Origin of the sequence: Deinococcus aerophilus, assembly GCF_014647075.1 — a bacterium.
In the GTDB taxonomy this organism is placed as follows: Bacteria; Deinococcota; Deinococci; order Deinococcales; family Deinococcaceae; genus Deinococcus; species Deinococcus aerophilus.
In genome coordinates this window covers 1-56,646 of sequence record NZ_BMOM01000011.1, presented here as the reverse complement: position 1 = coordinate 56,646, position 56,646 = coordinate 1, and the positions used below count along the sequence as shown (strand labels likewise).

General features: G+C 68.3%; 51 protein-coding genes and 1 pseudogene (1 of these 52 only partly in view). 15 read left to right on the top strand and 37 right to left on the bottom strand.

All coding sequences use genetic code 11. The annotated features are described in order from the left end of the window. A protein-coding gene (locus tag IEY21_RS08585; RefSeq protein WP_188903386.1) for a phosphoenolpyruvate carboxylase crosses the window boundary here: on the top strand, positions 1-312 show its 3' portion. Its footprint begins 2,163 nt before the window's first position; the window shows 312 of its 2,475 coding nt (coding positions 2,164-2,475); its start codon lies off the left edge, out of view; the stop codon is at positions 310-312. A 37-nt stretch (positions 313-349) separates the two neighbouring features. Continuing rightward, complete coding sequence (locus IEY21_RS08580) at positions 350-1,795, top strand: alpha-amylase family glycosyl hydrolase (RefSeq protein ID WP_188903384.1); 1,446 nt, start codon at positions 350-352, stop codon at positions 1,793-1,795. Between the two features lie 25 nt (positions 1,796-1,820). Here IEY21_RS08580 and IEY21_RS08575 read toward each other — a convergent pair whose 3' ends face one another. The 3 genes from IEY21_RS08575 to IEY21_RS08565 form a co-directional block, all read right to left on the bottom strand. After that, positions 1,821-2,777, bottom strand: a complete 957-nt coding sequence (locus IEY21_RS08575) for an alpha/beta hydrolase (protein WP_188903381.1) — start codon at positions 2,775-2,777, stop codon at positions 1,821-1,823. A 101-nt stretch (positions 2,778-2,878) separates the two neighbouring features. After that, the gene (locus IEY21_RS08570; protein ID WP_188903379.1) at positions 2,879-4,060 is read right to left on the bottom strand and encodes an acetyl-CoA C-acyltransferase; all 1,182 of its coding nucleotides are present in this window, start codon (positions 4,058-4,060) and stop codon (positions 2,879-2,881) included. A 148-nt stretch (positions 4,061-4,208) separates the two neighbouring features. Continuing rightward, positions 4,209-6,293, bottom strand: a complete 2,085-nt coding sequence (locus IEY21_RS08565; protein WP_229752984.1) for a 3-hydroxyacyl-CoA dehydrogenase NAD-binding domain-containing protein — start codon at positions 6,291-6,293, stop codon at positions 4,209-4,211. A gap of 135 nt (positions 6,294-6,428) precedes the next feature. Between IEY21_RS08565 and IEY21_RS08560 the strand changes: the two genes are divergently transcribed. Both IEY21_RS08560 and IEY21_RS08555 read left to right on the top strand, forming a co-directional pair. Further along, positions 6,429-7,424 (top strand): NADPH:quinone oxidoreductase family protein, encoded by a 996-nt coding sequence (locus IEY21_RS08560; RefSeq protein WP_188903377.1) that lies wholly within the window; start codon positions 6,429-6,431, stop codon positions 7,422-7,424. 105 nt (positions 7,425-7,529) lie between these two features. Further along, on the top strand, positions 7,530-8,642 hold the full coding sequence (locus tag IEY21_RS08555) for a semialdehyde dehydrogenase (RefSeq protein WP_188903375.1): 1,113 nt from the start codon (positions 7,530-7,532) through the stop codon (positions 8,640-8,642). A gap of 18 nt (positions 8,643-8,660) precedes the next feature. Here the strand turns inward: IEY21_RS08555 and IEY21_RS08550 are convergent, their stop codons facing one another. From IEY21_RS08550 to IEY21_RS08520, 7 genes are all read right to left on the bottom strand, one after another. Next, positions 8,661-9,104, bottom strand: coding sequence for a hypothetical protein (locus IEY21_RS08550; RefSeq protein WP_188903373.1), 444 nt, complete (start codon positions 9,102-9,104; stop codon positions 8,661-8,663). A gap of 77 nt (positions 9,105-9,181) precedes the next feature. After that, the gene (gene purU, locus IEY21_RS08545) at positions 9,182-10,069 is read right to left on the bottom strand and encodes a formyltetrahydrofolate deformylase (protein WP_188903371.1); all 888 of its coding nucleotides are present in this window, start codon (positions 10,067-10,069) and stop codon (positions 9,182-9,184) included. Between the two features lie 45 nt (positions 10,070-10,114). Further along, positions 10,115-10,549 carry a hypothetical protein gene (locus tag IEY21_RS08540; protein ID WP_188903369.1) on the bottom strand — a complete coding sequence of 145 codons (435 nt, stop codon included), beginning with the start codon at positions 10,547-10,549 and terminating at the stop codon, positions 10,115-10,117. Positions 10,550-10,808: 259 nt separating this feature from the next. Further along, positions 10,809-11,459: a DUF1648 domain-containing protein gene (locus IEY21_RS08535; RefSeq protein WP_188903367.1), complete on the bottom strand. Its 651-nt coding sequence runs from the start codon at positions 11,457-11,459 to the stop codon at positions 10,809-10,811. Beyond that, positions 11,456-11,779 carry an autorepressor SdpR family transcription factor gene (locus IEY21_RS08530; RefSeq protein WP_188903365.1) on the bottom strand — a complete coding sequence of 108 codons (324 nt, stop codon included), beginning with the start codon at positions 11,777-11,779 and terminating at the stop codon, positions 11,456-11,458. Before IEY21_RS08530 ends, IEY21_RS08535 begins: the two co-directional genes overlap by 4 nt. Before the next feature lie 13 nt (positions 11,780-11,792). Next, positions 11,793-12,767, bottom strand: coding sequence for an alpha/beta hydrolase family protein (locus IEY21_RS08525; RefSeq protein WP_188903363.1), 975 nt, complete (start codon positions 12,765-12,767; stop codon positions 11,793-11,795). Positions 12,768-12,867: 100 nt separating this feature from the next. Then, the gene (locus IEY21_RS08520) at positions 12,868-14,280 is read right to left on the bottom strand and encodes an MDR family MFS transporter (RefSeq protein ID WP_373290498.1); all 1,413 of its coding nucleotides are present in this window, start codon (positions 14,278-14,280) and stop codon (positions 12,868-12,870) included. A 139-nt stretch (positions 14,281-14,419) separates the two neighbouring features. On the opposite strand from IEY21_RS08520, the gene IEY21_RS08515 reads away from it, so the two are divergent. Continuing rightward, positions 14,420-15,394 carry an aldo/keto reductase gene (locus tag IEY21_RS08515; RefSeq protein ID WP_188903475.1) on the top strand — a complete coding sequence of 325 codons (975 nt, stop codon included), beginning with the start codon at positions 14,420-14,422 and terminating at the stop codon, positions 15,392-15,394. 82 nt (positions 15,395-15,476) lie between these two features. Here the strand turns inward: IEY21_RS08515 and IEY21_RS08510 are convergent, their stop codons facing one another. Continuing rightward, positions 15,477-15,971, bottom strand: coding sequence for a MaoC family dehydratase (locus tag IEY21_RS08510; protein ID WP_188903361.1), 495 nt, complete (start codon positions 15,969-15,971; stop codon positions 15,477-15,479). Further along, positions 15,964-16,836 carry an HpcH/HpaI aldolase/citrate lyase family protein gene (locus IEY21_RS08505; protein ID WP_229752983.1) on the bottom strand — a complete coding sequence of 291 codons (873 nt, stop codon included), beginning with the start codon at positions 16,834-16,836 and terminating at the stop codon, positions 15,964-15,966. Before IEY21_RS08505 ends, IEY21_RS08510 begins: the two co-directional genes overlap by 8 nt. A 273-nt stretch (positions 16,837-17,109) precedes the next feature. On the opposite strand from IEY21_RS08505, the gene aspS reads away from it, so the two are divergent. Continuing rightward, positions 17,110-18,456: an aspartate--tRNA(Asn) ligase gene (aspS, locus tag IEY21_RS08500; protein ID WP_188903359.1), complete on the top strand. Its 1,347-nt coding sequence runs from the start codon at positions 17,110-17,112 to the stop codon at positions 18,454-18,456. A gap of 95 nt (positions 18,457-18,551) precedes the next feature. Here aspS and IEY21_RS08495 read toward each other — a convergent pair whose 3' ends face one another. Both IEY21_RS08495 and IEY21_RS17110 read right to left on the bottom strand, forming a co-directional pair. Further along, complete coding sequence (locus IEY21_RS08495) at positions 18,552-19,034, bottom strand: FKBP-type peptidyl-prolyl cis-trans isomerase (protein WP_188903471.1); 483 nt, start codon at positions 19,032-19,034, stop codon at positions 18,552-18,554. A gap of 324 nt (positions 19,035-19,358) precedes the next feature. Further along, positions 19,359-19,556 (bottom strand): annotated as a pseudogene (locus tag IEY21_RS17110) (FKBP-type peptidyl-prolyl cis-trans isomerase); the annotation flags it as partial. A gap of 120 nt (positions 19,557-19,676) precedes the next feature. On the opposite strand from IEY21_RS17110, the gene IEY21_RS08485 reads away from it, so the two are divergent. Then, a complete protein-coding gene (locus IEY21_RS08485; protein WP_188903357.1) occupies positions 19,677-20,873 on the top strand; it encodes a molybdopterin molybdotransferase MoeA in 1,197 nt (398 codons plus the stop codon). 44 nt (positions 20,874-20,917) lie between these two features. Here the strand turns inward: IEY21_RS08485 and IEY21_RS08480 are convergent, their stop codons facing one another. From IEY21_RS08480 to IEY21_RS08470, 3 genes are read right to left on the bottom strand one after another with little or no spacing between them, the layout of a single operon-like run. After that, complete coding sequence (locus tag IEY21_RS08480) at positions 20,918-21,820, bottom strand: adenylyltransferase/cytidyltransferase family protein (RefSeq protein ID WP_188903355.1); 903 nt, start codon at positions 21,818-21,820, stop codon at positions 20,918-20,920. Continuing rightward, positions 21,817-23,268, bottom strand: a complete 1,452-nt coding sequence (locus tag IEY21_RS08475) for a nicotinate phosphoribosyltransferase (protein ID WP_188903353.1) — start codon at positions 23,266-23,268, stop codon at positions 21,817-21,819. The genes IEY21_RS08480 and IEY21_RS08475 overlap by 4 nt, the downstream gene beginning before the upstream one ends. Further along, complete coding sequence (locus IEY21_RS08470; RefSeq protein WP_229752982.1) at positions 23,265-24,617, bottom strand: MFS transporter; 1,353 nt, start codon at positions 24,615-24,617, stop codon at positions 23,265-23,267. Before IEY21_RS08470 ends, IEY21_RS08475 begins: the two co-directional genes overlap by 4 nt. 159 nt (positions 24,618-24,776) lie before the next feature. Between IEY21_RS08470 and nadE the strand changes: the two genes are divergently transcribed. Together nadE and IEY21_RS08460 are read left to right on the top strand one after the other, a co-directional pair. Continuing rightward, a complete protein-coding gene (nadE, locus tag IEY21_RS08465) occupies positions 24,777-25,637 on the top strand; it encodes an NAD(+) synthase (protein ID WP_188903351.1) in 861 nt (286 codons plus the stop codon). A 66-nt stretch (positions 25,638-25,703) separates the two neighbouring features. Then, on the top strand, positions 25,704-26,360 hold the full coding sequence (locus tag IEY21_RS08460) for a hypothetical protein (RefSeq protein WP_188903349.1): 657 nt from the start codon (positions 25,704-25,706) through the stop codon (positions 26,358-26,360). 66 nt (positions 26,361-26,426) lie between these two features. On the opposite strand, the gene IEY21_RS08455 is transcribed toward IEY21_RS08460, so the two are convergent. The 14 genes from IEY21_RS08455 to prxQ form a co-directional block, all read right to left on the bottom strand. After that, entirely contained in the window at positions 26,427-26,567 is a 141-nt protein-coding gene (locus IEY21_RS08455) for a hypothetical protein (RefSeq protein ID WP_188903347.1), read from the bottom strand. A gap of 244 nt (positions 26,568-26,811) precedes the next feature. Then, positions 26,812-28,014 carry a thiolase family protein gene (locus tag IEY21_RS08450; RefSeq protein WP_188903345.1) on the bottom strand — a complete coding sequence of 401 codons (1,203 nt, stop codon included), beginning with the start codon at positions 28,012-28,014 and terminating at the stop codon, positions 26,812-26,814. Continuing rightward, a complete protein-coding gene (locus tag IEY21_RS08445; protein ID WP_229752981.1) occupies positions 28,007-29,221 on the bottom strand; it encodes an alpha/beta hydrolase family protein in 1,215 nt (404 codons plus the stop codon). Before IEY21_RS08445 ends, IEY21_RS08450 begins: the two co-directional genes overlap by 8 nt. A gap of 75 nt (positions 29,222-29,296) precedes the next feature. Continuing rightward, positions 29,297-31,642, bottom strand: a complete 2,346-nt coding sequence (locus IEY21_RS08440; RefSeq protein WP_188903344.1) for a 3-hydroxyacyl-CoA dehydrogenase/enoyl-CoA hydratase family protein — start codon at positions 31,640-31,642, stop codon at positions 29,297-29,299. A gap of 503 nt (positions 31,643-32,145) precedes the next feature. Continuing rightward, positions 32,146-32,409, bottom strand: a complete 264-nt coding sequence (locus tag IEY21_RS08435; RefSeq protein WP_188903342.1) for a hypothetical protein — start codon at positions 32,407-32,409, stop codon at positions 32,146-32,148. Next, positions 32,406-33,173 carry a sulfite exporter TauE/SafE family protein gene (locus tag IEY21_RS08430; protein ID WP_188903340.1) on the bottom strand — a complete coding sequence of 256 codons (768 nt, stop codon included), beginning with the start codon at positions 33,171-33,173 and terminating at the stop codon, positions 32,406-32,408. Before IEY21_RS08430 ends, IEY21_RS08435 begins: the two co-directional genes overlap by 4 nt. A gap of 72 nt (positions 33,174-33,245) precedes the next feature. After that, complete coding sequence (locus IEY21_RS08425) at positions 33,246-34,802, bottom strand: FAD-dependent oxidoreductase (RefSeq protein WP_188903338.1); 1,557 nt, start codon at positions 34,800-34,802, stop codon at positions 33,246-33,248. Between the two features lie 36 nt (positions 34,803-34,838). Beyond that, positions 34,839-35,537, bottom strand: coding sequence for an alpha/beta fold hydrolase (locus tag IEY21_RS08420; protein ID WP_188903336.1), 699 nt, complete (start codon positions 35,535-35,537; stop codon positions 34,839-34,841). Between the two features lies 1 nt (position 35,538). After that, the gene (locus IEY21_RS08415) at positions 35,539-36,669 is read right to left on the bottom strand and encodes a Gfo/Idh/MocA family protein (RefSeq protein ID WP_188903334.1); all 1,131 of its coding nucleotides are present in this window, start codon (positions 36,667-36,669) and stop codon (positions 35,539-35,541) included. Between the two features lie 58 nt (positions 36,670-36,727). Then, positions 36,728-38,272: a GMC family oxidoreductase gene (locus IEY21_RS08410; RefSeq protein WP_188903332.1), complete on the bottom strand. Its 1,545-nt coding sequence runs from the start codon at positions 38,270-38,272 to the stop codon at positions 36,728-36,730. Continuing rightward, on the bottom strand, positions 38,259-38,789 hold the full coding sequence (locus tag IEY21_RS08405; RefSeq protein ID WP_188903329.1) for a gluconate 2-dehydrogenase subunit 3 family protein: 531 nt from the start codon (positions 38,787-38,789) through the stop codon (positions 38,259-38,261). The genes IEY21_RS08410 and IEY21_RS08405 overlap by 14 nt, the downstream gene beginning before the upstream one ends. A gap of 161 nt (positions 38,790-38,950) precedes the next feature. Further along, positions 38,951-39,967, bottom strand: a complete 1,017-nt coding sequence (locus IEY21_RS08400; RefSeq protein WP_308424832.1) for a PIG-L deacetylase family protein — start codon at positions 39,965-39,967, stop codon at positions 38,951-38,953. A 9-nt stretch (positions 39,968-39,976) separates the two neighbouring features. Continuing rightward, positions 39,977-40,660 carry a ribose 5-phosphate isomerase A gene (rpiA, locus tag IEY21_RS08395; protein WP_229752980.1) on the bottom strand — a complete coding sequence of 228 codons (684 nt, stop codon included), beginning with the start codon at positions 40,658-40,660 and terminating at the stop codon, positions 39,977-39,979. Then, the gene (gene prxQ, locus IEY21_RS08390) at positions 40,653-41,207 is read right to left on the bottom strand and encodes a thioredoxin-dependent peroxiredoxin PrxQ (RefSeq protein ID WP_188903327.1); all 555 of its coding nucleotides are present in this window, start codon (positions 41,205-41,207) and stop codon (positions 40,653-40,655) included. Before prxQ ends, rpiA begins: the two co-directional genes overlap by 8 nt. A 94-nt stretch (positions 41,208-41,301) precedes the next feature. Between prxQ and deoC the strand changes: the two genes are divergently transcribed. From deoC to IEY21_RS08365, 5 genes are read left to right on the top strand one after another with little or no spacing between them, the layout of a single operon-like run. After that, positions 41,302-41,964: a deoxyribose-phosphate aldolase gene (deoC, locus tag IEY21_RS08385; protein WP_188903325.1), complete on the top strand. Its 663-nt coding sequence runs from the start codon at positions 41,302-41,304 to the stop codon at positions 41,962-41,964. After that, positions 41,964-42,596: a Maf family nucleotide pyrophosphatase gene (locus tag IEY21_RS08380; RefSeq protein ID WP_188903323.1), complete on the top strand. Its 633-nt coding sequence runs from the start codon at positions 41,964-41,966 to the stop codon at positions 42,594-42,596. The genes deoC and IEY21_RS08380 overlap by 1 nt, the downstream gene beginning before the upstream one ends. Continuing rightward, entirely contained in the window at positions 42,593-43,375 is a 783-nt protein-coding gene (gene mreC / locus IEY21_RS08375) for a rod shape-determining protein MreC (RefSeq protein WP_188903321.1), read from the top strand. Before IEY21_RS08380 ends, mreC begins: the two co-directional genes overlap by 4 nt. Then, positions 43,372-43,944 (top strand): Rod shape-determining protein MreD, encoded by a 573-nt coding sequence (locus IEY21_RS08370; RefSeq protein ID WP_229752979.1) that lies wholly within the window; start codon positions 43,372-43,374, stop codon positions 43,942-43,944. Before mreC ends, IEY21_RS08370 begins: the two co-directional genes overlap by 4 nt. Beyond that, entirely contained in the window at positions 43,941-46,037 is a 2,097-nt protein-coding gene (locus IEY21_RS08365; protein ID WP_229752978.1) for a peptidoglycan D,D-transpeptidase FtsI family protein, read from the top strand. The genes IEY21_RS08370 and IEY21_RS08365 overlap by 4 nt, the downstream gene beginning before the upstream one ends. Before the next feature lie 60 nt (positions 46,038-46,097). Here the strand turns inward: IEY21_RS08365 and IEY21_RS08360 are convergent, their stop codons facing one another. The 6 genes from IEY21_RS08360 to IEY21_RS08335 all read right to left on the bottom strand — a co-directional run bounded on the left by IEY21_RS08360 (position 46,098) and on the right by IEY21_RS08335 (position 55,921). After that, positions 46,098-47,498: a mercuric reductase gene (locus tag IEY21_RS08360; protein ID WP_188903319.1), complete on the bottom strand. Its 1,401-nt coding sequence runs from the start codon at positions 47,496-47,498 to the stop codon at positions 46,098-46,100. Positions 47,499-47,616: 118 nt separating this feature from the next. After that, a complete protein-coding gene (locus IEY21_RS08355) occupies positions 47,617-48,057 on the bottom strand; it encodes an OsmC family protein (protein WP_188903317.1) in 441 nt (146 codons plus the stop codon). Positions 48,058-48,150: 93 nt separating this feature from the next. Next, positions 48,151-48,540 (bottom strand): S1 RNA-binding domain-containing protein, encoded by a 390-nt coding sequence (locus IEY21_RS08350; RefSeq protein ID WP_188903315.1) that lies wholly within the window; start codon positions 48,538-48,540, stop codon positions 48,151-48,153. A gap of 188 nt (positions 48,541-48,728) precedes the next feature. Then, positions 48,729-52,541 (bottom strand): ExeM/NucH family extracellular endonuclease, encoded by a 3,813-nt coding sequence (locus IEY21_RS08345; protein WP_229752977.1) that lies wholly within the window; start codon positions 52,539-52,541, stop codon positions 48,729-48,731. 482 nt (positions 52,542-53,023) lie between these two features. After that, positions 53,024-54,397, bottom strand: a complete 1,374-nt coding sequence (locus IEY21_RS08340) for an acetyl ornithine aminotransferase family protein (protein WP_188903313.1) — start codon at positions 54,395-54,397, stop codon at positions 53,024-53,026. Between the two features lie 96 nt (positions 54,398-54,493). After that, the gene (locus IEY21_RS08335; RefSeq protein ID WP_188903310.1) at positions 54,494-55,921 is read right to left on the bottom strand and encodes a KamA family radical SAM protein; all 1,428 of its coding nucleotides are present in this window, start codon (positions 55,919-55,921) and stop codon (positions 54,494-54,496) included. 174 nt (positions 55,922-56,095) lie between these two features. On the opposite strand from IEY21_RS08335, the gene IEY21_RS08330 reads away from it, so the two are divergent. Then, positions 56,096-56,569, top strand: a complete 474-nt coding sequence (locus IEY21_RS08330) for an Lrp/AsnC family transcriptional regulator (protein ID WP_188903308.1) — start codon at positions 56,096-56,098, stop codon at positions 56,567-56,569. Positions 56,570-56,646 lie beyond the last annotated feature (77 nt).

Sequence of the window (56,646 nt, the reverse complement as noted above, 5' to 3'; positions counted from 1 at the left end):
AAGAGCGACCCGCTGATCTTCGAGGAGTACCTGCGCCTGCTGGGGCCCCACCCGCTGGCCGACCACCTGCAGGCCGCGTACCACGAGACGGTGGCGCTCGTCGAGGCCGCCGTGGGCGGCGAACTGCTGGGCAACGAACCCCGGCTGCGCGAGAGCATCAGCCTGCGCAACCCCTACATCGACCCGATTCACCGCATTCAGGTCGAGCTGCTGCGCCGGGCCCGGGCCGAGGACGGCGGCCTGGATAAATTCGAGCGACCCCTGATGCTCAGCCTGCAGGGCATTGCCGCGGGGGTGCGCAACACCGGCTGAGGCCTCCTGTCCCCGCTGGCCGGGTAACATGGCAATCATGCGCCGATTCGTGCTGGGCGCGCTTCTGCTGACCACAGGTGGTCTGGCAGGCGCGCAATCCTCTGTGCCGTCCTTCGAGGGACAGGTCATCTATCAGGTCATGCCGGACCGCTTCTTCGACGGCGACCCGCAGAACAACGCCGGGGTCAACCGCGACGACCCCCGGGCATGGCATGGCGGCGACCTCGCCGGCCTGACCCAGAAGCTGCCGTACATTCGCCGCCTGGGAGCCACCGCGCTGTGGCTGACGCCTGTATACGCCCAGCAGACGCGCAACTCCTTCGGGACCACGCCGTACCACGGGTACTGGCCCGCCGATTTCCGGGCGGTGGATCCGCATTTCGGGTCGCTGGACACCTTCGCAACCTTCGTGAAGGCGGCCAAGGCTGACGGCCTGCGCGTGGTTCTCGATCAGGTCATCAACCACTATGGGTACGAGGCCGCCGCTGTTCAGAAACATCCGGCGTGGTTCAACGGCGCCGCCGAGTGCGCCGCGACCGGTCAGAAGGACGTGGACTGTCCGCTGGCCGGCCTGCCGGACCTGAAGCAGAGCCAGCCGCAGGTACGCGAGCTGCTGCTGGGCAACGCGGACTTCTGGCGCAAGCAGGGCGTGGACGCCTTCCGCTACGACGCGATCAAGCATGTCGAGAAGCCGTTTCTGGACACCCTGCTCGCCCGCGACCGGCAGGCCGGCACGTGGACCCTGGGCGAGTGGTATGACGCCGACAGCGGCACGGTGGGCGAGTGGCAGCGCGAGGGCTTTGACAGCCTGTTTCTGTTCAGCCTGCAGGCCGCCATGAAGGGCAGCATCATGGCCGGGCAGGGGCTGGACAGCGTGGCGAACGTGCTCGCCCGCCAGGGAGAATTGCCCCGCCCCGGCGAGGTCGCCCTGTTTCTGGACAACCACGACGTGCCGCGCTTTGCCCAGGGTTCGCTGTTCGAGGACGTGGGCCAGACCCGCACGAAATACGGCCTGCGCGCCCTGATGACCCTGCGCGGCGTCCCGGTGATCTGGCAGGGCACCGAGATCGCCATGCGCGGCGGCCCCGATCCCGACAACCGCCGCGACATGCGCTTTGAAGAGCAGTGGACCCCCCAGGAGCGGGAGGTCTTCGAGGTCGCGCGCGGGGCCATCGCCGCCCGCCAGGCCAGCCCGGCCCTGAGCCGCGGCACGCTGACGCTGCTGAAGACGCCCCAGCCCCTGGCCGACGACCTGCTGCTGTTCACCCGCCAGTCCGGGGACCAGACCGTACTCGTGGCGTGGCATGGCGGCAAGGAGCGGCGCACGTACTCCCTGAAGCTGGGCAGCCTGGGCCTCCCGGCCGGGACCGGCCCGCTGGTGCCGTCCCTGTTTGCCGGTCAGGACGCCAAGCTGAGCCGCAGCGGAGGCTACCTGCACCTGAGCCTGCCCGCGCAGGACGCGGCGGCCTTCAGGCTGCCGTAACCCCGGTCGGCCACCGCGCCGGACTTCAGGCGGGCGTGGTGCGTGGCTGGGCCAGCTCCCGGCCCAGCCACGCAGCCGCCCGGTCCACCAACGCCGCCGCCGCCGGCGACACCCCGGTCATGTTGGCAAAGCCGTGGATCATGCCGGGACCGGGCTGGTGTTCGGCGCGGGTGCCCGCCGCCCGCAGCGCCTCCGTATAGGCAACGCCCTCGTCCCGCAGCGGATCAAATTCGGCGGTCAGGACCAGCGCGGGCGGAAGGTCTGTGAGGTCGGCGGCATGCAGCGGCGAGACGTGTGGGTGTGCTCCGTGTGCGGCCTCGGCGAGATACATTTCCCCGAAGAACTTCATGCGCTCCTCGGTCAGGAAGTAGCCGGTACCGTTTTCCTGACGCGAGGGATAACGCCCGGTGTTCACGAAATCAGCGGCCGGATAGATCAGCAGTTGCGCCGCGAGGGTGGGGCCCTGTTCGTCGCGGGCACGCTGAGTCACGGCGATGCACAGGCTCGCGCCCGCGCTGTCCCCCGCCAGCGCCAGCCGGGACGGGTCCGCGCCCAGTTCGGCGGCGTTCGCGGCGGCCCAGGTGAAAGCGGCGTAGGCATCGTCCACCGGGGCCGGAAACTTGTTCTCCGGGGCCAGACGGTATTCCACGCTCAGCACGGCACTTGCCGCACCCGCGCACAGCTCGCGGCACAGCTGATCGTGCGTCTCGATGCTGTAGGCCACAAAGCCGCCGCCGTGGAAGAACACGGTCAGCGGCCAGCCCTGTGCCGGGGCCTCCCCTGGCGGCGTGTACAGTCGGGCCGGAAGCGCACAGGCGGGGCCGGGAATCGTCAGGTCGCGGGTGGACGCCAGGGTGACCGGTCTCCGGGGCACACGGCCCGCGTTGGCGACCACCATCCGGCGCATCTCCTCCAGCCCGGCGGGCTGCGGTGCGGCGGCGAATTGCAAAAGGACGTCTTGCAGGGCGGGATCAAGGGGCATCGCAGAACCTCCAGGAAATTATCGGGGTGAACCGGCATGAACAGAATGCGGGCTGCGGGACCCAGGAAAGTCCTTTCGCAGCCCGACCCTTCCTCCGGCGGTTACAGCACTTCGAACAGACCTGCCGCGCCCATGCCGCCGCCCACACACATGGTCACGACCACATGCTTGGCGCCCCGGCGCTTGCCTTCCAGCAGAACGTGGCCGGTCAGACGTGCGCCGCTCATGCCGTAGGGGTGCCCGATGCTGATGGAACCGCCGTTGACGTTGTACTTTTCCGGGTCGATGCCCAGCGTGTCGCGGCAGTACAGCGCCTGCACCGCAAACGCCTCGTTCAGTTCCCACAGGTCGATGTCGTCCACGCTCAGGCCGTGGCGCTTCAGGAGCTTGGGCACGGCGTAGATCGGGCCGATGCCCATCTCGTCGGGTTCGCAGCCGGCCACCGCAAAGCCCTTGAACAGACCCAGCGGTTCCAGCCCGCGCTCGCGGGCCGTGTCCGCGTTCATCACGACGACCGCCGCCGCGCCGTCACTGAGCTGCGAGGCATTGCCCGCCGTGATCACGCCGCCCTCGAAGACCGGCTTGAGCTTCTGCAGGCCCTCCAGGGTGGTTTCGGGGCGGTTGCCCTCGTCGAGCTTGCGGGTCACTTCCTTGTCGAAAATCTCGCCGGTTTCCTTGTCCTGCACCTTCATGGTGGCGGTCATGGGCACGATCTCGTGATCGAACTTCCCGGCCTGCTGCGCCGCCGCCGTCCGCATCTGCGAGTAGTAGGCGTACTCATCCTGCGCCTCGCGCGAGATGCCGTAGCGCTTGGACACGATTTCTGCCGTCTCCAGCATGGGCATGTAGATGGCCGGCTTGTGCTCCATCAGCCACTCGCCCCGCAGGCGGTACTTGTTGGCATGCTCGTTCTGCGTCAGGGTGATGCTTTCCAGACCGCCCGCCACGAAGACGTCGCCCTGCCCGGCCATGACATGGTTGGCCGCCAGCGCGATGGTGTTCAGGCCGCTGGAGCAGAAGCGGTTGACGGTCACGCCCGCCACGCTGACCGGGAATCCGGCGCGCAGGGCAATCTGGCGGGCAATGTTGGAGCCGGTAGCTCCCTCGGGGTTGCCCGCTCCCATGATCACGTCTTCGATTTCAGAGGGATCAATTCCGGCCCGCCGCACGGCGTGCGTGACGGCGTGTGCGCCCAGATCCGAGCCGTGTGTGTCGTTGAGATAGCCCCGGTAGGCCTTGCCGATGGGGGTGCGGGCGGTGGATACGATGACTGCTTCGGGCATAAGAACTCCTTGGTTGAGGTTGAGCGGTGTGGGGTGCTTTTTCCCTGCAGGGAAACGGTGCGCTGATTCCAGGACGATACTTCATGGTCCTCTTTCACAGGACCTGCCCGCAAGACGCCAGGGCGGGAACAGGTCCCCCGAAAAGAGCCTACTTCTGTTTGTCCCACCCCGAGAACGTGCCGCCCTCATCGGCCAGCTTCTGAAGCAGCGGCGCGGGCGTCTGGCCGTATTTTTTCAGGTCGTCCACCACGTTCTTCAGCCCCTGCTCGTCGGCGTACTGCATCGGGCCGCCGCGGTAGGCCGGAAAGCCGTAGCCGTAGATGTAGATCACGTCGATGTCGCTGGCACGCTGGGCAATGCCCTCTTCCAGAATCTTCGCGCCCTCGTTGACCAAGCTGTAGGTCAGGCGTTTGGTGGCCTCTTCCTGGCCAATCTCGCGGGGGGTGATGCCCTTCTCGGCGCGGTAATCGGCGATCAACTGGGTCATCTCGGCATTGGGCTTGGGCTTGCGGTCCTCGCCGTAGTCATAGATGCCGGCGCTGGTCTTCTGACCCTTGCGGCCACGCTCCACGATGCGGTCCAGCCAGCCGTCGGGCTTGGGCTTGCCCGCAACCTTGGCCTGATGCTGGCGAATGGCGTAGCCGATGTCCAGGCCCGCCATATCGCTCATCTGGAACGGTCCCATCGGCAGGCCCAGCGCGTTCATGGCCGCGTCCACGTCCTCGGGCCGCGCCCCTTCCTCCACCATCTGGCGGGCCTCGTCACCGTAGCGGTGAACCATGCGGTTGCCCACGAAGCCGTCGCACACGCCGACAACCACGCCCACCTTCTTGATCTTCTTGGCCAGGGCCATGCTCGTCGCCAGCACGCTGTCGCTGGTCTTGTCTGCGCGCACGATTTCGAGGAGCTTCATCACGTTCGCCGGAGAAAAGAAGTGCAGGCCGATCACGCTTTCCGGGCGCGAGGTCACGGACGCGATCTCGTTCACGTCCAGCGTGGAGGTGTTGCTCGCCAGGATCGCGCCCGGTTTGGCAATGCCGTCGAGCTTCGTGAAGATCTCCTTCTTCACGTCCATGTTCTCAAAGACCGCCTCGATGATGATGTCGGCGTCTTTGAGATCGCCCATGTCCAGCGTGGGCGTGAGCATGGACATGCGTTTTTCCACGTCGTCCATGCTGATGCGGCCCTTCTTGGCGGTGTTCTCGTAGTTCCTGCGGATCACGCCCAGGCCGCGGTCCAGCGCTTCCTGCTGGGTCTCCACGATGGTGACAGGAATCCCGACATTCAGGAAGTTCATGGCGATGCCGCCGCCCATGGTCCCCGCGCCGATGATGCCTGCCGAGCGGATCTCGGTGGTCGGCGTGTCCTTCGTGATGCCCGGAATCTTGCCCGCCTCGCGCTCGGCGAAGAAGATGTGGCGCAGACCGCGTGACTGCGGGCTGTTCATCGCCTCCAGGAACTTGCTCGCCTCGGCGTCCCAGCCTTCCTGGAAGGGCCTGTTCGCCGCCATCTCGGCCAGATCAATGATCAGCGCCGGGGAGAGCTGGCCGCGGTGCGACTTCTTGATGCCCTGGCGGGCGGCGGCGAAGACCTCGGGGCTGCCGCCTTCCACGCCCTTCTCGCTGATGCGCGGCAGCGGGCGGGCATCGGCATGTTCGCGGGCAAACGCGACGGCTCCGGCGAGCAGATCCCCGTCCACGATCTGGTCGATCAGGCCGAGTTCATGCGCCTCGGCCGCCTTGATGGGATTGCCCGACAGCATCATGTCCAGCGCCTTCTGTGCGCCCACCACACGAGGCAGCCTCTGGGTGCCGCCCGCGCCGGGCAACACGCCCAGCTTGACCTCGGGCAGACCCACCTGCGCTTCCTTGACCGCCACGCGGTAGCTGCAGCCCATCGCGAGCTCCAGCCCGCCGCCCAGCGCCGTGCCGTGGATGGCGGCGACGGTGGGTTTGGCAAAGGCGTCCAGTTTCTCGATGGTGCCGCGCAGGTCGGGGGCTTCCTCACGCGGGCGGCCAAAGGTCTTGATGTCGGCTCCGGCCACGAAGGTGCGTCCACCGCCGATAATGACCACCGCCTTCACGCCGTCATCGGCCGCCGCCGCGTCCAGTCCGGCCTTCAGGCCCTCGGGCACGCCGGGAGAAAAGGCGTTGACCGGCGGGTTGTTGATGGTCAGGATCAGGATTTCGCCGTCACGCGACTGTTGAACCATTTCTGCTGGGGCATTGGTCATGGTGGAACCTCCTTGAGTTGTGCGTTCTGCTGAGGCCCGCATGCTTCCACGCCGTCCGCCTGCGGTCAAATACGTGGACGTTCATAGTTGACGTGCGCGTTCACTTTGTGGGGGACACTCGGCTATGCTGCCTCAATGAGCGAACAGATGACAGCGGTGGTGGTTGAACGCCTGGGTCCCCCCGACGTGATGGAACTCCGTGATATTCCCGTGCCGGTGGCCGGTCCCGGGGAGATCCGCATCAAGGTCGAGGCGGTGGGCATCAACTTTGCCGACGTGCTGGCGGTGGCAGGCGAGTACCTGACGCGCACGCGCGTGCCGTACACGCCGGGCATGGAATTTGCCGGCATCGTGGAGTCGCTGGGCGAAGAGGTCACGAACGTGACGGTCGGGCAGCGGGTGGCCTGCCTGGGCGGCAGCGGAGCCCTCGCAAAATATGCGGTGGCGAAGGCCGCCGCCGTGATTCCAGTGCCCGAGAACTTCACGGGCGCGCAGGCCGCCGCGTTTCCAGTGTCGTATTTCACGGCCTACCACGGCTTGAAAACGCTGGGACGCGGGCAGCCCGGCGAGTGGGTGCTGGTTCAGGCGGCAGCGGGCGCGCTGGGCACCGCGAGCATCCAGCTTGCCAAGGCGCTGGGCATGCAGGTCATAGCCATGGCGAGCACCGAGGAGAAGCTGCAGCTCGCCCGTGACCTCGGCGCCGATGTGACCCTGCTGCAGGACGACCCGGAGCGAGTGCAAAAGGTGCGCGACGCGGCCGGAGGCGGGGGCGTACCCCTGATTCTGGAAGTCGTGGGCGGACCGCGCTTTCAGGAAAGCCTGGACATGGCCGCCGCACAGGGCCGCGTCATCGTGATCGGCAACGCGAGCCGTGAACAGGCTCACCTGCGCCCGGTGGACCTCATGAAGCGCAACCTCACGGTCACGGGCCTGTGGCTGACCAGCCTGATGACCGACCGCGAGGCGACGGCGGCGGCGGCCCAGGCCCTGACCCCGCTGGTCGCCAGCGGTCAGGTCACGCCCCATGTGGGGCCGACGTACGCGCTGAGTGACAGCGCCCGCGCCTTCCAGGACATCCTGGACCGCAAAACCACGGGCAAGGTGGTCATCGAGCCGCAGCGCCTGACCTGACCGGCGGGCAGTCCAGCCGGCCGCCGCCGCCCCGCACAGCGCCGGGGCCGCACGCCTCCACAGGCGATCACGCTTTGATCACGGGTGCCCGTACACAGTACGGACATGAACAGGGTCAGGAGAACAGGGGGACGGGGCCAGCATCCGGTGGCCCTGCTGGTGCCTCCCCGCGCGGACGTGGCGCGCGAACTCGGCGAGGTGTGCCGCCCGCTGAGCTGGGTGCCCAACGCGGTGTATCACGGCGTCATGCGCCGTTTCAGCCTGCCTGGGGTGGTCAGCGGGGTGCTGCGCTGCGAGGACGGGCCGCAGCACCCTGCCGGCTGGCTGATCACGGTCCCCGTGGCTCCCGCCGAACTGCTGACCGGCAGCGCGCGGGCGCGCCACGCCATTGACCACGCCGTGACCCAGGCGCGGGACCTGGGGGCGCAGACGGTGGGGCTGGGCGGGCTGATCGCCACGGCCACCGACGACGGCCGCGTCCTGCAGCACCGCCGGGACATTGGCCTGACCAACGGACACGCCTTCACGGCGGCGATGCTGTTTCAGGGGGTGCAGCGGTTGCTGGGTCTGTGCCCCGTGGGCTGCCGGGTGGCTGTGGTGGACGCCGGCACCGGCCTGGGCCGCAGCCTGACCGGCCTGCTCGCGCGGCGCAGCGCCGGACCGCTGCTGCTTCTGGAGCCGGACGAGGACCGGCGGCGCACCCTGCCCGCCGATCTGGAAGCGTCCCGGACCGAGATCACTCCGGACCTGACGCGCCTCGGCGCAGCAGATCTGGTGGTGCTGCTCGGCCCGGACAATGCAACGCCGCTGGAAGACGGGTTCCTCCGGGCACACCTGAAGCCCGGAGCCATCGTGCTGGACGCGGCACAGCCCCGCCTGACCCGGCCCGAGCTGCTGCTTACCCGCCCCGACGTGCGCGTGGTGGACGGCGGCCTGGTCAGCGCGCCGGGGGTACGGCGCCGGGGCGGCGGGTGGCCCACGGGTCTGCTGTCTGCCGCCCTGGCTGAAACCCTGCTTCTGGGCCTGACCGGGCAACAGGGGCATTTCTCGGTGGGGGCCGCGAGCGTCACCCAGGCCGAGTACCTGCTGGGGTTGGCCCGCCGGTACGCACACCTGGGCTTTCACCTCGCGCCTCCACATTCCTTCGGGCAGCGAATCAACCTGAACCGGCGTTTTGAGCAGGCCAGTTGGAGCGGCTCCGGGGTGGCCCTGGCCTGAACCGCCGCTCCGTTGAAGCTACAGGTTGAAAAAGCGCAGCAGGGGCCGCCACCACGGAATGCCGACCAGCGCCGTCAGCAGGCTCAGGGCCGTCCAGAGGGCCATGCTGCGGAATCGAGCATGGTGAGTGGTGGCGCGCTTGCTCAGGGCAGTGGCAAGGGTGGCGAACACGGCGGCCAGCACGCCCAGCCCCAGGTGTTCCCACTGAAAGCTGGGGCGCGGCGCCCCCGCGAACACCGGAATGTTCTGCATGCCCAGAAGGGCAAACAGCAGCAGGCCCAGCACCAGTTGCAGGTGCACTGTGCCCGCGAACGCCACCACCGGACGCCGGTCGGCGGGTTTGAAGGCGCGGCCGGTGGTCAGGCCAGGAACAGAGCGCAGCAGGGTCCACAGACCGGTCAGCAGCACCAGCCAGCGGTTGAGGTTGTGCAGGGTCAGCAGGATCGTGTAAAGAACAGTCATCGTGAAGGCCTCCAGGGGCAGCGGAACGGAACAGGTTCAGAGCGGCGCGGGCGGGCGCGGATAAAAACGGCGCAGTATCAGAACACCACGGTCTTGTTGCCGTGGACCAGCACGCGGTCCTCGACGTGGGCCTTGACTGCGCGGGCGAGTACCTGCCGCTCCACGTCGCGGCCCAGTCGCATCAGGGTATCGGGCGTTTCCCGGTGGGTCACCGGAATCACGTCCTGGGCAATGATCGGGCCGGCGTCGAGCTCCTCGGTCACGTAATGGCTGGTCGCGCCGATCAGCTTGACGCCCCGGTTAAAGGCCGCGCGGTAGGGGTTCGCGCCCACGAAGGCGGGCAGAAAGCTGTGGTGGATGTTGATCACGGGCCGCCCGAAGCCGCTCAGGAAGTCGCCCGACAGAATCTGCATGTAGCGGGCCAGCACGACGAAGTCCGCGTCGGCCTCCCGCAGCAGCCGGACCTGTTCGGCCTCGGCCTCGGCCTTGTGGTCCTTGCCCACCGGCACAACGTGAAAGGGGATGTCGAACATCTCGGCGTCCCGGCGCAGGTCCTCGTGGTTGCTGATGACCAGCGGAATCGTGACGTTCAGCTCGCCGCGGCGTTTGCGCCACAGCAGGTCCAGAAAACAGTGGTCGTAACGGCTGACCAGAACCGCCATGCGCTTGGGCTCGGCGCGGTAGCTGAGCTGCCAGTCCATCTCGAAGGGGCGCGCCACCACCGAGGAGAAGGCCCGCGTGAAGCCGTCGCGCGCCAGGTCCAGCTCGGCGAGGTGAAACTCCATACGCATGAAGAAGGTGCCGCCTGCGGGATCGGTGCTGTGCTGGTCGCTGTGGATGATGTTCGCGCCGTGGTTGTGCAGAAACTGTGACACCGAGGCCACGATGCCGCCCCGGTCCGGACAGGTGATGGTCAGGGTGGCGGTGTTCAGGGGATCGAGTGTGGAGGGGGCCGGGGCCGTCATGGGGTGCAGGATACGGGAGCGTGACCCCTGCCCCCACCCCCCGGTTTAGCTCAGGCCGCCGCGTGCGTACAGGCCACCGACGAAGAAGGTCAGCAGCACGAAGGCCAGCGAGGCCACCGTGAGCCCCAGCACCTTGAGCGCGCCGTCCCGGACCCCGCGCTGGGGCAGCCAGTAATACAGCATGACCAGCCCCAGCGACCCCAGACCGCCCAGGTAATGCACGTATCTCTGCACGGTGCCCAGGCCCTGGTCCAGCAGTTTGATGCCGATCAGCGCCTGAACCATCAGCGCGATCTGAAAGGCGATCAGCGCCTCGTTCTGCCAGCCGCCCAGCGAGGGGTTGCGGGGTGAATCTGGACCACCCGCGGTCTTGAGGGTAACGAGGCCATGCCAGTTCAAGGCGACGGTAAGCACGGCGGCCAGCACGACAAGGCCGCCGACAGCGTTGTGAAGGGCAGGCGAGATGACGATTTCGTCCATGGTTCAGAACTTCCTGGAAAGAGGCTAGGGATTGACTGACCGGTAGGTAAGCTCAGAAGCCAATCTATCTGTTTTCCCCGGGGGCGTCAAGGAAACTGCAACTCCTCTCACCTGGAGTTCGGGCGTTCAGGTCGGCGGGCCGGGACCGCTCCAGGCGAGGGCGACCACGTCGGCCACCCGCTCTCGTCTTCCCTGTGCTGCTACACGGTCCAGCGCGCGGAACATGCCACAGCAGGCCGAAAAGCACCGCGTCCGGACGTCAGGATTTGAGTGCGGGCTCGGGCGAGGGATCACGCTTCCAGTCGAGGTAGGAGGCATAGGTCAGCCACGCGCCCATCCCGACCAGGGCCGTGAGCAGGCCCACCGGGACCACCCACGGGAATAGCCAGTCCAGCGGTGCGGCGGCACTCACCCCAGCCAGGACCACGCCGAGACCGGTCAGCCACACGGCCGAGCGGCGCTGGGAGGCGAACCACGCCCGGCGGCTGCGGAACACCCAGGGAGTACGCAGGCCCACGAACACGCTGGGCTGCGCGCGGCCCATGACATTGCCCAGCAACGTGAACAACAGGCCTACGCCGATCAGGACCGCCCGCACCGTTTCCCAGTCCAGGGCACGCGAGAGGGTCGCGAGCAGGGCCAGCAGCCCCAGCCCCAGCCGCGCCGTTCTCAGCACCGGGGCGTTGGCCCGGTCCGGTCCGGAGCGCTGCACAAGCCACAGCAGCGCCGCCGCGCCCAGCAGAACCAGGGGCAGCAGAAACAGGGCCTCGAACGGCGTGCCGTACCGGTCGGGGAGACCGTCCACCCCCCAGTGCACCGGGACGCGGGCGGGCAGGCGCGGATAGGTCAGGGCGGCGATGGCGCCGGTCAGGACAAAACTCAGGATGGTGGGCCATTCCTTGACGTTCATGGGGTCTCCTCCGGGTCGGTCGGCACGGACGGGGGGGGTGAGGAAGGCTGTGGATCTCCCGGCGATACGCCGAACAGCTCCAGCAGACCCGCCGAAACCTCCTGAAAGACGGTGGTGTTCAGGCGATAGATCAGAAAGGTGCCGCGTTTTTCTGATCTCACCAGGGCGGCGGCGCGCAGCACCGCAAAGTGACCGCTGAGCGTACTCCTGGTCAGCGGAAACAGCTCGGCGAGTTCGCCGGCGGTCTTCTCACCGCCGCGCAGCGCCCTCAGGATCTCGCGGCGGGTGGGATCGGCCAGAGCCTTGAAGACCTCGTTCATGGGTGCCCGGCGCTCATGGCGTGGACGGCTTGCTCAGATTGGCCTTCAGAAAGGTGGCGATGGGGGGCAGCAGATCCGGGCTGAAGGGCACGCTGGCGTCCGCGTAGGACCGCTGATTCAACGCCATGTCCTCGCCCACCTGCTTGAGCACATGATTCATGCCGGGCACCAGCAGCAGTGGGGCTTCGGGGCGGGCCTGTGCCAGCCGCCGGGCATCCTCCGGCGTGACCTGCAGGTCGCTGGTGCCCTGCACGATCATCACCGGGGCCGGCAGCGTCTTGATCAGCCGGGCCGGCTCGTACCGGAAGGCCGAGATCAGAAACGGCTGCACGCTGGGCCGGAACAGGGGGGCCAGGACCGGCGTGACCTCGTTCACCCGGCGTCCGGCGCGCAGTTCGGCCAGGATGTGGTTCACCTCGGCCCTGAGTTGCGGTGGGTTGGCCGGATTGGCTCCGATCTGCCGGGCAAGCACATCGGCCATATTCTCGCCCGGTCCGGCGATGGTCACGACTGCCCCGGCTTCCCCGGCCTGTGCCGCGGCCAGGGCGATCAGGGCGCCCTCGCTGTGCCCCACGAGTCCCAGCCCCCGGACCCGTGCGTCCGCCTTCAGCTGCCGCAGCCACGCAGCGGCGTCATTCACAAAGTCGCCGAACACCAGATCCTCTTCCTTCATGTAGGTTCCCGCCGGGGGCATGCTCTGGCCCACGCCACGCTTGTCGTACCGCACGCTGGCAATACCCAGTTTCGCCAGCCCCTGGGCCAGCTCCTGCAGGCTGTTGTTGGCACCGGGCATGGCGGCGCTGTTGCCGTTCCGGTCGGTCGGTCCCGAACCGGCAACGATCAGGACGGTGGGCCAGGGAGCCGGCGTGTCCGGGGTTTCCAGGGTGCCGCGCAGGGTCAGGCCGGGAACTTCCACGGACACGGGGGCAGAGGCTGCGGCGGCAAATCCGCCCACGATCAGGGACAGGGTCAGCAGTGAGAGTCGCATGTTCGCTCCTTGTTTGATTATTTCGCCAATTACCGAAATTATAGGCGGCAGACAGAAGTGGGTCAAATCCGCCATTCGGCTTATGGAGTCCGGTGGAACCTCAGTCTGCCGCTGCAGCCGCCACTGTCCGGGCCCGCAGGGTCAGGGTGAACACCAGGGCGGCCGCCACCAGGGCCAGCGCCAGAAAGTACGCGAGGCGCAGCCCCTCGGCCAGCGCGGCGCCGCCGTCCTTGATGGCCGCCTCGCCGATGATCAGGGCCATCACCGTCACGCCCAGCGCCCCGCCCATCTGGCGCGCGAACAGCACGCCGCTGGTCACGGCGCCGAGTTCGCCCTGCGCGGCCGCTCCCTGGGCCGAGAGCAGCAGCGAGAGCATGGAAAAGCCCATGCCGGTGCCCACCACAAACCCCAGCGCCGAGGTGACCCACAGCGGCGCGTGCACGGTAAAGGTGAGTGCGGCGAACACCGCGACCAGCACCGCAAAGCCCAACTGTGAGATGCGGGCCAGGGGAATGCGCCGCATCAGCCGGGCAGCGAGGATGCTCGCCAGCGTCCACCCGACCAGCGCCGGGGTCAGGATGGCGCCCGCTGCCGTCGCGCCCCGACCGGTCACGCCCTGGGCATACAGCGGCAGATAGGCGATGACTCCGAAGTACGCCGCGCCGCCCAGCAGGTTGCCCAGAAAGGCCACACGCGGAATCTGCTCGCGCAACGCAGACATAGGCAGCAGCGGGGAGGCATGGCGGCCCTCGACCCACAGCGCCCCGGCCAGGGTCAGCACGCCCGCCGCCACCGCCCACCACACCCGGAGTTCCAGGCCCCAGATCAGCAGCGCACTGCCCGACGTGAACAGGGCCGCGCCGGTCCAGTCCAGCCGTGCCTGACGCCGCACACCCGACTGGCGCAGGTGCCGGGCCACCATCACAAAGGCGGCCACCCCAAAGGGCAGAGATACGAAAAAGGTCCAGCGCCACGACCACGTCTCGGTGAGCCAGCCGCCCAGCAGCGGCCCCACCAGACCGCTGATGCCCCACACGCCGCTGAACAGCGCCTGCACCCGCCCGCGCTGTTCCAGGGTGTACAGCTCGCCCACAATGGTCAGTGCGATGGACAGCAGCGCCCCTGCCCCCAGTCCCTGCAGGGCCCGCGCCCCGATCAGCCAGCCCATGCTCTGCGCCGCGCCGCACAGCACGCTGCCCAGCAAGAACAGCACCATTCCGCTGAGGTACAGCTTCTTGCGCCCGACGATGTCCGAACCCCGGCCCCACAGTGGACTGGACACGGTACTGGTCAGCAGATAGGCCGCAAACGGCAGCGCATACAGCGCCTCGCCGCGCAGGTCGCTGATCACGCTGGGCATGGCGCTGGCGACCACGCTGGACTCCAGGGCATTCAGAAACACCCCCAGAATCAGGCCCACGGTCGCCAGCTTGCGCGCCCGGTCCAGGGCCGCCTGATCGTGCGGCTGCACGGCCGGAGGAGCGGAGGGGGCAGTCGTGGGCGGCGGTGTCACGCGGGCCAGCGTACTCCTGCACTCCCGCTCCCAACGGTGGGCACACGCACCGGAACCCACGGCAAAGTCTTCACCATTGAGCAATGCTTGGCAGTACCTCCCCCCACCACACCTTTGGCCTACCCTGGATGCCATGACCATGCAAATGCGGAATCTGGGGGCCACCGGCCTGAGCGTCAGCGAGATCGGCTACGGCGCGTGGGGAATAGGGGCAGACATGTGGAAGGGAGCGCAGGACGACGAGAGCCTGGAGGCGCTGCGCCGCTACCTGTCGCTGGGCGGCAATTTTATCGACACGGCGATGGGGTACGGCGACGGCCACAGCGAGCGCCTGGTCGGACAGGCTGCCCGCGACTTTCCGGGCACCCTGGTCGCCACCAAGATCAGCCCCAAGAACGGTCAGTGGCCCGCCCGGCCCGGCGTTCCGGCCGACGAGGCCTTTCCCGGCGAACACGTGATCCGGATGACCGAGGCCAGCCTGCAGCGGCTGGGCCTGCCGCGCATTGACGTGCAGCAGTTTCACGTCTGGAACGATTCGTGGCTGGGTCAGGGAGACTGGCAGGACGCGGTCCAGCAGCTCAAGCAGGACGGCAAGATCGGCCATTTCGGCATCAGCATCAACGACCACCAGCCCGACAACGCTGTCAAGGCGGTGGAGGCCGGCGTGGTGGAAACGGTGCAGGTGATTTACAACGTTTTCGACCAGTCGCCGCAGGACCGCCTGCTCGACGCCTGCCTCGCCAACGGCGTCGGCGTGATTGTGCGCGTGGCGCTGGACGAGGGCAGCCTGACCGGGACCATCACCGCCGGCACCGAGTTCCCCGAGGGCGACTGGCGCAACCACTACTTCGGCGGCAACCGCAAGGCCGAGTTACAGCCGCGCCTGCGCGCCATCGAGAGCGACCTGGGCATCAACAGCGCCCAGCTGGCCGAGACCTCACTGCGCTTCGTGCTCAGCCACCGCGCCGTCAGCACCGTGATCGTGGGCATGCGCAGCGTCCGCAACGTGGAGCGCAACGTCGCCATTGCCGACGGCCAGGGCCTCCCGGCCGAGGACGTGGCCCGGCTATACGCCCACCGCTGGGACCGCAACTGGTACAACCCGGCGGAATAAGTAGGGCCAGATACATTAGGAGAAGCGGTGGCGCACATCTGCAGCGCCACCGCTTCTTGTGTCCCCTTCCCCAGACGCCGGCCTATACCGCCGCACCCTCCGCGTCCGCGTCCCGCCGCTGCATCAGCATGGTCCGCTTGCACTGCGCGACCACCTCACCGCGCTGGTTGAGGGCGCGGTGTTCCACGGTAACCAGACCCTGATGCGGGCGGGACTTGCTGCCCCTGGCCTCCAGCACCTCGGATTCAGCGTGGATGGTGTCTCCGTGGAACACCGGCTTCGGAAAGACCACATCGGTCATGCCCAGATTCGCCACCAGCGTGCCCAGCGTCAGCTCGTGGACGCTGAGGCCCACGAGCAGGCTGAGGGTCAGCAGGCTGTTCACCAGCGGCTGCCCGAACTCGGTCGCGGCGGCGTATTCGTGGTCCAGGTGCAGCGGCTGGGGATTCATGGTCAGGGTGGTGAACAGCACGTTGTCGGCCTCGGTCAGCGTGCGCCGGACGCGGTGACGGATCACGGTGCCGGGAGTCAGTTCCTCGAAGTAGCGGCCCTGTGGGCGGTTCAGGTCTTCATTCATCGGCGGCCTCCGGGGCCTGGGCGAGCAGCGCGCGGGCGGCGCCCAGCATAGGTTCGTCCACCATCTGGCCCTCGAAGCTGAAGGCTCCGTGGCCGGCCTGGGCCGCCGCGTGCGCCGCGGCCAGCACCGCGCGGGCGCGGGCCACCTCGGCGGGCGTGGCTCCGAACACGTCGTGCGCCAGCTCCACCTGGGCCGGATGGATGCACAGCTTGCCGCTGTAGCCTAGGGCGCGGCCCTGCTCAGCGTCGGCGCGGAAACCGGGTTCGTCGTTCAGCGCCGTGACCACGATGTCCAGGGCGGGCACCCCGGCCAGCCGCGCCGCCAGCGCCACCCTCGAGCGGGCGAACAGCACTTCCTGGTTGCCGACGGTGCGCCGTCCCCCCAGGTCGGTGGTGTAGTCCTCGGCACCGAAATAGGCCCAGGCCACTGCCGGCTCTTTGAGGATCTCCAGCGCGTTCCACACGCCCGCGCCGGTTTCCAGTCCGGCCAGAATCGGCAGGGACAGGCCCCGCGCCTGCAGCGCCCCGGTCACGATCTGCACGTCCGCCGCCGATTCCAGCTTGGGCACAACCACCCCGGCCAGTTCAGGAGTCAGCACCGCCAGATCCTCTGCGAAGTACGGCGAGTGCGGCGCATTCACCCGCAGAAACACCGCCAGGTGCGGCGCCTCTGCGATCAGGGCGCGGACGGCGTCCCGCGCGATGGGCCGGGCCTGCGCCTTGGCCTCGGCATTCCCAGGAATGGCGTCCTCCAGATCAACGACCACAGCGTCGGGTCGGCGGCGCGGCAGCTTGGCAATCAGGTCGGCGCGGTTGCCGGGCGCGAACAGCACGCTGCGGGGACGCCGCATGGGCGCGGCCGTCATACCGGCCTCCAGCGGCACAAACAAACGTTCGTTGCACTCATGCCCCGGAGCATAGCGCCGCCGGCCTCTCCCATCCTGCCTAGCCGCGCCGTTGACCCCCTCACCGTGCGCCCGCTACACTTGCGGGCATGTTCGCGGCGCTGCGCAACAATGATGATAACGATCCCTGCTAGGGGACGTCCGCGCCGCTTCCACGCCCCCGACCCCCCGCACCGGAGTCGGGGGCTTTTCGTACACCGGTTTCCATCCGAACCGTTCAAAGGAGAGCCCGCCATGACCACCGAACCCCAGTCCCCCCAGGTTCCATCCGTATCCGCTCTCACCCTGCCCCGGACCCTCACCCGCCAGCTGAACCAGCACGATGGACAGCGCGTGCGGCTGCTGGGCTTTGTCCATGCCCGGCGTGACCTGGGCGGGGTGCAGTTTCTGGTGCTGCGCGACGTCTCGGGCATCACGCAGTGCGTGGGCAGCGGCCTGCACCTGCCCCTGCCCGAGAGCAGCGTGGAGGTCGTCGGGCGGGTCAAGGCCCACCCCAAGGCGCCGGGCGGGTACGAGGTCCAGGTCGAGGAATTCCGGGTGATCAGCGCCGCCGTGGAGGCCCCCCCGCTGGAGATTCCCAAGATGGAGTGGAACGTCAACCCCGAGACCATGCTGGACTACCGTTATGTCTCGGTGCGTGGACTGCGCGAGCGGGCGGCCCTGAAGGTGCAGGGAGAGATCGTGTACGCCTTTCACACCTACCTGCGCGAACAGGGCTTTACCGAGATCAGCACGCCCAAGATCGTCTCGGCGGGGGCCGAGGGCGGGGCCAACCTGTTCAAGCTGGACTACTTCGGCGAGCAGGCGTACCTGGCCCAGAGTCCGCAGCTGTACAAACAGATCATGGTGGGCGTGTTCGAGCGCGTCTATGAGGTCGCCCCGGTGTACCGCGCCGAGGAACACGCCACCAGCCGCCACCTCAACGAGTACCTGTCGCTGGACGTGGAGATGGGCTTCATTCACGACGAGGAAGATGTCATGACGCTGCAAAATGGCCTGCTCACGGCCATCATGCAGCGCCTGAAGGACACCTGCGCCGCCGAATTCGAGCTGCTGGGCGCGACCCTTCCCGACGTTCCGGCGCACATTCCACGCATCCCCCTGCTGGAAGCCCGGCAGCTGGTGACCGAGAAGTTCGGACACGTGGTGGGCGGCAAGGACCTCGACCCCGAAGCCGAACGCCTGCTGTCCCAGCACTTTGCCGAGACGCAGGGCAGCGACTTCGTGTTCGTCACCAAGTACCCGCGCGCCGCCCGGCCCTTCTATGCCCACCCCGAACTGGAGACCGACGGCACGCCCCGCACCGACCTCACGCGCGGGTACGACCTGCTGTTCCGGGGCATCGAGATCACCTCCGGCGGACAGCGCATCCATGACTACGCGATGCTGATGGACTCGATCCGCGCTTACAAGATGAACCCCGAAGCCATGACCGGCTATTCCGAGGTGTTCAAGCACGGCATGCCCCCGCACGGCGGCTTTGCCATCGGGGCCGAGCGCCTGACCGCCAAGCTGCTGGGCATCGCCAACGTGCGCTACGCCCGCGCCTTCCCGCGGGACCGCCACCGCCTGACGCCCTGAGCGCGGACCACAGAAAGAGAAAAGAAGGTGGAGGACGCCCAGTACGGCGTCCTCCACCTTCTTTTCTCGCGTTCGTGCTGGCCTAGCGGCCAGCTTCAGCCGTGGTCGTGTTCCATCTCCGGGGTGTGGGCGTGGCCGTGTTCCAGTTCCTCGGCGGTGGCCTCACGCACGCCCACCACGGTCACGTCGAAGGTCAGGACTTGGCCGGCCAGCGGGGGGTTGAAGTCCACCTTGACGTTGTCACCATCAATCTCCAGCACCGTGAAGGGAATCACGCTGCCGTCCTCGGCCTGGGCGTAGTAGGTCTCGCCGATTTCGACGTCGTCCTCGAAATCCTCGCGGGCCAGTTCCTCCACGTTGTCCTCGTCGCGCGGGCCGTAGCCGTCTTCCGGCTGGATGATCTCCTGGAACATGTCGCCCGCCATCTTGCCTTCCAGCGCCCGCTCCAGCCCCGGAATGATGTTGCTGTGGCCCTGCAGGTAGGTCAGGGGTTCACCCGGCTCGCTGCGGTCTACGATCTCACCGTCCACGGTCAAGGTGTAATCAATTTCAACTACGGTGTCCTGGGTAATCTTCATAAGTCCTCCATTATGCCTGGAATCGGCGGTGAATAGGTCGGGAGACGGACCCGGGGGACGGGGGGGAAGCGAGGCGTGGCCGTACTCCAGTTCCTCGGCGCTGGCCCCGCGCACACTGACCACCGTGACCTCGAAGTCCAGCGTCCGGCCCGCGAGCGGGGGATTGAAGTCCACCTTCACGCGCTCGCCGTTCACCTCGAGCACCGTGAAGGTCAGGACGCGGCCGTCCTCGGCGGGGGTGTAATACGCGGCGCCGACCTCGATGTCGTCCTCGAAGTCCTCGCGGGCCAGTTGCTCCACAAGATCCTCGCTGTACGCGCCATACCCATCCTCGGGCAGCACGGTCGCGTGCAGGGTATCCCCCGCCCGCTGACCCTCCAGCGCCCGTTCCAGCCCCGGAATGATGTTGTCGTGACCGTGCAGATAGATCAGCGGTTCGCCGGGTTCGCTGCGGTCCACGACCTCGCCGTCCACGGTCAGGGTGTACTCGAGTTCCACCACGGTGTCCTGGCTGATCTTCATGACATCTCCCCTATCCCGGGTCCCGGGTCCGGCGGCTCGCCCGGACGGGTTTCCGGAGCGAGTTCTGAAGCCCGAGAAGTGTAGCGCTTTCCGGTGGGTGGGGCGACTATGCTAATCCTTATGTCTGCTCCTACCCCCACCTTCCCGATGCACGTCAGCGTGGACGAAGCCAGAGCGATGCTGACCGCGCTGCTGCCCCCCTTGGACACCGAGTGGGTGGCACTTGCCGGGGCGTGGGGCCGGACCCTGGCGGCCGACCTCAGCGCCACCGTCAGCCACCCCAGCGCCACCGAGAGTGCCCTGGACGGCATCGCGGCGCGCGCGTCCGATACCCTGGGCGCGCGCGCCGAAGCCCCGGCCCGGCTGCGGGTGATCGGGGAGAGCCGCGCCGGGGTGCCCTTCGGCGGCGTGGTGGGGGCGGGCGAGTGCGTGCGCATCTACACGGGCGCGCCGCTGCCCCCCGGCGCAGACGCCATCTGCCCGGTGGAACTGCTGCGCGACGATGGACCGGACCATGTGTGGCTGGCACGTCCCGCCAGTCCCGGCGACGTGCGGCACGAGGGCGGCGATTTCCGTGCCGGCGACGTGGTGATGCGGGCCGGACTGCTCCTGACGGCCACCCGCGTGGCCCTGGCCGCCGCGCTGGGGCACGCCGAGGTGCCGGTGCGCCGCCGGCTGCGCGTGGCGCTGCTGTCCACCGGCGACGAGGTGATCATGCCGGGGCAGCCGCTGCAGCCGGGGCAGGTCTACGACAGCAACCGGGTGGGTCTGGGCGCCATGCTTGTGGAATGCGGCTGTGAGGTCGTGTCGCTGGGCCACGCTCCCGACAGCCCGCAGGCGCTGCAGGCCGCCATCCTGGGAGCGGGCGGAGCCGACGTGCTGCTCACCAGCGGCGGCGTGAGCATGGGCAAGTACGACTTCATGCGCGACCTGCTGATCGAACACGGCCGGGTGACCTTCTGGAAGGTGCGCATGCGGCCCGGCGGCCCGGCGATTCTGGGCGGCTGGAACGGCCTGCCGGTCTTCGGGCTGCCGGGCAATCCGGTCAGCAGTCTGGTGGTCTTTCACGTCATCGTGCGGCCCGCCCTGACCGGCCAGCCGGTGCAGAGCGTGAAGCTGCGCGCAGCCACCCCCTTCCGGGGCCTGAGCGACAAGACGGCCTTCTGGCGCGGCGTGATCCGGGACGGCGAGGTCCACGACTACGGTCAGCAGGGCAGCGGCATCCTGCGTTCGCTCAGTGATGCCAACGCGCTGATCATCGTGCCGGAGGGCCTGGGGGTCCAGGCCGGAGACCCGGTGGACGTGGTGTTGCTGTAACCACGGGGACACCGTGCCCCTGCTGTACGGGCGGGACGCTCCACTCAGTCCAGCCCCAGCATCCGCGTCAGGATGACGTGGTGGTCCTCGAAGAAGCGGCGTGGCCGGGCCACGGCGGTGCCGAGGGAAACGGCCTGGCCCGGAACGCCAGCGGGAGGAGGCCCCAGAAACACGTATGCGGTGGTCGGGGCCACCAGGGCGCGGGCCGGGTGGTCGAAAACCGCGTCGGCCCCGGTGCGTGAACGTTCCCCGGGCGGCAGGACCTGTCCCGGCAGCTCCCACAATCCCCGCCCGATGGCACCGGTCCGGGTGTTCAGGCAGACCCGCCCGTCCTGCAGGAACAGATAGCGCTCCTCCTGCAGCCGGATCCCGGCGGGCAACCCGGCGCGGGCCTCCTCCACCGCCCGCCACTCGGCCTGCAGCCGGACACCGGCGGGGGTCTGAAGAAAGGCCTGCAGAAAGTCGGCCACCGGCGCGGGCAGGTGGGCGGGCAACGGTTGACCCGTGAACACAGCGCGGCGCAGATCGGTCGCGTGCAGCCCCGGCACCTCGGGAACCCGCAGCCGGGTCCAGCCGGGAAACCAGTCCAGATAGGCGCTGCTCGCATCCTTCTCAAACCCCAGAAGGGCGAGGCGAGCGGCCGGCCCGAACACCCCGGCGGCCCGGGCCCGGACTTCCCCCGCCCAGCGCGCCGCATCGAAACGGTCGGGCAGGGGGCGGAAGGTGACGCGCCGGGAGCCGAACCCCTGGTCCCGCAACGCCGCACGGAACATCGCGGCACGTTCGGAAGCACGAAACGGATTGCGGACGCTGCGGGCGAGGTTGGCGCTGCCAAGCAGCACGAGCACGCGCGGCGCGTGTTCGAGGGCCTGTACCACGCTGCCCACGTGCGCGGCGTGTGGCGGCTGGAAGCGGCCCACGAACACCGCGCCGTCGGGGGCCGTCACTTCAGTTCGGCGCGCAGCTCGGTGGTAAGCGCGTCGCGCAGCGCAGAAACGTCCGCCCCCAGACTGACGCGGTAGACGTGCGGATTGAGCAGGCGGCGCGTCTCGGCCGGCAGCCGGGCCAGTTCCCGGCGGGCCCGCGCCTGGATGTCGGGCAGGGAGACGGTGGGCTGGGTGCGCTGGCCGCCCTGCATCACCGTCTGCCGGGCGTCCGTCCAGGTCAGGCCCTGCGGCAGATGGGCGGCGCGCAATGGGTTCGTGGGGTCGCTGACGGTCTGGCCCGCACGCGGTTCATCCCCCAGCGTCAGCACGTCCCAGGCCCACTCGCCCTCCTCACCCCCGGCCCGCCAGACCCGCTTGACCCCCGGCAGGCTGGCCTTGGCCGGATCGCCCGTCAGCTTCAGGCGCGGCCGACCGTCCAGTTCGGCGAGCTTGTACACGCCGCCCAGCGCTCCACCCCCCGGCCCTCCGGCGGTGGCAAGCTGGGTGCCCACGCCGTACACATCCACCCGCCCGCCCTCGGCAATCACCCCCGCGATCACCGATTCGGACAGGTCGTTGCTCGCCACGATCCTGACGTCCGGAAACCCGGCCTCATCCAGCGTGGCCCGGATGGTGCGCGAGAGGTAGGCGAGGTCGCCGCTGTCCAGGCGCACGCCGCGCAGTTCGTGGCCTGCTGCCCGCAACTCGCGCGCCACCGTGAGGGCGTGGGGCAGGCCGCTGCGCAGGGTATCCACGGTATCCAGCAGCAGGGTGGTGCTGTCCGGATACACCCGCGCGTAGGCCCGGAAGGCGCTGAGTTCATCGGGAAAGCTCTCGATCCAGGCGTGGGCATGGGTTCCGGTGACCGGCAGGCCGTATCTGCGCCCTGCTTCCACGTTGCTGCTGCCCGCGGCGCCGCCCACGAAGGCCGCCCGCGCCGCGCTGAGGGCACCGTCCGGTCCCTGGGCGCGGCGCGCACCAAACTCGACCACCTCTCCCCCATATGGACTGGTGCCCGCCGCCAGCACGCAACGGGCCGCCTTGGTCGCCACCAGGGTCTGAAAGTTGAGGGTGTTGAGCAACATCGTCTCGATCAGCTGGGCCTCCCACAGCGGCGCCGTGACGGTGAGCAGCGGCTCGTGCGCGAACACCACGCGGCCCTCGGCAAAGGCCTCGATGCGCCCGGAAAAGCGCCATCCGCGCAGCGCCGCCAGAAAGTCGGGCCGGAACAGTTTCAGGCTGTCCAGATACGCGAGGTCCGGTTCCGTGAAGCGGAGGGTTCCGAGCGTATCCAGCATCTCCTCCAGTCCGGCCCACACCGCGTAGCCTCCCCGGTAGGGCAGGCGGCGGAAGAACAGGTCGAACACCGCCGTTTGCTCGTGTAAACCGCTGAGGAAATAGCCCTGCATCATGGTGAGCTGGTACAGGTCGGTCAGCAGCGCTGACGGCTGTGGGGGGACCGAAGTCATGCCAGCGCCTCGGGCAGCCGCTGGCCGCGCGTCTCGATGCCGATGGCCCAGGCGCAGGCGGCGGCCACCGCGAAGAGGGCCGCGAACAGACCCAGCGCCACGCCGAGATTGCCGGTGAGCAGCAGCGCCCCCACGCCCGGCGACAGCACGCTCGCCACCCGCGCCATGGCGCTGACCAGTCCCATCCCGGTGGTCCGCAGCGGCGTGGGAAACAGTTCGGGCGTGTAGGCGTACAGCGCTCCCCACGCCCCCAGCAGGGCGGCCGAGAGTACGGCCAGCGACAGCAGCACGGCGAGCGGCGTGGAGGCGAACAGGAAGACGAAGGCACTCAGGGCGCCCACCGACAGAAAGCCGGTCAAGGTGGCGCGGCGGCCTGCACGTTCCACCAGCCACGCCGCGAGCAGGTACCCCGGCACCTGTGCGAGTGCGAGCAGCAACGTGGTGCGGTAGACCTCTCCCAGTTCCAGCCCCCCGGCACGCAGGAAACTGGGCAGCCAGGAAAAGATTCCGTAATACCCCAGGCTCAGGCCAAACCAGACTGCGGCGAGCAAAGCCGTGCGCCGACGCAACGTGCCCGAAAACAGGGCGGCCGGTGTCACGCGTTCCGGGCGTGCGGGGACCAGCAGCGGCGCGTCGGACAGGGTCACGCCGTTGACGCGGGCCACCCGCTCCAGTGCCCGCCGGGCCCCCGCCGTGTCTCCACGGGCCAGCAAGGAGCGCGGTGAATCCGGCACACCCAGCCGCGCGAGCAGGCCCACCAGTCCGGGCAAGGCGGCCAGACCCAGCAGCCAGCGCCAGCCCTCGGCGGGGGGCAGCGCCGTGCTCAGCGCCCACGCCAGCCCCGCCACCAGCACGGTCCCCAGCGCCCAGAAGCTTTCCAGATACACCAGGAAACGTCCGCGCCACGCCGTGGGAATGAATTCCGCCATCATCGCGTAGTCCACCGGAAGGGTGCCGCCGATGGCGAAGCCGGTCAGGAAGCGCAGCGCAACCAGCACGGCCACCGTGGGCGCGAAGGCCCCGAGTACCCCGAACAGCACCCCCAGCGCCACGGTGGTCAGGAAGACCGTGCGCCGGCCCACCCGGTCGGCCAGCCAGCCCCAGAACACCGCGCCCAGCAGCATCCCCGCAAAGGTGGCACTCAGCAGGCCGGTGGCCTGGACCGAGCCGCGCTCCAGCCCAAACGCCGCGCTGATGCCGGGCAGCGCGAAGCCCACCAGCAGCACCTCCATGGCGTCCGAGGCCCAGGTGAGGCCACAGATCGCCAGCAGGCGCCACTGAAAGCGGCCCAGCCCCAGGGTGTCAATGGCGCCGTCAACAGACTGGCCCGGTGAAACGGAAGAAGTCACCGCGAAAGTTTACGGGCTGACGGGACACGACCCACCGCGCCGACCTGTCTCAGACGGGGGTCGGCTGCTCCTGGCCGGCCCATCGGCCGCACCCAGATGACGGAAGACCCAAGTCTGCTGCGCTGGTCCCTTCCCCCGTTCCTCCTCAATACTCCTGCCATGACCCCGCCTGTCTTCCCCACCCCGCCCCAGAACGACTCCCCGCTGCGCAGCCACATTCGCCGGGAACTGCAGGTACAGCCTGAGATTGACCCTGCCGGGGAAGTCGAGCGGCGCGTCTCCTTTCTGACCGATTACCTGCAAAGCACCCCCGCCCGAGGGTTTGTGCTGGGCATCAGCGGGGGTCAGGACAGCACGCTGGCCGGGCGGCTGTGCCAGCTTGCCGCCGAGCGGCTGCGTGCCGGGGGACGGGAGGCCACGTTCACAGCCGTGCGCCTGCCCTACGGCACCCAGGCCGACGAGGCCGACGCCCAGCTTGCCCTGGACTTTATCCGCCCCGACCGCCGACTCACGGTGAACATCAAGGCGGCGGCGGATGCCAGCGCCGAGGCCGCCCGCGTCGCCACCGGAGAAGCGCTGCGCGACTTCGTGCGCGGCAATGTCAAGGCCCGCGAACGCATGGTGGCGCAATACGCGCTGGCCGGGCAGGACCATCTGCTCGTCGTGGGCACCGACCACGCCGCCGAGGCCATCACCGGCTTCTTTACCAAATACGGCGACGGCGGCGCGGACGTGACCCCCCTGACCGGCCTGAGCAAACGCCAGGGCGCACAGCTGTTGCAGCACCTGGGTGCCCCGGAGAGGACCTGGCGCAAGGTGCCCACCGCCGACCTGGAAGACGGCCGCCCCGGACTGCCCGACGAGGCGGCCCTGGGGCTGACCTATGCCCAGATCGACGACTATCTGGAGGGCCGCGAGGTGGAGGGAGAGGTGGCCCGCCGCCTGGAACACCTGTACCTGACTACCCGCCACAAGCGGGCAGTACCGGTCACTCCGTTTGACGGATGGTGGCGGGAGTAAGCGGCAGACCCTCCAGGGACCGCGAATCTGCTCACGCGCCGCCAGAATTGGCTCTACCGTCGGGGGGTGAAGCCCCTCTTCCTGCCCGTGCTCAGCGTTGCCCTGATGCTCGCCGCCTGTGGCGGTGGCGGCTCACCACCCGCCCCCACCCCGCCGCCCACCAGGAGCCTGTATCAGGGCGTGTGGGGGTGGGGGATTGCCAACCCAGTCACAGGCGAGATGATCGATAGCGGAGGAGTCGTTTTCACGGAAGAGGTCACCAGTCAGGGGCACACGGCCGCGGCTGGCCTGTATCTGAACCAGACGGCGATCAACAATCAGGCCAACGGACGCTCTGGCGTGGCTGTTCTGGGGCCAATCTCGGCAGCGAACAAGCTGGAAACGGTCTTCTCTCTCACCACCACGAATGACAACCGGCTGTATTTCATCGGTGCCGACAGTAACAACCGCCTGGAGTTGTACGAGGGCAAACCTTCCTTCGATGGCCCCGGCGCTCTGGTGACGGCCAGCAATCAGCCGGGGCAAGACATCCTTGTGGTTCTTGTCCAGGTCAGCGAGACCGTGCCCAGCAACGCGAAGGACTTGGGCAGCCTGAAAGAAAGTGGGAAAACCCTGGCCGTACAGGCGCTGGGTGCCCGCACACAGACTCGCGTTGCGGTGGAGCCACAAGGCCATTCAAACCTGCTGAGGGCCGCCGAGAAGAGCCTGTCGTCCAGCCGGTAGTTCAGCACCATCCGCCTCTACATCCCAGGAGGGGGAAGCCAGACTCCCCTCCTGAACGCGGCCTCCTCACGGCTGGTACCCGAACACCCGCTCGATCAGCTGACCCAGCACCAGCGCGATCCGGAAGGCCAGCCCCAGCGGGATCAGCACCGCCTGCGCGATGATCACGGGCAGCAGCCACAGGTGCGGTGTCAGTTGGCTCTCCACCGTTGCGGCCGGCCCGCCGGAAGCCAGTCAGCGCCACGCGACCACAAAGAATGGCATGTACAGCAGCACGGTGAAGATTGATCCACGCCACTTTCTCGCGGAAAGAGCTCCGCGCAGTCTCGTCCTCCCCGTGTGTTGTCATATTCAGACTGGACGCTTTACCAGATCTCATGTCAGAAATACAGGACATGACTGGGCCAGAAAAAGCGGCCCGAAGGCCGCCTCGCGAAAAAGAAAGAGGGAATCAGTCTGCGGCCTGCGCTCCTTCCTGTGCCGGATACACTTCCAGCACGCCCGCAGCTCCCATGCCGCCGCCGATACACATGGTGATCAGGGCCTTGCCGCCGCCGCGCCGGCCGAGTTCGTAGATGGCGGTGGTCGCCAGCTTCGCGCCGCTGCAACCCAGCGGGTGGCCCAGCGCAATCGCGCCGCCGTTAACGTTGGTGATCTCCTCGTTCAGGCCCAGCGTGCGGATCACCGCGAGGCTCTGGGCGGCGAAGGCCTCGTTCAGCTCAATCAGGTCAATGTCGTCCAGGGTCAGGCCCACCTGTGCCAGCACCTTGGGAATTGCCTTGACCGGCCCGATGCCCATCAGCTCGGGGTCCACCCCGGCCACCGCGAAGCCCAGGAATTTGGCCAGGGGTTTCAGGCCCAGTTCCTGCGCCTTTTCGCCGCTCATGATCAGCACGGCAGCGGCGCCGTCGGAGAAGGGACTGCTGTTGGCTGCGCTGACGCTGCCGGTGGCCTTGAAGGCGGGGCGCACCTTGGCCATGTCGGCCAGGTTGGCGTCGCGGCGGATCAGCTCGTCTTTTTCAAACTGGATGGTCTCGGTCTTGAGCTTGGTGCCCTTCACCGTGTCGCGCTCCACCGGCACCGGCACGATCTCGGCGTCGAAGCGTCCGGCATCCTGGGCGGCGGCGGCGCGCTGGTGGCTGCGCAGGGCAAAGGCGTCCTGATCGGCGCGGCTCACGCCGTACTGATCGGCCACGTTCTCGGCAGTCATGCCCATGCCGATGTACGCGCCGGGGCGGTCATCCACCAGATCCGGGTTGGGGCTGGGGTTGTGGCCGCTCATAGGCAGCATGCTCATGCTCTCCACGCCGCCGGCCAGCATGATCTCGGCCTGCCCGGTCTGGATGGCCGCCGCCGCCATGGCGATGGTCTGCAGGCCGCTGGAGCAAAAGCGGTTGACGGTCACGCCGCCCACGCTGTCGGGCATGCCGGCGCGCAGCGCGGCGAGGCGGGCCACGTTCAGGCCCTGCTCGGCTTCAGGGATGGCGCAGCCCAGGTACACGTCTTCCACCAGGGCGGCGTCAATGCCGGCCCGCTTGACGGCCTCGTTCATGACCAGGGCGGCCAGATCGTCGGGGCGGGTGTTGGCGAGGGTGCCTTTGATGCCGCGTCCCACGGGGGTACGAACAGCGGATACGATGACGGCGTCACGCATTTGAGTCTCCTTGAAGAGAAAGGGGGGAATTGAGGGAAGGTGAGGGCAGGCCGGGCAGGACCCGGCGCACGAACGCTTCCAATTGTGCGTCGTACTTCTCGGGATCAATGTTCCAGCAGCGGATGTGTTTGGCTCCCTCCACGCGGTGGTATTCCACCAGATCGGGGCGGGCGGCGGCCAGAGCGTCGGACTGTCGGATGGGAATGGTGGCGTCACGGGTACCGTGCCACAGCACGATGGGCAGATTGAAACTGGAGGCGGCGGCCAGTTGGTCCACCACATCGAAATCCTGCCCGCTGCGCCGGGTCACGAGGTACTGCACGAAGTTGCCGATGTGCCGCGCCATGAAGCCGGGAATGCCGTAGCGCTGCCCGTTGCTGCGGATGGTGTCGCGCCAGTCCAGCGCGGGGCAGTCCAGCGCCACGCCCGCCACCGGAATCGGGTACGGCTGGTGGCGGGGCCGCAGCGCGCTCAGGGCAATGTTGCCGCCCATGCTGAAGCCGTAGAGCACGGCCCGCCGGTATCCGGCGTCCCGGGCCCAGTGCAGCGCGGCGATCACGTCCTCGGCCTCCTGATCGCCCAGAGACAGGTAGCCCTTACCCACCCGAGGTGCCCCGTGCGCGTTGCGGAAGGTGACGAACAGCGCCGCGACTCCCGAGCGCCGCAGCGCGGGCAGCATCCGCAGTGCCTGGGGCCGCTGCCCGCCGTGGCCGTGGATGACGATGGCGATGGCGTCCTTCTCGCCGGACACGGCGGGAATGTGCCACGCGGGCATCTGACCCACCTCGGTGCGGATTAGGGTGGAGTCATAGGAAATGCCCACCTGCTGCGGCGTGCCGTTATAGACGAAGGTGGACACCCACGCCAGCGCACCGTTCGGCAGCACGCCCCGTTCCTCCAGAATCTCGCGCCGGACCAGGGTGCCCACCAGACGGGGCGGACCCAGCAGGGCGTGACCCTGGTTGGGCAGCAGCGGCACGATGCCCACCACTCCCCGCGAGAGCGTTTCCGACGACGCGGGCAGGTACACCGAATTGCCGCGCCGCCCCACCGGAACGAACTCGCCCTTGACCCGGCGCGTCTTGGACCGCAGGGTGATCTCCGCGCCCAGGAACGCCCCGGACAGGACCGCCACCGCGTACGAAAAGGCGGCCCAGCCCAGCGCACGGCGGCGGTTGATCTGACGGATTCGGGCGAGGATCGACACGGAAATATTCTCCTGCAGGTGAAAGGCGGCGGACGGTGGCCCCGGCACCCGGTCGGGGACCGGGGCGGGCGGGACTCAGTTGCGCAGCGGTTTGCCGGTCTTGAGCATGTGCTCGATGCGCTGCTGCGTGCCCTTCTTGCCCAGCAGGGTCAGGAAGGCCTCGCGCTCCAGATCCAGCAGGTGCCCCTCGCTCACCTTCGCGGTGCGGTTGTTGCCCGTTCCGCCCGACAGCACCCGGCCCAGTTCCTTGCTGACCACCAGGTCGTAGTCGGTGATGTAACCGCCCTGGTGCATGCCGTACAGCGCGCTCTTGAGGGCCGCAATCGCCGCGTCGCCCATCACGGGAATGTCCTGGCGGGGCGTGGGCTGCACGTAGCCGGGAGCCAGGGCAAGCACCTGCCGCTTGGCTTCCTGAATGATGTGGTTTTTGTTCATGGCCACCGTGTCGGTATCGCGCAGGAAGCCCAGGGCGCGGGCCTCCAGGGCGCTGGTGGAGACCTTGGCAGTACCGATCAGCTCGAAGGCGCGTTGCACGGCCGGCAGCAGCGTCACGCCGATCTGCTGGTTGGGATGCAGCTGATCGGTGTAGCGCAGCAGCATTTCCTTGGTGCCGCCGCCGCCGGGAATCAGGCCCACACCAACCTCTACCAGACCCATGTACAGCTCGGCCGAGGCAACCACGTGGTCGGCGTGCAGGGTGAACTCCGCGCCGCCGCCCAGCGTCAGCCCGAAAGGAGCCGCCACGGTGGGGTGGGGAGAGAAGCGCAGCGAGGTCGTGACCTGCTGGAACTGCTTGATCATGTCATCGAGCTCGTCCCACTCGTCGGCCTGGGCCTGCGAGAGGATCAGCGGCAGGTTGGCCCCCGCGCTGAAGTTCTCGCCCTGGTTGCCCACGACGAGGCCGGCGTAACCCATGTCCTGAACCAGCTTGTGCGCGTCTTGCACGGTGCGCAGCTGATCCTCGCCCAGCGCGTTCATCTTGGCGTGCCACTCGGCGAGCAGCACTCCGTCACCCAGGTCCACCACGCTGGCCCCGGCGCGCTTCTTGACCACCTTCGTGGCGTCCTTCTTGAGGTCGGTCAGGATGAAGTACGGCGCTTCGTAGGCGGTGGGCTGGCCTTCCGGCGTCACGGTCTCGTCGCCGTCATAGAACTTCTCGCGTCCGCTGTCCTTCATGGCCTGCAGCAGCGGGGGCAGCGTGCGGCCCTCGGCCTCCAGGTTGGAGATCACCGTCTGCACGCCCAGGGTGTCCATGGTCTCGAACGGTCCCTGCTCCCAGCCAAAGCCCCACTTCAGCGCGTTGTCGATGTCCTGCAGGCGGTCCGATACGTTGCCGGCCATCTTGGCGGCGTACCAGAAGCCGTCGTTCATGACGCCGCGCAGGAACTCGCCCTCCGGACCTTCGGCGGTATACAGGGCCGTCACGCGCTCGGCCAGGGGCCGGCCCTTGACGGCCTCCACGGCGGCCACCTTGACCTTGCCCTGGTCCTCGTACTCCATGTTTTCGAGGTTCAGGTTCAGAATCCTGGTCTTGCCCTTCTCGTCCTTGGTCTTCTTGTAAAAGCCGCTGCCGGTCTTGTCGCCCAGCCACTTCTTATCCTCGACCAGCGTGCGGAAGCCCTCGGTCAGGCTGAAATCCTCGTCGTCCGGCGTGGCTTTGCCCAGGTCGTTGGCGACGTGGTAGATGATGTCCAGACCCGAGAGGTCGGCGGTGCGGAAGGTGGCGCTGCTCGCGCGGCCCAGCACCGGCCCGGTCAACTGGTCCACCTGCGCGGGGGTCAGCCCGGCCCGCTGCATATGCTGCATGGCGCGGATGATGCCGTACACGCCGATGCGGTTGGCGACGAAGCCCGGCACGTCGTTGGCAATGACCACACCCTTGCCCAGCGTGGTCTCGGCAAACTCGCTGAAGGTGGCCACCACTGCCGCGTCGGTCCGCGGCGTGGGAATCACTTCCAGCAGATGCAGGTAGCGCGGCGGGTTGAAAAAGTGCGCTCCCACGAAGCGGCGCTGGAAGTCCTCCGAGCGCCCCTCAATCTGCAGGTGCATCGGAATGCCCGACGAGTTGCTGGAAATGATGGCCGTCTTCTTGGCCACCTTTTCCACGCGCTCCCACAGATCGCGCTTGGCGTCCAGCTTCTCGATGATGGCTTCCAGAATCCAGTCGGCGTCCTTGAGCTTTCTCAGGTCGTCTTCCAGATTGCCGGGCGTGATCAACGCGGCGCGCGAGCGGTCCATGAAGGCGGCCGGGCGGGCTTTCAGCGCCCGCTGGATGCCCTGCTTGGCCAGAAAATTGCGGTCCGGATTGTCCGGCAGCACAATGTCGAGGAGCATCACGGGAATGCCCGCGTTGGCGAGTTGCGCGGCGATGGCGGCGCCCATCACGCCCGCGCCGATCACGGCAGCTTTCTGAATCTTCATATGGCCTCCAGCTTGAGGATGGTGTCGAAGAACGGCCCGCCGGCACAGGTCTGACCCAACGGATCGAACAAATTGAACTCGGTCTAAAGTTTAGAGGCCGGACAGGGCATTTGTCCACCCGAGTTCCTGTCGAAATCCTTCACCCGGCCCCTGCCCGGGCGTTCAAGGACCCCGGGAGCCGGCTGTGGTTCCACCATAGTCCTCCCAGGCCAGTCCATGAGGTGTATCTGCCCCAGCCCATTGCCTGCGGCGGCAGGAGGCAAGGCTGGAACACGAAAGGCACACCCCTGCCGCCCGATCCTGAACCTGATCAGAAACACAACGGTACAGAGCTAGAATACGGCACCCCCGAGACCCGGCCATTCGTGCGGCACGTCCTGGCCAGTGTGTCCTGGGGGTGCACTGGACCTGGGCCGTCAGCAGCGGGAACGTGGGACGGGGCAAATTCTGCGGCGTGGGTTCGTGTCCGCAACACGGGGAACGGCGCATCCACGCCCGCCGGCTCAGATGAACTGTTTAACAAAGAACACCGCCACCAGCCCTGCCAGCGCGAGCAGTGCGGCCACACTCAGCCGGCGGTCCTGCTTCCAGCCTGCAGCCGCCACCCATACCGCCGCGAGCACCGGGACCGCCCCGATCCAGGCCACACCCACGGCCGCCAGGTCGGGAAACAACACGCCCACGGCCAGCAAGACCACGCCCACCCAGAAGCCCGCCGGGTACAGCCACGCGGGCAGGCCGGCCACCTCGGTCTTGTGGCCCGTCATCCGTTCCCCCAGTACTTCCACAGCAGTTGCAGGGCCGTGAAAATCAGCAGCAGGCTGAAGACCAGCTTGAGGCGGTTGGCGGGAATGCGGCTTTGCAGCCCGGCCCCGGCCCGCGCCCCGATCAGCACGCCCAGCGCCACACCTGCAGCCAGGCGCAGGTCCAGCAGCCCGCCCGCTTGGTACACCAGCGCGTTGCCCACGGCGGTCAGGCCCATGATGAAGGTGCTGGTGGCGATCGCCTCACGGATGGGCACGCCGGCCATCAGGTTCAGCACCGGCACCTGCACCGTTCCCCCACCGATGCCCAACAGGCCGCTCATGACCCCCGCAAAGGTCATGGCCGGTGGCACCAGACGGCTGGGTTCGCGCTCGACCTCCACCCGTTTCAGGCCGCGCAGCAGGTTGTAAGCGGAGTACAGCAGCAGCAGAGCGAACACGGTTGCCACCGCGCGCGCCGGAAGCACCAGCCCCAGAAAGCTGCCCACCGCCCCCCCCAGGATGGTGTACGGCGAGAGCAGATACCCGGTACGGGCGCGCACCAGTCCGCGCTGCAGATACGCCGCCGCCCCGCTAAGTCCCACGGCGAGCACGCCAATCTGGCTGATCGCCACCGCCTGCTGAATGGTGATGGCCTGCCCGAAACGCGGCAGGACGAATTCCAGGGCGGGCACCACCACCACGCCGCCCCCCAGACCCAGAATGGCCCCCAATACCCCGGCCAGCAAACCCACTCCGATCACGGCCAGTGTCAACGCAGAAATCACGGTTGCCTCACGGTCCGGAGGGTAACACGCCACATGCCGTCTCAGCGCCTGCTTTTGGAATCAGATTAAGGCTTAGCCCTGGGTCAACCGGTCTACCAGGCTGAAGGGACCGGTCCGCACCTCGTCGGCGGCCGGCGCATGTCCCTGGCGCAACAATTCCTCAAAGGCAGCCAGATCGGCGTCGTACCCCATACCGCTGGCCGCGACCGCCACACCATCCTCGAAAGCGAACTCGATGAACTTGAGGGCCCCGGGGTCGCCCCACAGGTGGGTGTCGTCCAGGCGGTCGGCGTGCCCCACGTAGCGCAGGCTCTTGCCGTATTGCTGCGTCCAGAAGAACGGCACGCGCCCGCTCATGGGCTCCAGAACAGGGGATTCCAGAATGCTCTGGGCTGCGGACATGCCCTGCTGCAAAGCCACACGCCAGTGCTCCATACGCAGCGTTCCGAGGACGGTGGGGGCCAGGGCAAAGTCTCCCACGGCGTATACCCCCGGAGCCGCCCGCAGTTCGGCGTCCACCGGCACCGCTCCATGGTCATCCGCCAGCGCGCTCAGCAGCCCGGAATTCGGCCCTACCCCGATGCCCAGCAACACCAGATGGGCGTCCAGGCGCTCGCCGCTCTTCAGCCGGACCCCTTCCAGGTGCCCGCGCCCCTCCAGGGCCGTGACGCCGCTGTCCAGCTGAAAGCGCACGCCGTGGTCCTCGTGCAGGCTCCGCAGGGCGCGGCCTACCCGGGGGGTTACGGCGCGGCTCAGAATCTCGGCGTCCTGACCGACCACCGTGACCGAGGCGGCGTGTTCTACCAGGCTGGACGCCGCTTCCAGGCCGATAAAACTGGACCCGACGATCACCACGCGCTTGTGCTCGGCCGCTTCCCTCAGCTCCCACGCATCGCGAAAGGAGCGCAGCTGATGGGTGCCCTCCAGCTCGGCCCCCGGCACCTTCAGGGCGTGGGGGGTGGCGCCGGTCGCGACCACGGCCACATCGAAGGAGAGCGTTTCCCCACCGGCGAGCTGAATCTGGCGGGCATCACGGTCCAGGGAGGTCACGCGCGTTCCCTCCCGCAGGTCAATGTCATGGTCGCGGGCCCAGTTGGGGCCGCCCAGCGACAGTTTTTCGGCCGGCCTGTCTCCGCTCAGGTAGGCCTTGCTCAGCGCCGTGCGGTCATAGGGCGCACGGTGCTCGGCCGTGAGCATGGTGATGTGGCCCGCGTAACCGCCCGCCCGCAGGGTCTGGGCCGTCATGAATCCGGCCGCTCCGCCGCCCACGATGACGGTGTGGTGCCCGGAGAGACGGGGCGGTGGCGGCGGAACCTGAACGGTGTCGTTCGGGTCCACGCTCAGGCCCTCCGCACTGCGCCGCACGCGGTACTGCTTCAGGCCCTGCAGGGCCGGCGGCTCCAGCAAGGATCCGTCCGAGGCATCAAAGGCCGCGTGGTGCCACGGACACACGATGCGTGCGCCGCAACGCACGCCGCTTCCCAGGTCCGCTCCGGCGTGCGGGCACACGGCGTCAAAGGCATGGAAGACGTCACCGTCACGGGTCACAAGCACCTTGCGGTCGCCCGCCTCGAAGCGGTGCATGCCACCGTCCGGAACGTCGGATGGCTGAAACGTGAGGATGGACATGTGGACCTCCTGTCTGCGCATCCTCCCGGCTGGCGCTCAGTGGGGGGTGAGGAAAGCCTTCACCACTTCCGGCAGTTCCAGCGGCAACAGGTGGCCGCTGCCGCGAGTGGCCGTGGCCTGCGCTCCGGGCAGGCGTCCCAGCACTTCACGGCGGATGGTTCCGGGCGAGATGGCCGGATCATCCTCCGAGTACAACACGGCGATGGGCAGGTCGAGTCCTCCCAGCTCACCCGAGATGTCCTCGCGGCTGCCCACGTCCGTCCACGCGGTCCAGGCGTCATGGCAGGCACGCAGACCGTCCGCGATGAGCTGCGCGAAATCCTGTTCGGGCAAGGGCCGGTGGGTGATGTGGCGGTACTGGGCGCGCAGGGCTTCACGGTCCCCGTGGGCGGCGCGCAGCCGAGCGCGGCCCTGTGGCTCCATCGGCTCGGGCGTGGGGGGCGAGGGAGCAATGAGCAGAAGTTCCGAGACGAGCTCCGGGCATCGGGCAGCGAGCAGCAGGGCCACCTTGCCGCCCATCGAGTGGGCCGCCACGCGGTAGGGGCCACCCCCCGCCCCGCGCAGCCGTCCGGCGAGCGCCTGGGACAGCTCCCCCACCGTCTGCCCGGCCCGGCCCGATCCGGCCGCGCCCCCGAAGCCGGGAAGGTCCACGGCCAGCACGTCCGCCCCTCCGCACACCCGCCGCCACACCTCCTGCGAAGTCCCGAATCCGTGAACGAGTGCGAGGGGAGCCACCTCAGGCCCGCTCTGCAAACTCCCGATTCGGAGGCGGTCCCCGGAAGGCGTCCCGGCCCTCCACCCGTTCCAGGGTGACCGGGCGGCCCTCGCGCGCCGACTGGTAGATGGCGGCCATCAGCCGCTGGTCCTGCAGGCCCTCCTCGCCGGGGGTAAAGGGAACACGGTCACGCTCGATGCACGCCGAGAAATGGTCGATCTCCAGCGCAAACTGGTCGGCCTCGGGCAGGCGGTGTTCGGTGATGGTCTGCGGGGTACTCACCTTCAGCCGCAGGTTGGTGTAGTCGAAGGCGGGGTCCAGGGTCAGGCGGGCGTCTGCGCCGAACACGTCCAGCGTGCGGGCGTGCGCGGCCCCGTAGGAGCACGAGCAGTGGGCAATCACGCCGCTGGGGAAGGTCATCTGCCACGCCACGCTTTCCTCCACCTCCGCAAAACGGTCGTCGTTCGGCGTGCTGAAGGTCTGGGCATAGACCTCACTGGGCTCCTCTCCAAGCAGGAAGCGGATGGTGTTCAGGCAGTACAGCCCCACATCCAGCAGCGAGCCGCCGCCCGCCAGCCCGTCGCGCAGACGCCACTGGCCCTCGTCCGGCTCGACCTGCACATTCACCGAGTGAATCAGCTTGACTGCGCCCAGTTCACCGTTCTGGATCAGGTCGCGTGCCCGCCAGTGGTGCGGGGTGTACTGACAGCGGTAAGCGGTCATGAGTTTGACCCCGTGCTCGCGGCACACCTCCACCATCGCCTGGGCGTCCTCCGTGGTGGTTGCGAGCGGTTTCTCGCACATCACATGCTTGCCCATGCGGGCGGCGCGCTCGGTGTACTCGCGGTGCAGGCTGTTGGGCAACACAATGTACACGGCGTGGACGTCGGCGCGGTCGCGCAGGGCCTCAAAGTCGTCGTAGCCGTAGGCATCGTCCTCGCTCAGGCCATAGGCGCGGGCGGTCGCCACCGCCTTGTCACGGTCAACGCTTACCACCGCCGCAAGCCGGGAGCGCTGCCCCACCGCAAAGGCGGGCAGCAGTTCCTCGATGGTCAGCGTGCCGATGCCCAGCACGGCGTACCCGATCTGCTGGCTGCGGGCTTCGGGCAGGGGCTGAAGGTCCTGGCGGTCGTTCGGATTCTGTGGGGTCATGTGGGCTCCTGGAGGGTATGGGGGCGGACGTTGAGGGCGGGGAGTCTGACGGAGGGTCCTACGCCCGCACCTTCAAGTCCCCGGTCAGGGCGTCGGCGGTGCGCAGGCTCAGGGCCATCTGAGTCAGGGCGGGGTTGACGCTCAGGGAACTGGGAAAGGTCGAGTTGTCGCAGATCCACAGTCCGGTCAGATCGTGGGCGCGGCCAAACGGGTCCACAACGCTGGTCTGCGGGTCGTGGCCCATGCGGGCGGTGCCCAGGGTATGTGCGGCGCGCGGCAGCGCCCACACGTCACGCGCGCCGACGCGGCCCCACAGGTCGCGCATCAGCGCCTCGGCGTGGGCGGTCATCTTCTTCTCGTTCTCCCCGAAGGAGAAGTGAATGCGGGGCTTGGGCAGCCCGCGGGCGTCGGGTTCATCCGAAAGTTCCAGGAAGTTGTGTTCGTAGGGCAGACATTCGCCCAAGACGTTGATGCCTGCCACGTGGGTGTACCCACGCAGATGCTCGATGAGGTCCGGGCCCCAGGTCAGCGTGCCGCGCGCGTACTGCGTGGCGTAGGTCACCGGCATCACGCCCAGCGACTGCAGCAGGTAGCCGCCGACCAGACCGGGCAGGCGGTGGGTGTCCTCGCTGATCAGGCCACCGGGAATGCCCTTGTACGGGCGCAGGTCCTCCTCGACCTGACCCCACACCTGCACGCCCACGTGGGCCATGAAATTGCGCCCCACCTGACCGCTGCTGTTGGCGAGGCCGCCCAGCAGCAGCAGCCGGGGCGTTTCCACCGCGCCTGCCGCGAGCACCACCGTGCGCGCCCCGAGGTGGTGAAGTTGACCGTTCCACAGGAATTCCGCCCCGGTCATGCGCCCACCCTGCACCGTCAGGGCGGTGACCTGCGCGCCGTCCACGATCTGCGCGCCGTGGGCCTCGGCCAGCGCCAGGAAGGTCACGTCCATGCTCGCCTTTGCCCCGACCGAGCAGCCCGCCTGACAGAACCCCCGGTTGGTACACGTGTGCCGCGTGCCGTAGCCGGGCTGTTCCTGCGAGCGGCTCAGGGCCGCGTTGGCCGCAGGCGAGGTCCGCATGCCGATCTCGGCGCAGGCCCGTTGCATCAGCCGGGCGGCCCCGTTCAGCGGCAGCGGGGGATGGCGGTAGGCACGCCGGCGCTGGGGCCCCCAGGGATACTCGGCGGGGCCAGATACACCCAGAAAGTATTCCAGCTCGTCGTAGTACGGCTCCAGTTCGGAGAACTCCAGCGGCCAGTCCTCCCCCACCCCGAACTCGGTTCTCAACTTCAGGTCATCGGGCTGGGCGCGCGGCGTATAGGCGGTGTAGTGCAGCGTGCTGCCGCCCACCCCGCGCCCGCTGTTGTTGCGCCCGAAGGGCACCGGGTCCTGGCCCGCCGAGAGCCGCTCGTCCATCCAGAACAGCCCGGCCTGCGCCACCTCGTCGGTGGCAATTTCCTCGGGCGGGTGACGCACCCCGGCTTCCAGCGCGGCCACCTTCAGGCCCGCGGCCGCCAGCCGTGCCAGCAGCGGCGCGCCGCCCGCCCCGGTGCCGATGACCAGCACATCCAGGTCTTCCGGAAGGCGTTCAGCGCGGTCCATGGTGTTCCTCCCAGGGTTCGAGTTCGCCGGGGCCGACGTGGAGCCAGCCCTGGGCGTCGGCAAACCCGACGTAGCCGAAGCGGTACTGCGTCAGCGGGTGGGCCATGAACCCCTCGGTCAGCTCGGCGAGCAGGTCCTCAAAGGCGCGCGGATGGGCAGACTGGACGTCTTGCAGCGCAGCGTCCTGGGCCTCGGGGGCCAGCGTCTCAAAGGCCTGTGGCAGCGCGCGCAGGAGCCGGCGGTACGCCTCGCCGTCCGGCGGCGCGTCCGCGTAGCGCCAACCGTCGCCGCTCCCCGCGTGCAGGCGGTGGTCCACCATGCCCGCCAGATCGATCTCGGCCGGGTCGTGGGGCACGAGGCGGGTGGCCACGGCCCGCAAGCGGGCGAACCCGGTCTCGTCAAAGAACTCGCGTACAAAGCGGGCGTCCAGCCGCTCTTGCAGGGCGCGGCGGGTCGGGCCGGTGACCTGCGGGGAGTTCAGCAACTCGAGAATGGCCTCGCGTTCGGCCTGCGTCATGGCGCGGACGTCCGGCGAAGCAGGGAAGGAGAGGACATGTCCGGCAGTCTAGGGACCCCCCTCCGGCCCAACGGAAAGATTTCCCACGGGGAAACCTTAGGAAGGCTTGACCTTCTGTGCACCCAGAACAGCAGGGGCCAGCGTTCATTTTGCGGCTGCCGTCAGTACTCCCGGTTGTGCTGCTCGCTGCGGGCGCCGTCGGCCGGGTCACCGGTCTCCTGACGGGTGCTCAGCTCATTCTTCCGAACGAAGGCCAGCATGAAGCGCGGCATCACCAGCATCTGGCTGCGGTGGGCCTGCACGGCCTGCAGCTTCAGGGCCTCCTGCTGGAGGGTCAGGTCGGCCCGCTGCCACTTCAGATAATGGCCGCGTGGCGGAATCAACAGCGGAAACGTCTGGTGCAGACCCTTGGGCAGCGGCCACTCCAAACCGCCGTGAACGATCCAGTAGCGCGCCCGGGAACTCCAGCCACGCTTTTTCAGCAGGTCCTGGGTAAACAGGCTGGTGGCGATGTGGTCGCGGTGGGCGTCGCTGGTAGAGGGCAGCAGCACCAGATCCGGCTGCACCCGGTCAAGCACAGCGCCCAGGTCGCGGCGCAGATTGGCCGCCGTGTAGACCACTCCCGGTGAGAGCGCACGCATGTAGGGAACGTGCATCGCCCCGGTGTGGGGAGAACGGATCGGCGCGGGGTCCTTCCACATCCTCAGCAGCCCCCCGTCCGGATAGCCCAGGAAGGTCAGGTGCGTGGCCGGCACCCCCAGCACGGCGGCGGCGGCGGCGGCCTCGTCCATGCGGCGGCGGCCCAGGTTCTCGGTGGCCACCAGCCGTGGACGGAAGGTGCGGCCCAGCAGGGCGCTGTTCAGCTCGAAGCCGTCGCCGCTGGTCAGCCACACGACGTACACCTGCGCCCCCGCCTGCACGGCCCGGGCGATCTGTCCGCCGCAGCACAGGCTCTCGTCGTCCGGGTGGGGGCTGACCACCAGCAGGGTCTGCCCCGCGCGCGGAGCGCTCAGCTCCGGCAGGGCGCGGACGGCGGCGGTGGCGCGCGGGTACAGCAGCGTCAGCGCCGAGGTGGCATTGATGGCAAAGGCCAGCCCCAGCGCAAGCAGAAGTCCCGCTCCCAGCACCCAGTCCCGCCGCCGACTTCCGAAGCGGCGGCCCTCCCTCAGTCTGCGCACGGTCCGAGCTTAGCGGGTCAGCTCGCGCACGCCCTCTGGAGACGCCACAAAGGCGCGCTCGGCCATGCCCAGGAACAGCCCGGTTTCCACCACCCCCAGCGTGCCCTTGAGCTCTCGCTCCAGCGCGGCAATGTCGCCCTGCGCCGGCAGCTGGGCGTCATAGATGTAGTTGCCGTTGTCGGTGACGTAGGGCTGCGTGCCGGGCTGGCGCAGGCGTCCGCCCGGCACGATCCGGCGCAGCCGCTCAATGGTGCTGAGAAACCCGAAGGGCGCAATCTCGACCGGCAGCGGTGCCTTCTCGCCCAGGCGCGAAACCACCTTGCTGTGGTCGGCGATGATGATCAGCCGCCGGGCCTGCACCTCGGTCAGCTTCTCGCGCAGCAAGGCGCCGCCCAGCCCCTTGATCAGGTCGAGGTTGGGGGCGATCTCGTCCGCACCGTCTATGGCGAGGTCAAGGAGCCGGGGGTCGAGCGGCTCCACCGGAATGCCGACCTCGCGCGCCAGCACGGTGCTCGCCTCACTGGTGGACACCCCCACCACCCCGCGCAGTTCCCCCGTCGCGAGCCGGCGCCCGATTTCCTCGATGGCGTACTTTGCGGTGCTGCCGGTGCCCAGGCCCACGCGCATTCCACTCTCGACCAGACCGGCGGCGCGCAGGGCGGCCTCCTTCTTCAGGGGTTCCAGGTCAATCACGCTGGCCCCGCTCCCGTCCCGCTTGGTCCTTCTCGATGGCCGCCGCCACCGCGTCCGCGTGCCCGTCGACCGACACGGCCAGCCAGCTCTTGACCAGGGCGCCGTCCGGGCCGATCAGGAAGGTCTGACGCTTGATGCCCTCGGTGACCTTGCCATACAGGTTCTTGGGGCCGTACGAGCCGACGCTCTTCAGGTAGCCGGCCTCCGGGTCACTCAGCAGCGGAAAGGGCAGGCTGTGCTTCTCGGCAAAGCGGGCGTGGCTGCCCGCGTCGTCGGCACTCACGCCCACGATGGCGGCCCCCAGCGCCCGCAGCGGCGCGCTGTCGCGAAAATCGCAGGCCTCCTTGGTGCAGCCGGGCGTGTCGTCCTTGGGGTACACGTACAGCACCAGATACCGGCCCGCGTAGTCGTTCAGGCGGTGGGTCTGCCCCGTGGCGTCGGCCAGCGCGAAATCGGGAAAGGGCTGTCCGGCCTGCGGAGCAGCGTTCTGGGCAGGGGTCTGGGCGAGAGGAGTCTGTGCGGCGGAGAGATCGGCGGCTTCGCTCATGTGCCCAGGGTAACGCCTCCCGACCCCGGCAGCGGCCGCCACATCCGCAGCCTTTCCGCGCATTTCTCAGCCCACCCCCCCGTATGCTGGGAGCGTGAAGCTCGCTCCCTACATTGACCACACCCTGCTGAAAGCCACTGCCACGCCCGCCGACATCACCGGGCTGTGCCGCGAGGCCCGTGAAAACGCCTTTTACGCCGTATGCGTCAACCCGGTCTATGTGCCGCAGGCCCGCGCCGAACTGGAGGGCAGCGGCGTGCGGGTCGCCACCGTGTGCGGCTTCCCGCTGGGAGCCGTGACGGCCGGCCAGAAAGCCGTGGAGGCCCGCCTGAGCGTCGAGGCCGGGGCCGACGAGGTGGACATGGTGATCCACATCGGTGCGGCGCTCGCCGGAGACTGGGACACCGTGCAGGCCGACGTGCGCGCGGTGCGTCAGGCCATCCCCGAACACGTCCTCAAGGTGATTATCGAGACGTGCTACCTCAATGACGAACAGAAGCGCGGCGCGACCGAGGCCGCCGTGCTGGGCGGCGCGGACTACGTGAAGACGAGCACCGGATTTGGCACCGGTGGCGCGACCCTGGACGACGTGCGGCTGATGCGCGAGGTTATCGCCGGGCGCGCAAAGATCAAGGCGGCGGGCGGTGTCCGCAGCGCCGAGGATGCCCGCGCCATGATCGAGGCCGGAGCCGACCGTCTGGGCACCTCGGGCGGTGTGGCGCTGGTGGCGGGCGAGCGCAGCGGCGAGGGCTATTGATGACGCCCGCTGTGCCCGAGGTCGTGCTGGCCTCCGGCAGTCCCCGGCGACACGAACTACTGACCCAGCTGGGGGTGGCGTTCCGGGTGCAGGTCAGCGGCGAGGACGAGGACAGCCCTGAAACCGATCCGGCGCGGCTGGCCGCTGAACTCGCCCTGCGCAAGGGCCGGAGCGTGGCTGCGCTGAACAGAACTGCCCTGGTTCTCGCCGCCGATACGGTGGTGGCGGTGGACGATGCCCTCCTCGCCAAGCCGCGGGACGCCGCCGAGAACGCCGCCTTTCTGCGCCGGCTCTCGGGGCGGACCCATCAGGTGTTTACCGGGGTGGCGGCCTTTCATGGCGGCGCGGAACACGCTGCGGTGGCCCGCACCGACGTCACCTTCCGCGTCCTGAACGAAACCGAGACGGCATTCTATGCCCGCTCCGGCGAGGGACTGGACAAGGCGGGAGGCTACGGCGCACAGGGCCTGGGCATGGCGCTGATCTCGCGCCTGGACGGTGAATATTCCAACGTGGTGGGCTTTCCGCTGTCGGTGGTGATCGGGCTGCTGCGTGCCCACGGGGTTCCGGTATGGGGCACGGTGGAACACGCGGGGGCGCCGCGAACCGGGGCGGAGACCACCCCGGCGTGACGGCGTGGGGACGGCTGGGTCTGGTCTTCGCGGGGTTGCTGCTGCTCAGCATGGTCCTGACCCGTTTTCAGGTGGTGCCGCCCGCGGCGCTGCGCTCGGCGACCGTGCCGGTGAACCGGGTGGGCATGACGGCGGCCGACACGCTGCGCCGCGCGTACACCGCGCTGACCCGGGAACGTGATCTGGGGGCCGAGGTCGCGCGGCTGCGCCAGGAAAATGACGTGCTGCGCCAGCGCAACGAACTGCTCACCCGCGAGGCTGGACGCCTGCGCCAGCTGGAGATCATCACCCGCACGCAGGCCCCCAACGCGCTGGGCATCGCGCAGGTGATTGCCGTGGACCCCAGCCCCCTTCTTGCCCGCCTGACCCTCAACCGCGGCACGCGCGACGGCGTGCGTATCCGCATGCCGGTCACGGTACCCGGCGGACTGGTCGGGCAGATCACGTCGGTCAGCGCCTCCCAGGCCACGGTGATCGCCCTGGTGGACCCCGAGAGCACCGTGGGGGTAACCCTGCAGGGCGGCGGCGGCGGGCGCGGGCTGGCGCGCGGCGTGCCGCCGGACCGTCTGCAGGCCGAGTTCTCGCGCGGCGTGCCGGTCAAGCCCGGCGACGTGCTGGTCACCAGCAGCCTGGGCGGCGTGTACCCGGTGGGCGTGCGGGTGGGCACCGTGGAAAAGGTGCTGCCGCTGGGCCCGAACGACGTGAACCGCGCGGTGATCGTTCGGCCCGCCGTGGACGTGGGCACCGTGGAAGACGTGACCATCCTGGAGGGCCTGTGAGACGGGGAATGCTGGGCCGCGCGCCCTCACCCGCCTACCGCCTGCCGCAGCGGGGCGGGCCGGGGCGCTGGCTGCGGGCGGTGGTTTACGCCGCCTTGCTCGTCGCCGCGCAGGGTCTGCTGTCGCGGCTGGCCGACGCGGCCGGCCTCCCTGCCCCCGACCTGTTCCTGCTCACCGGGGCGGCGCTGGCGTGGCGCCTGAACCCGGCGTGGGCGCTGGTCGCCGCCTACGGGGTGGGACTGGGCCAGGACCTGCTGGGCGGCGGAGTCCTGGGCCTGCACGCGGCGGGCGTGGCGGGCGGAGCGCTGCTGGTGCTGATGATCCGGCGCTACTTCGCCGATTCGGGCATCTTCCAGGCCGTGCTGACGGTGCTCAGCGCCGTGGCCGGGCAATGGCTGGTCTTTGGTTTCCTGACGTACTGGCTGCGTTCGGACCTCGTGACCGTAAAGCTGCTCCAGGCCACCGTTCCGCTGCTGTTCGTGGGTACACTGCTGGTGTTTCCGCTGTGGGAACGCGTTGTGGGGTGGGGTTTTGGTCCCCGCTCCGGAGCCGAGGAGAACCTGTCGTGAGCCGCGCCGAACGCCCCCTGCATCCCCCCCTGAATCCGCGGGGCCGCCAGCGCCGCGTGGGTCCCCGGCGCGAGGGGGCCGGCGGTTCTCTGTCCGGGGTGCGCACGGTCGGCCACGGCAAGGGCCGGGTGGGCTGGCTGGCCCTGGCCCTGAGCGTGGGCCTGCTCGGACTGGGCGCGCGGCTGTTCACGCTGCAGGTCACGCAGCACGGGCAGTACGCGGTGCAGTCGGCGAGCAACTTCCAGCGCGACGAGGTGATCCGCGCCCTGCGCGGTGAGATTCGCACCCGTGACGGCCTGCTGCTCGCCACCAACCGGCTGGCCGTCGACCTGGTGTACACCGGACGCAAGGCCGCCGACCGAGCCACGCCGCTGCCCGCCTGGGACAAGATCGTGTACCTCGCGGGTATCAAACCAGACGTGCTCGTGGCGGGCCAGCCCCGCGAACCGAACTTTCACAAGGAGGCCGAGACCGTGCTGGCCCGCAACGTCCCGCAGGACCGGCTGGCCGCGCTGTACGAGTACACCGTGCTCGTCCCCAGTCTGGAACTGCGCGAGCGTGTCGAGCGCATCTATCCGCAGGGCAAGATGGCCGCGCACCTGCTGGGCTACGTGCAGGAGGCCGACGACCGTCAGGTTAAGGAGGACGGGTACACCGTGGGCGACCTGGTGGGCCGCTCGGGCCTGGAATACAGCCTGCAAAAGACGCTGGAGGGCAAGAACGGCGTGCTGCGCCGCGAGGTCACGGCGACCGGGCGCCCCCTGACCCAGCGCGTGATCGACCCCGGCCAGCGCGGCCAGGACGTGCTGCTCACCATCGACAGCCGCCTGCAACGGGCCGCCGAGGACGCCCTGAGGCAGGGCTTGGTGGACGTGAACGAGGGGCGCAGCAAGTACGGCAAGCCCCCCGAGCCGTTCACCCGCGGCGCAGTCATTGCCATTGACCCGCGCACGAACGAGGTGCTGGCGATGGCCTCCAGCCCGGCGTATGACCCCAACTGGTTCTCGCGGGTGCCCAGTCCCGACCCGGTGGCCAAGAACTGGGCCATTGACCCCAACCGCAAGGACGCCGCGCTGGACGCCGTGACCAGCAACCGGGCGCTGCAGGCCTACAACCCCGGCAGCGTGTTCAAGATTGCCAGCGCCCTGATGTACGTCGAGCGCTGGGGCAACTTCTCGCTGTCGTGCGCGCCGACGTACTACTTCGGGCGGGCGCGCTTCAACAACTGGTCACACACCAACTTGGGCATGGTGGACGCCCGCAAGGCCATCGCCTTCTCGTGCAACCCGTGGTTCTACGACTCGGCGGTGCGGGCCACGCCGGGGGTCTACTCGCGCCAGCTCAAGTCCCGCCTGACCGAACTGGGCTACAACCGGCCCACCGGACTGGAGATCGTGGGCGAGAAGACCGGTCTGCTCACCGACATAGACGACTACAGCACCCCCGCCGCGCCGTGGTACGCCGGGTCAGGCCTGAACATGAGCATCGGCCAGGGCGACGTGCTCGTCACGCCCGCCCAGGTGGCGCGCGTGATGTCCACAATCATCAACGAGGGCCAGCAGCGCCCGCTGACCGTGGTTCAGGCCGTGGATGGCAAGGCCCCGCCGCGCTCCCAGCCGATCAGCGTCGTCCGTAACGGCAACACCGAGATCTTCCGGTTCATCAAGGAAGGCATGCACTGGACCACCTCCATTCCCGGCGGCACGGCGAGCACCAAGCTGGGGCCAAACCTGTTTCCGGTACCCACGGCCGGCAAGACCGGCACCGCCGAGAACGGCATCAGCGCGCGGCCCGACAAGGGATACGCCTACACCCACGCGTGGTACGAGGGTTACGGTCCAGTCGGCAACCCGACCTTTGCGGTGGTGGCCTTCTTCCAGAACGGCGGCGAGGGCTATGGCCCCGGCCTCAACGCCGTCAAACGCATGTTCGCCGCCCGCTGGTGCGTGACGCTGGGTGACCGCCTCAGCGCACTTCCGCTCGCGGAGCAGCAGCCCTGTCTGGGAGAGCTGGACCACATGCGCGAGGTGTACCGCGTGCGGGCGCAGCGCGAAACGGACACGGCGGCGGAACAGTCCCAGCAGGTGCCGTGACCGCAGCCGGGATGACTGGAACCTGGAACGGGGCTTTGCGTCTGCAGCCGGCGCCGGGGCTCAGGTGCTGGGGTCGTCCTGGCCGTCCAGCGTTTCCGGCGTGCTCATAAAGAGGTTGTTGATGGACTCGCACAGGGTCGGGTGGGCCAGGGTGGCGCCGCGCAGGTCCGAGGCGCTCAGGCCGCCCATCATGGCGAGTTGCAGGGCGCTCATGACCTCTCCCCCCTCTGTGCCCAGCACGGTCACGCCGAGCAGCAGATCACTGGCATCGTCAACCACGGCCCGCATCATCCCGGCGGTGGCGTTCGTCTCGATGGCGCGGGCCACGCTGGACATCGGCAGGGTATAGACCCGCGTCGGGCGGCCCAGCGAACATGCGTCCTGCCGGGCCAGCCCCACCCGGCCCAGCTGTGGATCGGTGAACAGGGTGTAGGGCACCGGGCGGTCGTGATAGGACCGCTCGGTGCCCCGCAGCAGGGCGTCACGCACGATGCGGTGGTCGTCATACGAAATGTGCGTGAAGGCCGGCCCGCCCTTCACGTCGCCCAGCGCATACACCCCCTCAGCGGCCCGCAAGTGCCCGTCCACTCCAACCGCGCCGTGTCGGTCGAGTTTGGCGCCCGTCGCCTCCACATTCAGGTGCTCGGTATTGGGAACGCGGCCCACCGCGACCAGCAGATGCGAGCCGCTCAGGGTTCGCGCTTCATCGCCCTGCCGGACCTCCAGCACGACCTCCCCGCCCTCGCGCCGGGTCTGCACGGCCTGTGCCCCCAGCAGGAACCCGACGCCCTCCGCCTCCAGCACCGCGCGCAGCGCCGCCACCACATCCGGGTCCTCGCGGGGCAGCAGACGCTCTCCCGTCTCCACGACGGTCACGCGGCTGCCCAGGCGCACATACATCTGTGCGAATTCCAGGCTGATATACCCGCCGCCCAGAATCAGCAGATGGGAGGGCAACTCGCGCAGGTGCAGAATTTCTTTCGAGGTCAGTGCCCCCACCTCATGCACCCCCGGCAGCTCGGGCCAGCGGGGCCGCGCGCCCACATTGATGAACACGTAGTCGGCACGCAGCTGCCGCTGTCCACCGTCATTCAGACTGACCTGCACTTCGCGGGGCCCACTGAAGCGGGCTTCCCCGGCAAGCAGTTCAACTCCGGCCTTCTTCAGACCCGCCTCACTGCCCTCCCGGAACTCCGTGACGATGCCCTGCACCCGGTCCACAATCTGCCCCAGATCGGTGCGGACGCTCTGAACGTGAACACCCAGCTCACCGGAACTGCGGGCCACATGGGCGGCGTGGGCGCTGGCAATCATGGCCTTGGTCGGGGTGCAGCCCTCGTTGACACAGGTTCCGCCCACATGCTCCCGCTCGATCAGCGTGACCCTCCAGCCGGCGCCCGCCAGATCACGCGCCAGCGGCACACCCGCCTGCCCGGCACCGACCACGATGGCCTCAGGCATGGCGGGACCGGTCAGCGTTGGGCGAGGGCCAGAGGGCGGCGTGCAAACGGTCAGGCAGTGGGGTCATGGGGTCTCCAGGCAGGGCACGAAACGCAGGGCGGGTGGGGAGGAACCTAGCTCAGACCGGACGAACCGCCTCCTGGGCGGGGCCTTCCAGCTGCGTTTCCACCGTGATCTCGCTGTTCAGGCTGCCCGCCACCGAGCAGTATTTCTCGTGGCTCAGGTGTGCGGCGCGCTCCAGCGCCTCGGCCGTCACGCCCTGGCCGCCTGCGATGTGCCGCACAGTGATATGGGTGTACCGCTTGGGATCGGTGTCGGCCCGGGTGCCCTCGACCTCGATACGGTAGCTGGCCAGCGGCGTGCGGCGCTTTTTCATGACCTCCACCACGTCATAGGCCGTACAGGTCGCCAGCGCCCCCAGCAGGGCCTCCATCGGCGAGACGCCGACCTTGGTGGCACTGTTGTCTATCAGCAGCTGATGGCCGCTGGCACTGACGCCCAGATAACGCTGTTCGCCCAGCCAGGTCACGTTCAGGGTCTTCTTGGAGGAAGCTGTCATGCCCCCAGGCTAAGGCATCCGGAAGCCGAAGAGGGCACATCCGAAGGAATACAAAAAGCCCGGCCAGTGGCCGGGACAATTCGGGTGGTTCTCTTACTTCTTGCGCTTGCCGCCGCTGCCGCCGGGCTTCTTGGGGCCGCCGGCGGTGGTGCGCTCCTTGGCATCGCGCATGAAAGAGCGCAGCTTGGCCTCGAACTGCGGGCTTTGCCGTCCGATGGCGCGTGGGCGGGGCACCTCCTCGGGCTCTTCCAGCAATTCCTTGATGGACAGGTCAAGGCGGCCCCGCTCGTCGCGGCCCAGCACCTTGACTTCAATGTTCTCGCCCTCGCGCACATGGTCGTGAATGTTGCGCACGAACGAGTGGGCGATCTGCGAGATGTGAACCAGACCTGTCTCGCCGTTCTCGAACTGGATGAAGGCGCCGAAATCGGTCACACGTGTCACGCGGCCTTCAGCCACCGCGCCGGAATCAAGCTGCACCAAAGGAAGTCTCCTCAAAAAGCATGAGGCTCATGGTACACCATCCCGTCGCTGCACAGGTCACATTTTAAATGTGCGGTCAAGCGTGATGGTCCCTGGTGCTCCGCCCACGGTGTGCGCTACGAAAAACAGCATCCAAAAAAGAACCCGGACCACCGCAGGGATGGTCCGGGCAGGCTTGTTTCAGGAGCTCAGGGGCAGGTGTGGGTGGGCGCGGCGCTGTTGCGCGGAGCCGGCGCGGTTACCGTGAAGTCCGATCCGTTCTGATCGGTGTCGGTGCAGCCGTTCCCGGCACGCAGGGCGGCGGTCGTGTTGCTCAGGACCGGCGTGGCCGCCGTGCCCTCGAACTCGCTGGCCGAGCCGTAGCCGACGAAATCCAGCACGTCCGCATCCGTCTTGCCGGTGATGGCTTCCAGGTTGCCGACCAGCGCGACCTTGCCATTGGTGCCGCTCATGGCCACCGCACCGGTGGCGTCCGGGGTGGGCAGATCCTGCGTTCCCCCCGTGCCCTTGGCCAGCTGGACCAGATAGTAGGCGCCGGGTTGAATGGTCACGCTGGGCAACGCGAAGGAGGTCGTGTTGCTGGCATTGGCCGTGGCATCCGCGCTGGCATCCTTGAAGGTTCCCGCCGCGCTCGCATACTGCAGGCTCTTGCCCGCCGTGCTCACAGCGACCTTCCCAGCATTGAACAGCTCCACGAAGTCGTTCTTGAGCGTGGCTCCGCTGTTGCCGCCGCCACCGTACACCTGACTGATCACCAGCCGGCCCACGCCGGGGTCGGGCGCAGCCTGAACCGTGACCGCCTGGGTCGCGGTGGCCATCTCGCTGCCGCGGCCCGCCGTCACGGTGATGGTGAAGGGTCCGGTGCCCGCATAGGTGTGGGTGGCCGAGGTGGCGGTGGTGGACAGCGTGTCGGTAAGGCCGTCGCCCCAGGCCACGTTCAGGGTCTCCGGCGCGCCGCCCGTGGAGATGTTCAGGGTGTAGGGCTGACCGGTGGTGGCAGTGGACTCGCCGCCCGCCGTGACGGTCAGGGGAACGGTGGGGTCAGCGTCCGCCGTCAGGCTCAGGCCCACGAGCACCGGGTCATGGTCGCTGCTGCGGTAGGGCGTGGGCGCGTACAGGTCAGGCGAGGTGCAGCTGCTGCCCGTGCACCCGGGGTTGTTCTTGTACTCGATGTTGTAGTCCAGCACCACCGGCTCGTCGGCGTTGATGTGCCACTCGGTAATACCGGTGACCTGGCCGTCCAGGCTCTGGCTCGCCAGGGCGTGGTCCAGATAGCCGAACAGACCGTCGAACTGGAAGGAGTAACGGTCATCCGCAGGGATGCGTTTGTTCAGACTCGCGAATCCGCCATTTTCCAGCGCTTTGATCGGATCTTCCTCGCCGTAGGCGTTCAGGTCGCCCATCAGCAGTACGTCGGGGTCCGTGACCTTGAGCTTGTCGGCAAAGGCGAGCAACGCTTTTGCCTGATCCACGCGCAGCGCATTCCAGCATCCCTGTCCGCTGTCGACGTTGGCGCCCGTGGCGCTGCCACAGCCCTTGCTCTTGAAGTGGTTGGCGACCACGGTGAACACACCCTTTCCGGTGATGTCCCGGAAAGTCTGCGCGACCGGCGGACGCGAGTACACCGGGTCGGTATCGGTGCGCGGCGCTCCCACGGTGCTCACCCGGTCCGGACGGTAGATCATCGCCACGCGGATGGCGTCGGTGCCCACGGTGCCGGTCTTGACGCTGGCGTACTCGGTCCGGCCCGCCGCCGCGTTCAGCGCGGCCACCAGATCGTCCAGGGCCGTCTCGCCGTTGTTCTCGATCTCCATCAGGGTGATCACGTCGGCGTCCAGCGCGCGCAGTTCGGCCACGATCTTGGCCTTCTGGCGGGCAAATTCGGTGGCGTTGGACGCTCCGCGGCCAGCCGACCCCAGGGTCGTGAAGTAGTTCAGGACGTTTGCGCCCGCCACCTTCAGGGTGCCGCCCACGGCTTTGGGCCCCTCGGTGCGGGGATTGGACACCGTGAACATCGGGGCCACGGTGGGCTCCAGCTTGAAGGTGTTGTTCGCGTAGTGCATCACGCCCTGCAGATCGGTCACCGTGTCGCCTGCGCGGCGGGTGGCGGTGGCGGGATCGCCGGAAGTCAGGTAGGGAATGGTCGGCGGGTTCTGCTTGCTGTTCACGTCATCCAGCACCAGGGTGCGCTTCCTCGCCTCTTCCAGCGTGCCGCCCTGCCCGTTGGTGGGGTTGAACAGCCGTCCCCCGCTGGACAGCCCCAGCTCGCCGTAACGGCCCAGCGTGAAGGTATTGGTCACGGTCATAGGCGTGGTGACCCGGACCAGCATGCCTTCCACCGCCTCCAGTGCGTCCGGTGAGGCGAGCGGGTAGCTCACGGTGGTGGCGGCGGGCAGCGTCATCTCCCCGCAGGAGGTCACGGTGGTGACGGTATCGAGCTGGGTAGAGGCGAAGAACTCCTTGACGGTTCCCGAGACCTCCACCACTTCGCCCGCCTTAACGGGCTGGGGCGCAGAGGCGGTGTACACGAACAGCCCCTCGCTGGTCTGAGGATCGGCGTCGGGCGTCAGGTCCTGCACGAAGAACCCGCCCAGACCGCTCTGGGCGTCCAGGGTCACGATTCCGCGCACGGTCACGGTCTGGTTCACCAGTGGGCTGGCACTGCCAGAGCCCTGCACGGTGGAAATGGGCGTGATGGTGGCGCCGGCGGGGCAGGCCACCGGGCCGTTGCCTCCGAAGGGCAGGGTGACGGCGGGATGGCCCACGGTGGGGGTCACGCTGCCCTGTGCGCCGGCGACCGGCTGGCCGTTCACGTAGGCGGTGAGCGCCGTCTGGTGGGTGATGCCCACCGGAAGGCTCAGGCCGCCGCTCCACACGCCGCCGCCGCGCGGAATCAGCTCCAGCGTGTAGCTGACCTTGAGGTCCTGGGCACCCAGGCGGTTGCCCTGAAAGCTGGTCGGCGCCGTGAAGGTGGCCACCACCCGTTCGGCCGAGGTGGGCACGTCCTGGGCGGTGAGCTGAACCGGCGTCACCTCGGCCCCGAAGTCCACCGTGACGTTCCCGGTTACGGTATCGAGCACATTCAAGTTCAGGCTGCTCGCGTTCTTCAGGCCCGCCGAGTTGGTCACGGTGACCGAGACCGTGCGGTTGCCGGGGGCTGTGTAGGTGTGGGTGGGGCGCACCTCGGCACTCTTGCCGTTCAGGGTCAGGGTGGTGGGGGCGCTGCCGTCGCCCCAGTCCACATCCACGCTTTGCAGCGTTTCCGGTCCGTTCGGGTTCTGGCTGGCTCCCACCGTCAGGGTGTAGGGCTGGTTGTTTTTAACGCTCGCCTCACCGCTGAGGGCCGGCGCGTTCGGGGCCACCTCGTTGTTCACGTCCGAGAGGGGCAGGGTCACGGTCTGATCGTTCTCGCTCAGGCGCACGGTGGCCACGCCCTGCTGAACGAGCGCGCCCGCTGTCGAGGTACCGTTCACGATCACCTGAATGCCACGTCCGGTGGGCACGCCCTGCAGCACGCCGGTGGCCGTGTTGCCGTTGGCCAGCAGGCGGGCTTCCAGGTCGCCCACCTTGGCAACGAGCACATTGCTCTTGCCCGTCACGCCGGTGGCCGTCACCATGATGGCGCTGGTCACGCGGTTCACGCGCAGATCCGAGACCGCCTCACTCTGGAAGTCCACCGAAAGGGTGCCCTTGTACAGCACCACCTTGTCGGCATCCATGCCGTCGTAGGCGCGGGCCACCACCCGGTAGCGGCCCTTGATCAGATCCGGCAGAGACACGCTCGCCGTGCCGCCGCTCAGGGTGGCGGTCACGCTGCGCACCTCGCTGGCGTTGTCGGCGCCGGTCCCGGTCACGTCCACGACTACCTCGCGGACCTCGGCGGGCAGGGAGAGAATCCGGAACTGGGCCGTGCTCTTTGTCGCCTGGTGGGGCGCGGTGGAAGGAGACTGACCGCAGGCGCTGAGGAGAAGGGCAAGAGACAGAAGGGTCCGTTTTTTCATGTTTGGTCCTGTGGTACGCGTGAATGTGCCGGAAGTGGCGGGCGGGAGCGCTCCAGCACGACGCCGCACCCCCCACCCATCGGGGTGAGGGAGGCGGGGTCGTTCAGGAAAGCCGGGAGGCGGACGGAGGACAGGAGCCAAGCTTAGCGAATTCCACATACTTCCGTCATGAGGAACTCATCCCGGTTGAGGGGTGGTGGGTCGGCGTGGCGCACCATCTTCTGTCCAGGGACCCATCTGCCCACAAAGTTTGGCGCTGCGTGTCACGGTGGGTGCTGGGCGAGCTCGATGGGGACACCGTGGACCGCCCGCTCCGCAAGGCACCAACTTCGCAGGCGATCAGTCGGGCGCACGCTGCACCCTCCTGCCGGTGTGCCCTCGCCCACGTGGCACTACGGACCGCCACGGCCCGGCGCAGTTCAGCTGCGCTCAGGCCATGGCGGGTGAAGAAAGGTGAGGGGCGTCCTGTACGCCCCGGGGTGTTATTTCAGGCCCCTCAGCGCCGCGCGCATGATCTCCAGTCCGGTCGCCGCTTCCTCCCGCGTCAGGATCAGCGGGGGGCTGACCCGGATCACGGCCTCGCCGCAGTCCAGATTGAGCAGGCCGCGCTCGAACATCGCGGTGCTGGCCCGGTCGCGCAGCTTGCCGTCGGGGCTGCCGTCGGGCTTCACGAATTCCAGACCGATGAACAACCCCTCGCCGCGCACGTCACCCAGGAAAGGAAATTCGGTCTGCATGGCCCTCAGCTCACCCAGGATGTACCCGCCCACATCGGCGGCGTTCTGCATCAGGCTCTCGCCGCAGCCGGGGTGCTTGACCACGCCCTCGATCAGGTCCAGCGTGGCGTGGGCCGCCGCCGCCGCCACCGGATTGCCGCCGTAGGTGGAGCCGTGCGAGCCGACCGGCCACGTCATGACCGATTCCTTCGCCAGCAGCGCCGAGATGGGCATGCCCGAGGCGATGCCCTTGGCCACCGTGATCATGTCGGGCTGGACCTCGCCGTAGATGGCGGAGTGCTGGAACGAGAACATCTTGCCGGTGCGGCCCATGCCGGCCTGAACCTCGTCGTAGATCAGCATGATGCCGTGCTCGTCGCACAGCGCCCGCAGCCCCGGCAGGAAGTCGGCGGGCGGCACGATGTATCCGCCCTCGCCCTGCATGGGCTCCACGATGATCGCGGCGACCTCGTCGGCGGGAATCACGCCCACGAACAGTTCACGGATGTGGTTCAGGACCGCCTGTCCGCAGGCCTCGGGGGTGGACCCCAGCGGCGGGCGGAAGGGGTTGGGGTACGGCACGTGCGACACGGCGGGCAGCAGCGGCCCGAAGCCGCGCTTGTACTTGGTCTTGGAGCCGGTCAGCGTGATCGCGCCGTAGGTGCGTCCGTGAAAGCTGCCCATCGTGGAGATGATGTGCGTGCGCCCGGTGTGGTTGCGCGCCAGCTTGACGGCGGCCTCCACCGCCTCCGCGCCGGAGTTGCCGAAGAACACGCGCCATTTTTCGCCGGGACGCTCCACGTGCTTGACGAGGCGCTCGGCGAGGCTGGTGGTGATCTCCTGCGGGTAGTCGGTCAGGCAGACGTGGGTGAACTTCGTGACCTGGTCCTGCACCGCCCCCACCACATGCGGGTGGGCGTGGCCGGTGGTGGACACGGCGATGCCCGCGAAGAAGTCCAGCATGGTGTTGCCGTCCGGGTCGCTGAGCCACACGCCCTCGCCGTGGTCCGGCACAAAGGGGTACGGGCGCATGTAGGAGGTGGACAGATGCTGGGCGTCACGCGCCATGATGGCCTGTGTTTTGGGACCGGGGAGGGCGGTCTTGAGTTCGGGCTGACGGGGTCTGGAAAGGGTGGTCATGGTGAATTCTCCTGCGTTGCAATCTGCGTTGCAAAAGGGGTCGTGATCGGAAAATCTGCGCGGTACAACGGTCGCCGGACGGGTCCGGCACGCCGCTCAATCCCCGCTGTGTACCGGGATCGGCTCGTTGCTCTTGCCGTCCGGGGCCGTGTCGCTCACGCTGACCGCGCCGACGCCGTACGCCGCCCACTTGTCCTCACGGCTGTTCAGACGGTGCTGGACCTCGCCGGGCCGGTGGTGCGTCTCGCTGAAGCCGGCGGGCTCGATGGAAATGCGCTCGCCTTCCATCAGGCCGTAGATGCCGCTCTGACCGGGTTCCTTGCGCCGCCACTCGGCCGGCACGGCCATGTCGGGGCCGGTGTAATCGGTCGGCTCGGTGTACGCGGCGATGTAGCCCTCAAAGTTGCGCAGGATGAGCTTGTCGGGGCTGTGCGACAGCACATAGTTGGGAGCCACCGGAATCTTGCCGCCGCCGCCAGGGGCGTCCACCACGTAGGTGGGAATGCTGTAGCCGGAGGTATGCCCGCGCAGGCTCTCCATGATCTCCAGGCCCTTGCTCACGGTGGTCCGCAGGTGGCCCGCGCCGTGCACGAGGTCGCACTGGTAGATGTAGTACGGACGCACCCGGATCTTGACCAGCTCGCGCAGCAGCTTCTGCATGATCACCGGGTGGTCGTTGATGCCGCGCAGCAGCACACTCTGGTTGCCCAGCGGCACGCCCGCACGGGTCAGGCGGTCGCAGGCCTCGGCCACCTCCGGCGTGATCTCCTTGGGGTGGTTGACGTGGATGTTCATCCAGACCGGGTGGTTCTGCGACAGCACCTCGCACAGTTCCTCGGTGACGCGCATGGGCATGAACACGGGCACACGCGTGCCGATGCGGATGATCTCGATGTGCTCGATCTTGCGCAGTTCCGAGAGCAGGCGGCCCAGCACCTTGGGGGCCAGGGTCAGCGGATCGCCGCCCGAGAGCAGCACGTCGCGCACCTGCGGGGTGTTGCGCAGGTAATTGAGCTGCGCCTCGTACTCGGCCAGATTGAAGGTCTCGGACGGATCGCCCACGATGCGGCTGCGCGTGCAGTAACGGCAGTAACTCGCGCACTGGGTGGTCACCAGCATCAGCACCCGGTCGGGGTAGCGGTGAACCAGACCAGGCACGGGGCTGTGCTTGTCCTCGGCCAGCGAGTCTTCCATCATGGAGGTAAAGGGTTCGAGCTCATGGTGGGTGGGAATCACCTGACGGCGCACCGGGCAGGTGGGGTCCTCGGCGTCCATCAACGAGGCGAAGTACGGGGTGATGTCCAGACGGAAGATGCCCTCGGCACTGGCCCCCAGCCGCTCGCTCTCGGTGAGGCGAATGACCTCTTCCAGTTCAGCCACGGAATTGATGCGGTTTTTCAGCTGCCATTTCCAGTCGTACCACTGCTCGTCGGGCACGTCGCGCCACTTGGCGGCGCGGTGGCCTCGGGGCAGCATCTGCTGGCTGCGGGTGGTCGCCTGGGGATGCAGGGAAGCATGGGACATGATGAACCTCCGGGAGAAAAGAGAAACGTGAGTTGCTTGACCTCTATTCTTTCCGTCCAGCACATCCCTTTGGAAGGCCCGGAGACCGGCAAAGTGGTGGGGTCGGCTGGCCGCTCTGGTGGCAAACGCCATGCCTGACCTTGCAAACGCCAAGCAGGGTGTTAAGCTCTGATGATGAGACAAACCGGCGGCTCGCTCGATCCCCTGGACCACCGCATCCTGCAGGAACTTCAGACCGATTCACGGCTGTCCATGCGTGAACTGGGCCGCCGGGTGGGCCTCTCGGCTCCCGCCGTGACCGAGCGCGTACGCCGTCTGGAGGACGCGGGCGTGATTCTGGGCTACGGCGTGCGCGTGGCCAGCCGTCCGCTGGGCCGCACCATCACCGCCTTTATCGGCGTGCAGGACTCGGGCCGCAACGACCCCACGCTGGTGCGCTGGGCCGGCGCGCATGACGGCGTGCTGGAATGCCACAGCGTGACCGGCGACAACTCCTGCATCCTGAAGGTGGCCGTGCCGGATGTGGGCGCGCTGGAAACCATGCTCGGCGAACTGATCGCTATGGGCTTTACCTGCGACACCAGCATCGTGCTGAGCACGCCGCTGGAAGGCAAACTGCTGCTGCCGCCCAAGTCGCCTTCCGCCTAGAGCCCGTTTTGGAATTTCACGCCTCTCTGGGCGAGCAAATACCATGAGGAATGGCCTCTCAGACGTATGGTTCTGAT

Excerpts from the sequence above, each read along its gene's own strand:
- IEY21_RS08495 (WP_188903471.1), bottom strand. The coding sequence starts at position 19,034 with ATGAAGATTACCCAGGACACCGTAGTTGAAATTGATTACACCTTGACC.
- IEY21_RS08335 (WP_188903310.1), bottom strand. The coding sequence starts at position 55,921 with ATGTCCCATGCTTCCCTGCATCCCCAGGCGACCACCCGCAGCCAGCAG.
- IEY21_RS08380 (WP_188903323.1), top strand. The coding sequence starts at position 41,964 with ATGACGCCCGCTGTGCCCGAGGTCGTGCTGGCCTCCGGCAGTCCCCGG.
- IEY21_RS08575 (WP_188903381.1), bottom strand. The coding sequence starts at position 2,777 with ATGCCCCTTGATCCCGCCCTGCAAGACGTCCTTTTGCAATTCGCCGCC.
- IEY21_RS08580 (WP_188903384.1), top strand. The coding sequence starts at position 350 with ATGCGCCGATTCGTGCTGGGCGCGCTTCTGCTGACCACAGGTGGTCTG.
- prxQ (WP_188903327.1), bottom strand. The coding sequence starts at position 41,207 with ATGAGCGAAGCCGCCGATCTCTCCGCCGCACAGACTCCTCTCGCCCAG.
- aspS (WP_188903359.1), top strand. The coding sequence starts at position 17,110 with ATGACCACCGAACCCCAGTCCCCCCAGGTTCCATCCGTATCCGCTCTC.
- IEY21_RS08440 (WP_188903344.1), bottom strand. The coding sequence starts at position 31,642 with ATGAAGATTCAGAAAGCTGCCGTGATCGGCGCGGGCGTGATGGGCGCC.
- IEY21_RS08360 (WP_188903319.1), bottom strand. The coding sequence starts at position 47,498 with ATGCCTGAGGCCATCGTGGTCGGTGCCGGGCAGGCGGGTGTGCCGCTG.
- IEY21_RS08550 (WP_188903373.1), bottom strand. The coding sequence starts at position 9,104 with ATGACTGTTCTTTACACGATCCTGCTGACCCTGCACAACCTCAACCGC.
- IEY21_RS08345 (WP_229752977.1), bottom strand. The coding sequence starts at position 52,541 with ATGAAAAAACGGACCCTTCTGTCTCTTGCCCTTCTCCTCAGCGCCTGC.
- IEY21_RS08525 (WP_188903363.1), bottom strand. The coding sequence starts at position 12,767 with ATGCGACTCTCACTGCTGACCCTGTCCCTGATCGTGGGCGGATTTGCC.
- IEY21_RS08535 (WP_188903367.1), bottom strand. The coding sequence starts at position 11,459 with ATGAACGTCAAGGAATGGCCCACCATCCTGAGTTTTGTCCTGACCGGC.
- IEY21_RS08510 (WP_188903361.1), bottom strand. The coding sequence starts at position 15,971 with ATGAATGAAGACCTGAACCGCCCACAGGGCCGCTACTTCGAGGAACTG.
- IEY21_RS08415 (WP_188903334.1), bottom strand. The coding sequence starts at position 36,669 with ATGACCCCACAGAATCCGAACGACCGCCAGGACCTTCAGCCCCTGCCC.
- IEY21_RS08485 (WP_188903357.1), top strand. The coding sequence starts at position 19,677 with ATGTCTGCTCCTACCCCCACCTTCCCGATGCACGTCAGCGTGGACGAA.
- IEY21_RS08555 (WP_188903375.1), top strand. The coding sequence starts at position 7,530 with ATGAACAGGGTCAGGAGAACAGGGGGACGGGGCCAGCATCCGGTGGCC.
- purU (WP_188903371.1), bottom strand. The coding sequence starts at position 10,069 with ATGACGGCCCCGGCCCCCTCCACACTCGATCCCCTGAACACCGCCACC.
- IEY21_RS08410 (WP_188903332.1), bottom strand. The coding sequence starts at position 38,272 with ATGGACCGCGCTGAACGCCTTCCGGAAGACCTGGATGTGCTGGTCATC.
- IEY21_RS08475 (WP_188903353.1), bottom strand. The coding sequence starts at position 23,268 with ATGACTTCGGTCCCCCCACAGCCGTCAGCGCTGCTGACCGACCTGTAC.
- IEY21_RS08340 (WP_188903313.1), bottom strand. The coding sequence starts at position 54,397 with ATGACCACCCTTTCCAGACCCCGTCAGCCCGAACTCAAGACCGCCCTC.
- IEY21_RS08565 (WP_229752984.1), bottom strand. The coding sequence starts at position 6,293 with ATGACCAATGCCCCAGCAGAAATGGTTCAACAGTCGCGTGACGGCGAA.
- IEY21_RS08505 (WP_229752983.1), bottom strand. The coding sequence starts at position 16,836 with ATGACGGCCGCGCCCATGCGGCGTCCCCGCAGCGTGCTGTTCGCGCCC.
- IEY21_RS08425 (WP_188903338.1), bottom strand. The coding sequence starts at position 34,802 with ATGTCCATCCTCACGTTTCAGCCATCCGACGTTCCGGACGGTGGCATG.
- IEY21_RS08530 (WP_188903365.1), bottom strand. The coding sequence starts at position 11,779 with ATGAACGAGGTCTTCAAGGCTCTGGCCGATCCCACCCGCCGCGAGATC.
- IEY21_RS08540 (WP_188903369.1), bottom strand. The coding sequence starts at position 10,549 with ATGGACGAAATCGTCATCTCGCCTGCCCTTCACAACGCTGTCGGCGGC.
- IEY21_RS08405 (WP_188903329.1), bottom strand. The coding sequence starts at position 38,789 with ATGACGCAGGCCGAACGCGAGGCCATTCTCGAGTTGCTGAACTCCCCG.
- IEY21_RS08560 (WP_188903377.1), top strand. The coding sequence starts at position 6,429 with ATGAGCGAACAGATGACAGCGGTGGTGGTTGAACGCCTGGGTCCCCCC.
- IEY21_RS08450 (WP_188903345.1), bottom strand. The coding sequence starts at position 28,014 with ATGCGTGACGCCGTCATCGTATCCGCTGTTCGTACCCCCGTGGGACGC.
- IEY21_RS08515 (WP_188903475.1), top strand. The coding sequence starts at position 14,420 with ATGCAAATGCGGAATCTGGGGGCCACCGGCCTGAGCGTCAGCGAGATC.
- IEY21_RS08330 (WP_188903308.1), top strand. The coding sequence starts at position 56,096 with ATGAGACAAACCGGCGGCTCGCTCGATCCCCTGGACCACCGCATCCTG.
- nadE (WP_188903351.1), top strand. The coding sequence starts at position 24,777 with ATGACCCCGCCTGTCTTCCCCACCCCGCCCCAGAACGACTCCCCGCTG.
- IEY21_RS08570 (WP_188903379.1), bottom strand. The coding sequence starts at position 4,060 with ATGCCCGAAGCAGTCATCGTATCCACCGCCCGCACCCCCATCGGCAAG.
- IEY21_RS08355 (WP_188903317.1), bottom strand. The coding sequence starts at position 48,057 with ATGACAGCTTCCTCCAAGAAGACCCTGAACGTGACCTGGCTGGGCGAA.
- IEY21_RS08435 (WP_188903342.1), bottom strand. The coding sequence starts at position 32,409 with ATGACGGGCCACAAGACCGAGGTGGCCGGCCTGCCCGCGTGGCTGTAC.